Below are 57,671 nucleotides of genomic sequence, written 5' to 3'. Positions count from 1 at the left end.
CAATTTTTTCTGCAAATGCACTGACCATATTCTTTTCTTCCGGTGTCAGGACGATCTCCGGTGTTTCCGGTTCTGCCTCCTGATAAATCTGCGGAGTCTCTTTTTTTTCTTCCTGGAACGGATCCAGCGTCAGCTCCGGTGTTACATTAAATTCTTCAAAATCGTTCATACTCTTCTTCCTCCTGCGACTTTATTTTTTCATTCCGTCCTCTTTCAGACCTTCCTGTGCAAGCATGGTATTCAATACGGAAATATCCGATGAGACATCCCACATGGTATCCTGAAACAGGTCATCCAAAAGCTTCTCAAACGCCGTATTTAAAGTATCGAGCGTTGCCTCAATCTCACGTTTTGCAGTCTGGATATTTTCTCCATCAACCGGCTGTCTGTCAAGCTGTTCATATGCTTCCAGAAGCTTGATCGTCGTCGGAAGATAATATTCCATCAGCTTACGGATATCCGAAACTGACTGTGGATTTTCTTCCACCCGGTCGAAGATCCGGTCTACCAGCATCTCCATCCGGCTGATCTTTGCGGAAATCTCTTCTCCCGGAATGGCTTCATTACACTCGTGGATCTTTCTGATAAAAGCATCCCCCTGGTCAATGATCTTCTGCACCTCCGGTGCCAGCTTTTCATTCTTTGCTTCTTTTTCTTTTGTATTTTCCTGTGTCTTCTCTTCTTTCTTTACCGGCTCTTCCGCTTTCGACTGCTGTCTGCGGGTTTCGATCTGTAAATATTCTTCGTAAGCACGGTTTGACAGGATCAGGCATTTCTTCTCACCATCCATGTGCCCCTGACGGAACCAGCCTTTAGAAATCATTCTTTCCAGATCCTTTGTCACAAATTTTATGGATTTTCCGGAATTGCTTCCGATCTCCGAAATATTGCAATACTCTCTGCCTGCAATCCTGCGGCTGTAGTTCTTGAATCTTCCAACCTGTTTCAGAAGCTTAATGCCCCATCCTGTGATCATGCCACTTGCTGCCGTAAACAGTCCAAATACCGCACGCATGATCCATAAAGCCCCCGGACTTTCCGGCAAAGAAGCAATACAAGATGCAAGGAACAGAATCAGAAATATAAGTGCTATGCTTCCGCCTACTGCGATCATGACAATTCCGCCTGCCTTTGTTCCCGTCGTCGATCCATACAAGACAGGTGACTGCTGTGCATTGCTGTATCCATACCGGCTGCTGCCCTGTGATTCCGCCTTATAGTCCTGCATATCCGGATTCCATGCTCTTCCATTTCCATCCGTTCCGCTCCACCTGTAAGTTCCAAACGGAGGTACACCTCCTCCAGGCGTTCTTCCCCATCTGTCAGTCCCGCCCATCTGTCCATATCTTCCACGCGGTCCTCCCGGACCTCTTCCCATATTTCTCGTTGCCTGATCAAACGCATTTCCAAAAGAACGCATGCCCTGTTCCGCGCCATTTACCGCACCATTCACTGCCCGGTTGATCGTATCTGTGATCGTCTGGTTCAGCTTCCGGTAATCCTGCGAGTCTACAGCATCCTGCACGGTTCGTCTGATCTCTTCTCCAAATCTTTCCCAATCCTGCATTTTCAGCTTCTCCTTTATTTTGAAAACTTGATCCTGTCATCAATTCCGTGCGAAAGAACATAATCAAAAACGGTCTTTGGCACCAGATCATCCCACTTTTCATCTGCCAGGATCCTCTGCCGGATCTGGGAACCTGATACCCCTTTTTCCTCTTTAGTCCTTCTCCAGAGAACTTCCACCGGAATTCCAAGCTTCTCAAAACGCTTCTCATTGTTCGCAGTCCATTCATCACAGATACTCATAAAGCAGACCGCACCCTCCGGCAGATACTGCCCCAGATATTCCACTCTGTCAATCGGAAATGGGATGATCTCAAACTCTTCTCTCGGCACTCCGAAACTGAGCAACGTATCACGAAGCATCTCATAACGCTCAATATAAGTCAGAGGATTAGCGCTCCGTCTTACCCGGTAATTGTCTTCCTCACCCCCTGATACGTGCAGATCATCCGACATAGTGATTCCTATATAAAGCCTTTTGCAGCGCATCTTTGCCGCCAGAATATATTCCACATGTTTGAGATGCAGAATCTGAAATCTTCCATATACCAGCCCTTTTTCTATCATTTATACATCCCTTGCTTTCTGTAATTTTATCTTTTCAATGATGTTGAGGTCAAAAGGTATTTTAACCCTTTTGATACCAGATTGCTACGTGCTTTGCACTCTCGCAATCCTTTTCAATTAGTCTATCTGTATTCTACTACAGAACGGTCGTTCTTAGCAAGAAATACCTCTGTATACGACAAAAAGATGACTTTCGTCACCTTTTTGTCTTTTTCTTCTATTCAACGATTTTATAATATTCTTTTGCTGTTATCACAAATACGATCACATAAAAGACGGCAAAGATTCCCACTGTACCGGCAGTGCATCCGAAGAACAGCTTTGTATTTTTCAGATAAAATATGGCTAAAAGCTTTGTGATCACCGGAAATGCAACTGCAATATGGATGATTGCCATCGCAAGCGGCAGGAAGAATACCATCAGGATCTGGCTGCGTATCGAACTTTTGACCTCGCGTTTGCTCATTCCTACCTTCTGCATGATCTGATAGCGTTCTCTGTCATCAAAGCCTTCGGAAATCTGTTTGTAATAAATGATCAGCACCGTTGCCATCAGGAACAGGCTTCCAAGATACATTCCAATAAAAAACACACCGCCATACAGACCAAAGAAAGTCTCTTTTTCAAGATATCTTCCCTGTACGCCAGTATGTTCAAATTCACTTTCTGCCTGTGCTTTCAGCTCTTTGACAGCTTTCAGCTTCTGATCTTCGCTGCCCCTTAAATTGAATGACTCCCTCCATTTTACCGGTTTGTCCTCTGCCTCGAGCTGGTATTTTTCCAGATAATCTTTCATAAACTCTTTTTCATCACTGACGATCATATAATATACATTTTCTGTATTAGAATCACTCTTCTTTCCAAAAGGTGCAGTATCCAGTTCCTTCTTGACCATCCATGTTTCCTCATCAATCCTGATCTTATCCTTTCCGTAATTTTCCCCATTTGTAAAAAGAATAGCTTCCTTATCCCCAAGCTCCATCCTTTCGCCTGTCAGCTGATTATAATCTGCCAACCTAATCACATCAAAAAACACTATATCAGATGACGAATTATCCTTTATCATAGCAGAAGTATATTCTTCTCCGTTTTTTATCTTAACAAGCTCTGCCATATGCCAGCTCTTCTCATCTGTGATCTCTACCTGATTATCCCGGCAGATCTTTTCCACCATGTCATGCAGCTTCTTATTTTCCACATCATCAGATACCGAATTTGTGATATACACTTCCTGCGGATACCTTGTTCTTAAGACATCCTCCTTTCCAATGTACAAAGATACGGTAGACGAAATGATCACCAGAACCATAGTACTGAGTACACAGATATTTGACAGCCCGACTGCATTCTGCTTCATTCGGTAAAGCATGCCGGATACGGATGTAAAATGCTTTGTTTTATAATAGAAATTTTTGTTTTTCCGAAGCAGCTTTAAAAAAGCAATACTTCCTGCTGTAAAAAGCGCATAGGTTCCGATAATGACACAGATTACTGCGACAAAGAAAAGTTGAAGCGCCTTAAGTGGTTCTTTTGTCGTAATCGCAATGTAATAACCGATTCCAAGGAAAATGATTCCAGCCATAGTCAGGAACCATTTGGTTTTTGGCTCGCGCTCGCCCTGACTTCCCGCATGCAGAAGATCGATTGGATTGGCAAGCCGGATCTGCAAAAGATTATAGATCAGAGTCAATGCAAAGATCAGTGTGAAAAAGAGAACGGTATTTCCGGCAATCTCCCATGACATCCGAAATGCCAGTTTATCGTCATAATGAATCATTCTTTTCAAAAGTGCATACATCAGCTTTGCAAGCGCAGTTCCGAAAAAGATTCCGCCCAGGATACTGACCGCACCGGTTACAACCGTCTCGATCACCAGCATTTTCGCAAGCTGCGGTTTCCCCATTCCGAGAATATGATACACTCCAATTTCTCTTTTCCTTCTTTTGATCAGAAAACTGTTGGTGTAAAACAGAAAGATCAGTGCAAATGTTTCTATTACATGAACACTCAGACTTAAAATAATCTGTAATGCTTCCTGGTTCATTGGCGAATTTGCCGCCAGATTCGCCATCATATAATACATCATCACCGTTAAAATGGCAGTCAGTACATAGGGAATATATGTCTTCCGGTTATTTTTCAGATTGGAAATGGCAAGCTTTGTATAAATCGATCTATTCACGGTGCTCACCTCCTGTAGTGAGAACCGTCAAGGTGTCGGTGATCTTCTGGTACATCTCGTCACTGGTCAGATTGCCACGGTAAAGCTGATGAAAAACTTCCCCATCCTTGATGAAGAGGACTCTCTTTGCCGTGCTCGCTGCTTTGACACTGTGCGTTACCATGACAATCGTCTGCCCGTTATCGTTGATCGCATTAAAGAGTCCCAGAAGCTCATCCGTCGATCTGGAATCAAGCGCACCGCTCGGTTCATCGGCAAGGATCAGCTGCGGTTGTGTGATCAGAGCACGTGCAATGGCTGCTCTCTGCTTCTGTCCACCGGATACTTCATATGGATATTTGTTCAGAAGCTTACTGATTCCCAACTGCTCTGCGATCGGCGCGATCCGACTCTCCATTTCCGTGTATTTCTTTCCAGACAAAACCAGCGGAAGGAAAATATTATCCTTCAGGGTTAGTGTATCCAAAAGGTTGAAATCCTGAAAGACGAATCCAAGATTCTGCCGCCGGAATGCTGCCATCTCTTTTTCTCGGATCTTGCTGAGATCATTCCCTTTTAAGTAAACATTTCCACCAGTCGGCTTATCAAGTGCAGCCAGGATATTCAGAAGTGTAGTTTTGCCACTTCCGCTTTCTCCCATAATTGCTACATATTCGCCTGCTTCTACGGAAAAGCTGACGTTATGCAGCGCCTCTACCTGATTTCCTCCGAAACGGGTTGTGTATATCTTTTTTACGTTCTTTACGTCAAGTAATGCCATGGTTTTTATGACCTGCCCTTCTTTTTTATTTGATAAAGTCATTATAAAAAAGTAAGGGATTTCCTTCCATCGAAGTAAATGACAATTTGTGTGGGGTTTCTTACATTTTTGTAAGGATCGGGTTGGAAAAGACTCATTTGGTGAAAGAGACGCCGCCAGAAAAAATAAATATTCCAAATTCCTTTGTGCAAACCATTCCGATGAACCACTTAGGACGGGAATCATGTTCGGCAATGGCCTCCATGATTCCTGTGTTTCATCTCCATTGCACAAACATGGAATTTTCCATATTTATTTTTTCTGGCGGCTGTTTTGTTCAAATGGATAAACTTTTTGCAACTGATAGATCCTTACCCAAAAGTAAATCATAGTTCTGTTCCGTTGTTGGAAGTTTTTTCGTTTTTGTACCAATAGACTCCATTACTCTATTCGTCTGGATTCACGGTCAAAGTTTAGATATACTTTTGTTCCTTTTTCTGGTTTTGATTCAATCCAGATAGTATGATGGAGACGATCTATGATTGTCTTACAGAGATATAATCCTATTCCAGTGGATTTTTTATTCGCTCTTCCATTGTAGCCGGTAAAGCCTTTTTCGAAGATTCTTGGGAGGTCCTCTTCTGCAATGCCAATTCCGTTATCGGAGATCACCAGAGTTTTTTCTTCTGTGTAGATTGATATTTCTCCGCCTCTTGCGTATTTAACTGCATTGGAGAGAATTTGTTCGATGACGAAGGTCAGCCACTTTTCATCGGTCAGGATCTTCTGATCCTGGATTTCAAGGTGAAGTCTTGTCCTGGTCATGATGAACATCTGGGAATATTTGCGGACTGCCTGGCGGACGATTTCTTCCAGGCTGCAGATCCGGAAGGCGTAATCGGAGGTTGCGGAACCCATTCTGAGATAGGTGAGTACCATATCCACATATTGTTCAATCCGGAACACCTCCATTTTCATGCTTCGGGTAAGTTCCTGTGCTTTCGGGCTTTCCTGTACTTCTTCCAGTTCTTCCCCGCTCTGGATCAGGACACCGAGTGCTGCAATTGGAGTCTTGATCTGATGAACCCACATGCTGTAATAATCAGACAGCTCCTGTTTTTCAATCTGCACAGAGGATTCCAGCTCTTTTTTCTCTTCGTAAAGCTGCCGGATCAATTCCTGGTACATTTCGCTTTCCCGGCTTTCTGCCTCCGGAAATCCTCCTGCCTCTGTCCGGATTTTTCCCTGATTTTCTTCCAGTATTCTTTGTCTTTTTTCATATCGTATGAAAACAAGTGTAAACCAGATCACATTCCATAAAATCACCAGAAGGAACGCATATCCTGCAATCTCCACCGGAATTTCATAGATCCAGAAGATGACTGCAAAGAGAATGCCCGAAACAAGAACCGCTATTCTCTCCGGTCTTTTTTCTTTCCAAAATGCCCTTAAAATCTCTGTCATACCAGCATGTACCCGATTCCTTTCTTTGTCCGGATCACATCATGCATTCCGGCTTCCTCCAGCTTTTTCCGAAGTCTCGCCACATTTACTGTAAGTGTATTATCATCGATGAATTCGTCACTTTCCCAGAGGCTGGTCATGATCGCATCTCTGGTCACAAATTTTCCTGCGCTCTCAAAAAACATCTGACAGATCTTGAACTCATTCTTGGTGAGTTCAATCTTCTGCCCGGCTATTGTAAGTGATGCATCTCCCAGATTCAGCAGCATTTCTCCATGCTCAATGATATTTGCCGTTCCCTGAAGTGCATATGCTCTTCTGAGCACCGCCTGCACCTTTGCTGTCACTACATTCAGATCAAACGGCTTCTCGATAAACTCATCTCCGCCCATGTTCATTGCCATCACGATATTCATGTTGTCATTCATCGATGACAGAAAGATGATCGGCACATTGGACAGCTTCCGGATCTCCTGGCACCAGTAGAATCCGTTGTAAAACGGAAGCCCGATATCCAGGATTACAAGCTGTGGATCTGTCTTTTTAAATTCTTCCATTACATTTTTGAAATCACGTACACATACTGTCTTATAATTCCACTTTTTCAAATGCGATGCCAGCCGCTTTGCGATCGTGTTATCGTCTTCAACAATCAGTATTTTATACATTTATTCCTGACTCTCCTAAACTCTCTTCTGGAAGTTTCCGTACACCTTAACCCCTTCATCTACCGTAGTAAATGCTTCCGGATCCAGTAAATACACCATGTTCAGGATATCTTCTACTTCAAATTTATTCACGATCGTCACCAGAACATAATTGTGTTCACTCGTAAATGCACCTTCACCATTCCACTGCGTAACACCACGTCCGGTTTCTTTCATGATTGCCTCTGCGATTCCCTTCTTCTTCGTGAAAATCAGCATTCTCACATTGATGTTCTGAAAATGCATCCTGTCCAGAGTTACCGTGTAAAAGAACAGGTAGACGACCGAATAAATCACCGTTGAGATATCAAAAACTAAAAGATAAATGGCATACAGTATCAGATTGAAGATGGTTCCCAGTTTTCCAACGGACATTCCCGCATATTTTTTCGCCATCCAGATACCGATAACCTCGATTCCACCACCGCTTCCTTTTGCCGTCAGCATGATTCCGATTCCGGCTCCGGTTACAACACCACCGATGATGATTCCAATGACCGGATCAGCAATCACTGCTGTTGCCGGAGTTGGTACGATTGAAGTAAATAAACTGATTCCTACCGTTCCAAGGATTGTATTTATAAAAAATGTCTTTCCGATTTTAAACCATGCAATAAATAAAATCGGAATGTTGAGCAGTAAATAAATGATACCATACAGGTTCAGACCTGCAATTTCCTTAATCCCGATCTGTCCTGCTCCATAACTTAACAGCTGTGCAAGACCAACTGCTCCCCCGCTGTATAAATTCATAGGGATAATAAATACATTCAGACCAACTGCGTAGATCAGACAGCCCACTATGATCCAGACAACCTGCATTCCCCTCTTCTGGGGCAAAAAATTGTTCATACTTTTTCTTTCCTCCTTGCTTCCGTTTTGATACCAGATATTTCATAACTTTTCCATACAGTATATCACGCCGGCATCTGAATTTGTAGACTAAAGTACAAATCGGCTTATAATTTTCTGTTATATATTTTAATCATTTTTCAAATAACAAAAGATGCAGCTCTGTTATCTGTTTTGATAACTTTGCAGCATCTTTCTACTCTTCTTTTTTATCCAACGTGACGCTCAAATCTCTTAAATCCAAGAATATTTTCAATCCGATCCATTGCATCCTTTTTTACTGATATACTCAGCGACTTCCTTCATAGCCTGATAATTATCAATCTGCACACTTCCCATATTACCACTCTTTTCAATCTTACGGTCAATAAATACAACTGGGATTGATAAATCTGCAAGTAGCTTATTACTGGTCGCATAATCCGAACTGACATAAATGATTCCATCTACCATTCTGGATTTTAACACATTCAAAAACTTTTCTTCCTGCACCGCATTATGATCCTTGATTTTTGTTTTGTCAATATTCTAATCAGCCTACACTTACTTTTACTCCGCCTTCACAGCCCAGCGCATCTTCGTAGATCTTGCACGCCCATTCTGTGCACACTCTTCTGCCGAAGGTCGGACTACATCTTTGGCATATTCGGAATAAACTCCCTCGCGATATCCTGCTTTTAAAGCTTTCTTCACCAGTTTGTCTTCTCCTGAATGGAACGTCAGGATCGCTACTCTTCCCCCCGGTTTCAAAGCGCCCGGCAGTTTTTCCATAAATTCATAGAGTACTTCAAATTCATGATTCACGTCAATTCGAAGTGCCTGGAAAGTCCGCTGACAGGTCTTCCTGATGATATCTTTTTTCTCCTTATTTTCCGGAAGGAAAGACAAGGTCTGTTCGATCACCTGACGTAGCTTTGTCGTAGTATCAATCCGGTGTCCTTTCCGGATTTCTTCGGTGATTGCCTTTGCCAGTTCTTCACAATACGGCTCATCCGAATTTTCATATAACATCCCGGCAAGTTCTTCTCTTGAAATTGTATCCAGTCTCTCGGCTGCACTGATCCCTTTTTCCTGATTCAGTCGCAGATCCAGAGGTCCGTCCACTTTGAAAGAAAATCCTCTCTTCGGGTTGTCAATCTGCATGGAAGACACACCCAGATCAGCCAAAATAAAATCAAATCCCCCAACTTCTTTTGCAATCTCATCGATAGTACAAAAGTTCTGAAGACGGATTGTTAAAATATCCTCCCCAAATCCCTGTTCTTCCAGACGTTTTTTTGTCTTTGCAGATTCTTCCGGATCTACATCTGTCGCGTAAATGTGCCCCTTTCCTTCCAGACATTTCAGCATTGCTTTTGTATGTCCGCCATAGCCAAGCGTTGCATCAAATCCCACCTCTCCCGGCTGGATCTTCAAGAAGTCAAGAATTTCCTGCACCATGATCGAAATGTGCATTCCGGCAGGTGTATTTCCTTTCTGAATGACATGTGCAATCATGTCCTGATATTTCTCCGGCTGTAATTCTTTGTATTTTTCTTCAAATTTTCGTGGATATTTTCCCTTGTACCTTGTGCGGCGCTTGTGAACACCTTGTTCAATGTTCTTTTCCTGTTCTGACATACATTGTCTCCTTACTTGTTAATTTATTTTTGGTTTTTTCGAATCTCTGGTCAACTCCATCGATTTTGTTGACTCATTGCCATTTTCTCAACGTTTTCCATATTTTTCTTAATATTATTTTGTTCGACTGTAACTTGAACAGCTGCTACTTTTAACTGACCATCCATTCTACCTTCTTCCTTCAAAATATTAATTTGTTTAAACTCACTATACTCTATCACTCTATCAGCGTAAAGCATTTTTTTACAAATCGCCCTATTTTTGTGCATATACAGTTTTGAGTTGTGCATGTTACATAATTTTTTTACCTATTAACTGAACAAATTTAAGGTTAACCACTGAATAAAGCTATGTTTTCAGGTTGTTTTTCGAGGTGTTATTATAAATATAACATTTTAATCTGGCAGGCTTCTCTCCAAACAGAGTCGTCCCGAGGATGTCAAGTCATTGCTACAAAAAATATGCGGCTTTTTTGCCACAAAATGGCTTAAAACCGCATATTTCTGTATAGAGGACGTTATATAATTGTCACAAAGTAACTGGGGAGGATGTTACGTCATTGTCACAAAATTCTTTCAGTATCATTCCCATCAATTCCTGTACAATGCTTTCTGATTTAATTCTTATCAGATTATCCCATGCGTCCACTTTGCCTAACAAATTCATTTTTTCTATCAAAAATCAGATAAAAATCTGTATTCCCATAGCATCTATTTTCTGGCTTTGTTAGAATTACACTTACTTTTGCTCTCTGCAGTCTCTTTGTCCATTCCGCAACCAGAATCCCGAACTGTCACACAGACAACATTTTCTTTCACTTCCGATATAAAACATTAAACTACCTGGGAAAAATTGGAACTTCCTCTCCGTTTACATATGCCGCCATCTCATCTCTGATTAACACAATATCTCCAGACGGTTTTCATTTTTCATCTAATGCTGTAATAAACAATTTGCCATACTCCAGTCCTCTGTATATCTCTCTTTAAAGTATAGAAAATTAGTATTTAAATGTCTCTATTCTAAAACATCCCGGCATATTATATAAGACTGATACGATTTTTTCATCGCCGTTCTGTCTCTGCTCACATACCCATTTACCAACATGGAAAGTCCCTGCTTCTTTTGTGAGAAAGTCTACTCTCCTATGATCCCCGGGTTTCGTATGGAAACGGATACTGCACATCATTCCTATGATCAGAAACGTATTTTCATCCAGTTCAAAGACGACTCCTGCGGCTGCCGGTGCACCGTCTGTCCTCGGGAGATACTGTATTTCTATATCATAGTTCTTAAACTTCAGATAGCATCCCTGCTCTCCATCTGACTGTTTCAGAAAACACTTCATATGTTCTGTCCCACGGTATTTCAAGTACAGCGGTCTGATCTCTTCCAGTAGCCGGTACACCTCGCCCAATGTCTCTTTAGTCCCGCTCAGATTAAAGGAAAGCGGATCCAGTTTCAGAGCGTCTATCACTTCTGCCGAAAGATCCGAAGGCTGGTCTGCCCACAGATCTTCCACTCCAAAAGGCGCATAGCATAACGCATGAAAATGCAGGAATGCATAAAGGGCATAGGAAGCTGTAACTGCATCTTTCCGCACTTCGGGGATTAAAAGCGGATTATCCGGCCGGCTGTACGTCTTCATGATGTCAGAGACATATGGCACATAGATGTCCGGACCGATGGTAAAAAGTGAAGGCGCCGCTGCTTTCCATACCCACAGCATATCCTCTACCGGTCCTCCGGACGGATAGGAACCCGGATACCACGGAAACTGCTTCAGCCATACGTTCGTAAAGCAGGGAAGCGGACTCTGCGTTCTTCCAGAGACCGAACCAGAGCAGGATCAATTTCTTTTTATATTTGTCCGCCTGCTTTATAAGCGCATCCACAAGGGTGAAATCAAACTTTCCTTCTTCCGGCTCCAGCGTTTCCCAATACACCGGCACAATCAGCGTATTCAGATTACTCTGCTCCATCTTCTCCCAGATTTCTATTTCCATCCTTTCCGGATCATACGCAGCGGAATTATGTACCTCGCCTGCAAATGCCTGAAAGGGTTGACCGTCTACATATAATGTAGAAATTCCGTTGTCATTTCTTATCTCTGCCATGTGCTTCATTCCATTATTTTCCTTTCTTTAGAAAAGAATCTTAGTACGGGCAAGCCAAAGGCGTATTCCACTTATAAGCGCAGAAATCCCAACTGCGATCGCAAATGCTCCTGCCACGATATTCATGATTCCTGAACTTTTCACTGTATGATACATTTTTTCTTCCATATACCTACCTGTTTCATCTACATCCTATTATCACATTTACTCGTTACCCTAACCATCAATCTGCCAGCCTGATTCTCTTTATCATAATCAGCAGATGACGCACTGCCTGTTCCAATTCTTCTCTCGTCACTCTGCCTTCTTCGTATCCTTTTAATATCTGGCGGATTACCGGAGGACCGCCGGGCATTACGATATCGTTTCCTGCCGCAACAGCGTCCGCGCCGTCCACAACCATATCCATATCTCCCCAATCCGTTACAACAGCCCCTTCAAATCCCCATTCCTCACGCAGGATATGTGTGCACAGGTCATGGCTGCCGCCGGAAAATGACCCGTTGATCTTATTGAAGGAGGTCATGATGCATGCGATCCCGGCATCTTTGACTAACATCTCGAACGGCTTTAAATACTGTTCTCTAAGTGCCCTTTCTGTCAGGATTGAGTCCACTGCATCTACATTTTTCCCTGCATTTCCGCGGCGGAATGTCTCCTGCTCATTTGCCGCGAAGTGCTTCGGGCACACAATAACCGGACGGCTATTCTGTACGCCTTTTGTAATCTCGCAGGCACAGACTCCCGTCAGGTACGGGTCTTCAGAAAAATATTCAAAATTTCTTCCGCACAGCGGATTCCTGTGGAGATTCACAGCAGGAGCAAGCCAGACATTCACCTGCTGTTCTTCACATTCTTTCCCTACTGCATCTCCAAACATCTGCCACAGTTTTTTGTCAAAGGAGCACGCAATGAGCATCTCTGTTGGCCATGCAACACCGCCAATCCCGGCAGGGCCGTCTTTATAGAAAATGGACTTGATTCCTTTTTCTGCAATCGCCGGAGAAACATATCCCGGATATCCTGTCGGGTGGCTGTTTGTTGTAATCGGTTTTCCTTCGTCATCGAAAATCGTAGCCGGATCACTGCGATCACCCACAGCCGCAAAAGGAGTCCCCGGTCCATAACCCACGCAGAGAGAAGCGAGTTCTTCGATGGACAGCTCCGGCAGACTTTGCTGCGCTTCTTTTTCAGCCTGTATACTCTCCCCTCCTGCAAGAATATCCTCTCCCGTTACAGAAATTACCGCCGTCTCGGTCACGCCTCCATCAGGTTTTTTCTCATATACGTCTTCCGGCTGACACTCTGTGCAGTCTTTCTGTGTCAGGAACAAAAGTTTTCCTCTGTTGCATCCCGAGATAGCCAGACGGTTCGCACACTGTTCTGTAATGACTGTATCCCGCAGGCATACCATTCCCACCGTAAAGGTGTCTCTTGATGATTTTCCCATCTTCAGGAGATAATCGCCTGACTCGATGATCCAAGCGGCTCTTTCCTCATCATAAACCGCCAGTTCTCTCCATGGGATCCAGATCTTAACCTGCTCTTTTTCACCCGGAGCGAGGTCAGACGTTTTCTCGAATCCCTTCAATTCCTGATAAGGACGCTCCACGCCCTCTGCTGGATATACCTTAGACAGATAAACCTGGATTACCTCTTTCCCCGACATTTCCCCAATATTTTTCACATCGGCTGTCACCATAATACCGCCGTTTTGCTTCTTGACCAATGCATCGCTGATTGCAAATGCAGTGTAAGATAGTCCATAACCAAAGGGGTAAAGCACCTGTTTTCCGAATGTATCGAAATAACGATATCCAGTATAAATATCTTCCCAATACACGGTTACCGGACTCTTCATAAAACCTGTACTTCCGTTTTCTTCTGGCGAAAGGCCGTAACTCTCATAGTCCAGAATATTCTCCAGATGCTCCTTATCCCACGAGAAATGATCTGCCGACGGATAATCTTCATAGTGTTCCGCTATAGTCACCGCCAGTTTCCCGGAAGGATTAATCTCCCCTGTCAAAATGCCAGCCAGCGCAGAAGCCCCTTCTTCCCCCGGGATTCCAATAAACAGAAGGCTTTTTATGCTCGCATATTTTTTCATCCACGACAGATCAATCAGTCCGTTTACATTCAGGACTATCACTACATTAGCAAAATGGGTACAAATATCCTTTAACAGGCTTTCTTCTGATCTGGTCAGGTAATAATCCTCCGGCAGATGACGGTCACACTCTTCTCCACCGGAGTTTCTGCCGATCACGAAGATTGCTGTGTCTGTTTTTTCCGCCGCCTGAAAGATAAGTGTCTCCGGCACATCATATTCATCAAGCGGAGCCTTGTATTTCCCAAATATTTCGTACATGATTCCGCTGTTTACCATTTCGCTGACCTTCGTCCAGTCAAACTCATCCTCTTCCGTTACCTGTTCTGCACTTGCTTTATACTCATAAAATTCTTTCAGCAGCGATTCAGGTTTTATCCCTCTCTTTTCACATTCTTCCAGAATTGTGCCGCACCCGGCTATATTAGCACCACCGGATCCATTTCCGGAATACAAAGTGCCTATCTGTGTCCTTCCGAAAAATGCAATCTCTTTCTTCTCTTTTAAAGGGAGTATATAATCCGCATTTTTAAGCAGAACAATCGATTCTTCTGCTATTTTTCTGGCAATCTTTTTTTTATCCATTTTTTATCCTCTCCTGTTTTCTCATTTCCTGCCGAACCTGACAGCCGGTCTGCTGTATAAATCTAACGGATTTATAGTCTTACTTCCCGTGCTTTCGCATAAAATGCCCTTTCCATTCCATTGATCCATTTATCTTCTGTGATTCGGTATGTTCCTTTTAACCGGATATCCTCAGAAGAACTTCCAATTTCTGCATCTATATCCCCTTTTTCCACCTTCCAGCGCATCTGCCTGTCAAGAAATGCTGACTGATCCGCCTGCACTGTAAATGTGACCCGCACTTTTTCTTCCGGCTCCATATGGATCCGCTTAAATCCGGCAAGCTCTTTCACCGGACGTGTCATACTTGCGAATCTGTCCCTGAGATAAAGCTGTACTACCTCATCCCCGGCACAGTTTCCTGCATTCTTTACCACACAGCTAATCTGTACCGATTCTTCTGCTCCAATCTCTGCTGCCGATATATGAATTTCTGAATACTCAAACCGTGTATAAGACAATCCATGCCCGAAGCAATATCGCGGTGTATGGGGAAGATCCACATAGTTGACAAATCCGATACTCTCCTGCTGGTGCCATGCAGAACCGTTCGGGTGATTATAATAAATTGGAATCTGTCCGGCGTGATATGCCACGGATACCGGCAGCTTACCGCCCGGGTTATATGCACCCAGCAGGACATCCGCCACAGCCTGCGCTCCCGTTTCCGCTGGGTTCCAGGCTTCTATGATGGCATCCAGATATTGGTCTGCTGTGTCACTGGAGATTGGTCTTCCATCAAAATGAACCCCAATCAAAGGCTTACCACATGCAGCGGCAGCCTGAATAAATGCATCCTGACATTCCGGCAGATTGATGTCGGCAGCGTCCACACCTTCGCCCATGGTCGCCATAGAGCATGTGCCGTGCTTTCCTCCCAGAGTCAGGATCACAGCATCTGCTTCCCTGACTGCCTGCAGCGCTTCTTCAAATCTGCCCTGATCCTTTCCGGCAACCGGATACCCGTATGCATACAGAATCTCCGTGTCTGTCATCCGCTCCTTCAGTTCTTCTAACAGGCTTCTGCAGGCCGGCTTCTGCAGGCGCAGGATATCATCAAAAAGCTCCGCTTCGTCTGACTGGATCTTTGTACCTGGGACATAATTCACCGGCTCACCATTTGGCAGCATTGCTCCGCTGATCTGCCCGGACTCCGGGCTGCCCTCTACCCCTGCGATGGAGCTTGCGACAGCGTAGACCGACTCCATCATGCACAGATGGGTATATCCGCCGAAGAACTTTCGGGCACAGTCTGCATGAGGCCCGATCAGGGCAAGCTTCTTTATCTTACCTGACAAAGGAAGTATCCCGTTGTTTTTCAGGAGTACCATGGACTCTCTTGCTGACCGGAAAGATAACTCCGCCCCCTCTTTCTCTTCAAAAATCTTTTGACAGGACTCACCATCCATGGCGAACGGATGCTCAAACAGACCCATGCGGAACTTGGCTTCCAACACCCGCAGAACGGTCCGGTCCAACAGTTCTGTATCCGCCTGCCCGCTTCGGAACATTTCTTTGAGTTCTTCTCCATATCCGGTCGCTTTCGGCATCTCTATGTCCATCCCTGCTTCCATGGCAAGAAGCCCTGTTTCTCCGATAGTCTCCCCGATTCGCTGGACCTCGTGGGCATTGTTAATGCCGCCGTAGTCGCTGACACACAGACCGTCAAACCCCATCTTTTCTCTGAGAAGTTCCGTGAGCAGCCTGTGTGAAACGGAAGCCGGCTCGCCATCGATAGAATTATAACAGGGCATGACCCCTTTCAGCTCGGATTCAGAAATCGCAGACTGGAAAGGCTTGCCGTATATTTCTTCCATGAGCCGGGACGGCGTATCACTGTTCGTTCCGTGAATACCGCCCTGTGAATTGTGAAATCCGAGAAAATGCTTGGCGACACTTTCCGGTCTTCTTCCGCCTGCCTCTGTTGTCTGGATTCCTTTCGTATATGCCGCTCCCAGAGCTGCCGCCAGAGCCGGGTCTTCCCCGTAGGTCTCTCCCTGTCTTCCCATGCGGGAATCCCTTGAAATATCCAGCACCGGAGCCAGAATGTGAGTGATGCCGCAGGCTGCTTCCTGTTTTGCCACCACTTTGGCTATCTTCTCTTCCAGCTCCGGATCCCATCCTGAGCCTCTGGCGATTCCGGATGGGAAACTGGTTCCTTCCTGAATAAATGCTCCGCACAGTCCCTCCATATGAAAGATTGCCGGGATATGATGAGGGCTTTGTCTCATCACAGTCTCCTGCATCTTCCTCTGCCATCCGGCGGCCTCTTCCAGCGTGCCTATCCTGCGCATTTCCAGAGTACTCACCTGTCCAATCCCGTAAGGCATCTCCAAAGCCTGCTGTTCCATATCATCATAGCTGTCACCAAATGGGAAAATGCAGCCAAGCTGCGCCATCTTCTCGTCTAAAGTCATTTCTTCGAGAAGTGCCCGTGCCCGTTCAGCCGGGGTTCTCTCGGTGTCTGTATATTTTACCTTCTGCTGTACCATTTACTTTCTTCTCCTTTTACATCTGCGCATTCAATTCTTTTAGTACGGCTTCATAAACCGCTTTTACCTCTGGGGCAGAGCTGATTCCTTCAGCCAGAGTCATTTGCCTTGCATACTCGATCATTGGATTGTGTACAAGCTCCGGCAGCATCTCTTCCATCATCTTCATGCCAAGAGGTTCGTCCAGAATCTCTCCCAGTGTACTGTCCAGAGTGAATTTCAGCTCTTTTAAACTTGTGTTTGTGTCATATTCATACACATATGTTCCCGATCCCACCTCTCCCAAAGCGTCGTCGCGCCCTTATTCACAGCATACAGCCATGATGGCAGATCCTCTCTCATAAACAGGAGTCCGGCCGTATCATGCGCTTTTTTCTCAGACAAGACATGACATAAATACGGCGTCCCTACAAATCCTGTGGTCAAATGATTCTGATGATCTTCTATATTGCTCACCAGCATTTGTACTATATTTTCCCTATCCTTTTCATATGCCAGGTTAAAATAGAGAGACAGCGCGCATGCAGTCTGAGTCTCGCTGACGATCCTGCCTCTTGCGGTGTAATATTCTTTCCTGAAAGAGTCCAGCGTCTTTTCACGGAGCACTTCATAATATGCCGCCTCTCCATATTTTCCCAGCACATGAGCCGTCTTTGCCACAAGCTCTGTGACATATATATAGTAAGCGTTTGCCACAAAGTAAACATCTGTAGCTCCAACGCTTTTATCTCCCATTTCACGATCCAGTGCCAGCCAGTCGCCATACTGGTAATTGGTCATCCACAGCCCGTTTTCATTTACATGATTGTGAATATAATCTACCCACTCGTGCATACATTTCCATGATTCTTCTAAAATACGTGTGTCTCCATACATCTGGTAGACTACCCATGGTATGATCACTGCAGCATCGCTCCACGCCGCAGAACTGTAAGTTCCCTGTATGTCCGGTACTATATGAGGCACTCCCCGTTCCAGTGAAGACGCCGCCGATATATCCCTCATCCATTTTGTAAAAAACAGAGCCGTCTCCCGGTTGAACGCTGCTGTCCATGAGAATACCTGCGCATCTCCCATCCATCCAAGCCGCTCATCCCTTTGAGGACAGTCGGAGGGGATATCAAAGAAATTATCACGCAGACTCCAGGAAATATTGCTCTGAAGCTGGTTCACTTTTTCATTGGAACATCGGAACTCTCCGGTCTTTCTCATGTTCGAATGCATTACGCAGGCTGTAAACATCTCAGGTTGGGGATTCTCTATTCCCTCCACGGCAGCATACCGGAAACCATGAAATGTAAAGTGGGGCATCAAAACCTGTTCTTCCCCGTTTAGGATATAGGTGTCCTCGGATTTTGCCGTCCGCAGAGTGTCCGGGTAAAATACACCGTCCTGATCCAGAGTCTCCGCATGGCGGACAGTGATTTTCTGGCCTTTTTCTCCCCGGATTCTGATTTCTACAAGACCTGTAAGGTTCTGGCCGAAATCTACAAGTATATTCCCTTTGGAATCCGTGAAAACCCTCTTTGCCTTCAAGTGCTCAGTCACCCGCACCGGTTCATTTAGCTGCGGCGTCAATACAGTCGGATGAAATACGGCTTCTGGCACGGCAGATACTTTTCCCTCTCTGATATCAGGGGCATTTGTATCAATTGTCTCTCCCATGTAAATCTCACTGTAACGAATCTGACCGGTACGCACATGCCATGTCTCGTCCGTAGTAATTACCTCTTCTGTCCCGTCTGTATAACGCACATGAAGTTCTGCCCAAACAGCAGTTCGATCCCCATACCGTTCCGGCTTACAGTCAAAGCTGAGAATCCCTTTATACCAGCCGTTGCCCACTGTCAATTCCAGGACATTTTCCTGCCCTGTCCCTATTACTATTTTCCGCCTATAACTCAAGCCGGCGCTCCGATTCCGACGGAAGCGCCGGCTCTCATAATTACAATGTTTCTTTCAGCTTTGCCTGCTTCTTGATAATATCTGTTTCTTATTTTTCAATGGTCTTTCCTGCTCTGCGCGCAGCGATTTCCTCGCGCATCTTCGGCAGCTTTTCTTCCAGATCGAATTTCAGGAAGATTACAAACATCACAAGGTTGATCACAACCGGAAGATAATTTGAGAATCCATAGATGGAATATATCATGGATGTACTTGCGACTTCCAGCGTGGCATCATATGCACCGATTGCCAGGAACGCCGACAGTATTGCTGCACCAAGGCCATTTCCAACCTTACTGCCAAAGCCGATTGCTCCGCCCGACATTGCCACCAGCTTCTTATCATATTTCCACTCATTGTAATCAATGGTCATGGATGTCAGCACGCCATACAGACTCATCATCGGAATCTGTACAAAGCTGCCTAATAGACCGGTCACCACACAAACTGTAAAGTTCGTCGGTATAAAGCAGCGAATGCCTGCGAGTATCGCCGCTCCTAAGAGCCCGATGGAGATTGTCCTCTTGATTCCAAGTCCGGCAATAATCGGCTTGGATAAGATGAATCCCACTACGGTAGCCAACATACCTGCTGCTCCGATTATTCCGACCAGATTATCATTTCCGAAAATCCATTTACAGTAGTATATACTGCCAGATGCCGCGATACCGCTCGTAACACTTGTGGTCAAGTTAAAGAGCAGGATGATCACCCAGTATTTATTCTTCAGAAGCATTGTCATTGCTTCTTTGAAAGGAACCGGCTCTTCCTCTTCTTCAGCAGCTCCCTCGGTTTCTTCTTCTTCGTAATCACATGCAAATTTGGCTTTGCGGCCGTTATGGCAGCAGATTGCAAACAGAACAAATACCAGTACACCAAGTACCACGCCGTATTTGATCCATGCGGACTGTGTGCCGCCCAGCATATTTGTCACCGGGATCGTGAGAATGGAGATCAGCATTCCAGCGCCATAATTGGCAACCGCACGGAACAGCCCGATACTTCCTCTCTCGCTCAAGCTTCTGCTTCGTACAGTCATAACTGCCGCAAACGGGGTCGCAATAAAGGTATAAAGACCTGCGGACAATACCAGATTCGTAATCAGCGCGTAGATTACGCCCGGAATCTGTCCTGCCTGAATCGGTACGGTAAACATCAGAACCATAATCAAGGCTGCCGGAATAATCTGTGGCAGGATCCATCTGAAATACTTATGGTCGCCTCCTTTTGAATGATCGATAAAATTCCCCGCAATCACATCCGTGAATGCATCAATCACCTTTGAGATTGCCAATACAATACCAACACTTCCGACAGCTAGTCCTACCTTGTCCGTGTAGAAATAATTGAGCTGTCCGACCAGATTCGCCATCAGCCCTAATGCGAGCTGTCCGCCGAGATCTGCCAAATAATCTCTTTTGCGCATTACGCGCCTTGCGCCCTGCTTGTCGTAACGGGGTGCGTTTTTGTCTTTTGCCATCTTTCCTCTCCTCCTGTATCATTGATGATAGGTTTACTATACTGTTTTTCTATAGATAATTATTGTAAATTAATTTACAAAATTGTAAATTTCATCCTCGTTTTATTAAAACGTCTATCCTATGCTGCTTAGCATCCTGATAGTCTGGTATCAGCCCGGAATCGCAGATTGAACCGTCAGCATAAACCTCGGCTTTTCCATTCTTAATATGTTCGGGATTGCGGATGATAATATGATAATCCGCACCTCTGAAGTATCTCGTCACTTCTGCCTCTTCCCATTCTTCCGGAAAGCAGGGACTGATCCTAAGCCCTTCATAATCCCGTTTTACACCCAGAATACCTTCATACAGCCCCATCATGCACCATGCGGAAGTTCCTGTTGTCCATGACTGATAGGATTTTCCGTAATATCCCGGGTTCGTGGAATAGCAGTTGGTAAATACATAAGGTTCTGCCCCGGACTTCGCCGACGGGTTCTCTTCGCTGTCAGGCATAATCTTTTTCAGCGTTTTCAGTGCCTTTTCTCCCCTGCCCGTACAGCAGTCCATGAGGATCTTAAAGCCGGTAGCATGACAGTACACTCCACCGTTCTCAAAAAGTCCCGGCAGCATACCGGACATCCTTCCCACATGGGCATCATACTCCGGGTACGGCGGCAGATTTAATGGAAAGCCGAAATCCTGCTCCATACTATCAACAGCCTCCAGCACCTGAGAAAGCCTGTCTCCATCCGCGACTCCTGCCAGCACAGCCCATGTTTGTGCGTTCAAATAGATTTTGCTTCCGGCGCTGTCCTGCGTTCCTACGTTTCCCTTGCTGCTTAAGGCTCTCGCATACCATTTCCCATCCCATGCATAGCGGTTGATATCTTCCTTAAGCTGTTCATATTCCTTCTCGATAAATCCGGCATACGCTGTATCGCCCGCATACTCCATCATTCTCTTTAATTCTCTCAGAGCCAGACAGAACTGGTGGGACAGCATCACAGACTCCGCCTCCTGATCATCCGTGATATTTAAGGCGTCATTCCAGTCGGCGAAATAAATCTTCACCAAACCATGCTCCCCTTTATCAAGAATTAAGCGATTAACCGCAGCCTTTACATGTTCCAGAACGGATGCTTTTCCGCCGTCCTGCCATTCAATCTCCGTATCAAGAATTGACAGATCCCCCGTCTCCTTAATCAGCTCGCATACCGCCCAGATGATCCAGAATGGCTGGTCTGAGTAGCGTGTGTCATCATAAGGATACCATGTAAGCACTCCGTGCCCGTCCTGAAACTGATGGCGCAGACATTCCAGGATTTCTTCTTTTGCTTTCTCCTGACGGTAATTCAACAGCGCTACAGAAATCTGCAGGTTGTCACGGACACCTTTCTTTCCTACGATACAGAAATCTGCCTGCTTTTTTACCCAGTTGTTCATCATATGATTAATCTTCTGGTCTGGTGTTTTCACAGACAAAGAGCTAATCTTCTCATAGTTATACGCCTCCGCCTCTGCGAACTCCCGTTCTGTGGATTCTGCATCTGCATACCGCTTTACTGCACTGCATGCCTCTTCACAGGAAGAGCTGATCCCGAATACCACCTGAATCTCTTTCTCCTCTCCCGGCATCAGCGTGATCTTATGCTGCAACACCCCGCCAAGAATGAACAGCGAGGCTTCCGAATTTGTACAGTCTTTTCCCTGCACGACAATATCCGGTCTTTGGAACAGGGCGCAGGCGGAAGCATCCGGTAATGTCAGCGTGCTTGTAGACCCGCAGAACTTTGTCAGGTCACCGTCCCATGCATAAACCGGCTCGGATGAGGCCAGAAACCCATGATACAGTTCATGGGGCGCGAAGGGATGGGCGGAATCACAGTAGATTCCGTTCAGTTCCCGTTTGAATTCTGTCTTCATGCATCGGTACATTTCGTAGTATCTGGGATAAGAGAAGCCTTCCAGATAAAAACTGACCGCAGAGAACATGCTTAACCTTTTCTCCTGCTCTGCTGTATTGCGAAGTTTCAGTGTCCATACCTCATGAAACCCTTTCTTCGGCACGAAAATCCTCCAGGATCCCTCAATTCCATTTTTCTTTGAACAAATCTGCGTGTGCCCGATACTATGTGTACAGCAGTAGTCTTCCACCTCTGTGTTAAGCGGCCCCTTCCCGATATTCCAGCATGTTCCGTCTGCATCATCTCTTAAATATACATATCTGGCATCATCCCGGTTGATCATACACATATCTGCTTTTTCGCTCAGATAATAACTGCGCCCGTGTCCTACCTGCGATATCTGAGCGCAGTAGCGTTCTTCATTCCACAGGTAATTATACCAATAACGCGGTGTTTCCGCATGATAGATCTGGCAGCCGTTCCCGTCCGGCGTAAACTCATACAGACCATTTTCTGCACTTTTCTTTGACTCATAATTCATCTTTCTTTCAATCTCCTGTTTTCTTATTTTGTAATCTCAAAGTACTCCCTTGGGAACTATGCTTATTCACCGACCACAAGTCTGTACTGGATGCCCGGAACAGAACCGTCCATTGCAAACCGTATTTCATCTCCTGTTTTTTCTCCATTCATTTCGGCAATTACTTCCCCGATCGGATTTAACACCTCCAGTTTCGCATTCTCCGCTTTCACACGGATGCAGCCTTCCAGTGTCTCTGCGTACAGTTTGCCTTTGAACTCCACAGCGGCAAACGGAATCCCCATCAGCTCCGGTCCTTTGCCAAATGTTGTCTCGTCCATACCGGTTGTCCCCATTGCCGTCAAAATATATTCTGACGCGCCATCCATCTTAATTTCATCTTTTGCGATCAGAGCCAGTGTAATCCTTTCGTTTTCCACCTCCACACAGATCTTGTCAGAAAGGGAAATCTCTTCTTCCGGCGCGCCGCTGAAATAGCCGCAGTAAGGTGTGTGGATAGAGAAGCGTGCGTGATCTGGGTCAAAAACGATTTCTTTTGTGTCTGAAATCAGCCTTCCTTCCACATAGCCGGTATCTTCCGGCAGAATACCCCACTCTTTCATCGCACTGTCCATGATTTCGGCAAACGTCCGGTAATCTCCGTTGCCCGATGTCTCTCTGATCCGGTCGAACACAAGTGCTTTTTCTCCAAGATGCACTCCCGGTTGAATTTCTTTCGTGTCTTTCGCAGCATTTGCCAGGCGGTTTTCCTCTTTATAACGCCGGAACGCATCCCTGTATTCAGACCATGCATAGTACACGCCATGTTCCGCATCTGAGAGATCAGCGCCGTTTAAAAATCCGGCATTTACCGCTATGTCCGCATTACCCTGATAACTGTCTCCTCCATCCAGAAATACATTGCGCATAGACGTAATATATGGGAAAAAGGTGGTCGGCATTGCATGGAAAAGGGGCAGTGTTTTCAGGTCATTCTGTGTGTATATAACATCTACGCAGTGTTTTGCTACGGAGACAAGCCCTTTCAAAAAGACAGACGCCATGAATCCCCACTGGCAGATTACCGCCGGATCGTTATATACATCGAATACATTCAATATCTCATCTGCCGGCTGGTCATCCCAGTTCTCGGAGGTATGGTGATTATAAAGAATCAGTCCGTCCCAGTCGTTTAAGCAGGCATATGCTGCCATCTGCACAAACGCCGTGGAATGGAAAGGATGCTCACCATACTCGTTCCACTCGCTGAGCATAAAAGGTTTTCCTTTCACAATCGCCAGTGATCCCAGACTTAAAAGGGTCGTTGCCGCCGATCCCACGCCGGTCTGCATAGTCAGAGGATTCGTAGAGACATATTCCATGGGGCCGGCCACCAGGTATGTATTATTCTCTACTGGAAGGAGAGGATGATTAAAATAGCTGTTATTCTCCATCAAGTCGCCGTCTGTATGCCCATACACATCCGCTGCCCCGGCAATTAAATTGCTGGTAACGACAGGAACTTTTGCCCCGAGGAAATGGATATAGTCTTTCATATCCTGATAGAACTTCCGGTTCATATAGATGCCGAACTCCATAAAGTCGGCATATCTTGCCGGTCCTTCCGGTGCATCCCACTCTCCTTCTGGGTCGCTGACCGGCTGATAGAAACTGCCTTCAATCCCCCGGACGATTCCCCGGGCCGGATCTTCTTCCTCCCCCAGCGCGCAGCAACCGTCCTTTGTCCACGCTTCTTTCAGATGCTCCCGTGTGTGGTACTTCATCAGCAGGAAGTCGTTAAAGCGCTCCTGTACTTCTGCCCGGTAGGGTTTCATCTCTTCCCCTGCATCGCCACCCATATTCCCCTTGATAGCAGTGTCCTCGTTGTTGATTTGGATTGTCACTACCGCCGGATCATCGATAAGCGCCAGTCCCGTATAGGGATTCACATGGCAGAGCAGCTCCTTTGCATACTCTTTCTGGAGTTCAATCATCCGCTGGTTGTACAGACAGTACCGTTTGATACAGGAGGGTGCGCCGCCCGGATACTCCATGCCGTCTCCCTCTTCAAACTTTCTCGCTACAATCAGGTCTATATGGAGATAGATGCCCTTCTCTTTCAGTTTCGCCGCAAAGTAATCGAACCGTTCCAACCCATCCGGGTTGAATTTCCTGCTGGTACCGGATGCATAGTCCAGAAGAGGCGCTTCCCTGCAGCTGCTCCAGCTTCCCGGCTTCTCTCCCACTGGGGCGTCCGCCGCATGGAGACGGATGATGTTTACTCCCATGCTGGCGAACCGTTCTGCCATTCTGTCCGCCGTCTCATGATCCGGCGTATTGGAACGCGCCGCCACATTGAATCCTAAAAACCGCGCTCTCGTACCATCTTCAAAATAAAGATGCCCCTTTTTCGCTTCGACAAACCCATGTTTTCCCGCAGGCGCATCCAGCAGATGAGAGTAATTGAGGACTCCCGTATTCGGTTCTGCCTTGTGTATCCTGATTCGTTGTTTCATTCTGATCTTCCTCCTATCTCTTCCGGCTCCTGCTACCTTATCATTTTTCTTGCACATCAACCTTTCTGATGTCAGACTATCACATGGCAATTTATAAATATTGTAATATTCATTTAATTATTGTAAAATAGAATATATAATTTTAGTTTAAGGAGAGAATGGCCTATGGAAACAGATTATCTATCTATGTGTAAGAATTTTTATGCGGCGACAAAAATCCCGGTCACATTACTGAAAGGCAAATATGCAGTCTATACTTCTTTTAATGATATCACCGGCACATCTCCTGCATACTACCGTGAGGATCTCTTTCCCATGAGCGATCATAATCCGACCTTTTGCAGTGATTCTCCGGATATCGGCTACGGACGCCTTTTAATCGAGAATACCGACTATAATCTGATTCTCGGCCCGGTATTCAACGTTCCTGTCACCGAAGAACTAATTCGCTATTCCTCCAGAGAGAGTGGAGTCTCTTTAGAAAACAGGGAACAGTACGCAGAATTGCTCTATGCAATCCCCCTGCTTGGTCAGGCACAGTTTGCCAATTATCTGGTATTTCTCCATCAGTGCTTCAACCACAAGACTGTCTCCGCAGAACGGCTCTTTCTGGAAAATGACAAGCTCACACTGGAGCGCTTTAACCAACAGACGGATCAAATGGTAGAAGATAAGGAAGAAGGAAATGTTCATAACACCTACTATTTTGAACTGGAATTGTATCAGATAATCAAGAATGGGAATACAGACGCCCTGAAGAAATTTCTCTCTGCCACCCGTGCTCCCCTCAAGGAAGGGAAGATGGCAGGCGCACCCTTGCGGCATGCCAAAAACCTCTTTATCAGCGCTGTAGTAAAAGCCGGTATCATGGGTGCAATCCCGGGCGGTGTGGATATCGAAAAAACATACCAGCTCATAGACTATTACATTCAAGAGTGTGAACAACTGCGCACAATTGAGAAAATCAATCAGCTCCAGTATGTCATGCTTCTGGATTTCTGTCAGCGTGCCGGAGAAACACGCATCCCGGAAGGTATCTCCCCGGATGTCTATCAATGTATGACCTATATCCGGAACCACACAAATGAGCCTATCTCTGTAGAAGCTGCCGCCGCTCATACAGGGCGCAGTGCCTCTTATATGATGAAACACTTTAAAGGTGAACTCGGCATCCGGATGGGCGCTTACATTATGCGCTGCAAGCTGGAAGAAGCAAAAAGTCTTCTGACCTACAGTGAAAAAAGTCTGGCTGAAATCAGCAGCTATCTCTGCTTTTCCAGCCAGTCCTATTTTCAGAATGTATTCAAAAAGCAATACGGTGTCACACCGCTCCAATACCGGAAACAGACAAAAGGCCGGTCAAACTGAAGCGCCTGCGAGTTCCACAGCCATCCGGCAGATCCTGGTGGCATTTTTTATCAATTCCTCTCTTGTAATATGACCGTTCTTGAGAGCTGCCGTAAGGTTATCAATTTCCTGCTGGCTTCCCGGCATAAAAAGATCATTTCCTGCGAGAGCCACCTTGTATGCCTCGGGTGCAGGATATTTCGCATCAGCACTTAATATATCAGAGGATGTTACCCAGTCTGTCATTACAATGCCGTCAAATTCAAATTCACAGCGGAGCACATCCTCAAGAAGTTCTCTATGCTCAGAGGTATGCTTCCCGTTTAACAGATTATAAGATGTCATCAGGGCTTTAGGCTGTGCCAGACGAACACAGATTTCAAACCCTTTTAGATAGATTTCCCTCAGCGCACGTTCACTGACTATACTGTTATTGTTATACCGATTTGTCTCCTGATTATTCGCCGCAAAATGCTTGATGGTAACCCCACATCCGGGATGGCTCTGCACCCCTTTCGTAAGTGCTGCCGCGAATACGCCGCTTATCAGCGGGTCTTCTGAAAAATATTCATAATTCCTGCCGCATCGTATGGACCGATGGATGTTAAGAGCTGGAGCCAGCCACAGATGAATGCCAAACCGCTCCATTTCGCTTCCTACGATATCCCCGCAGCGTTCTGCAAGCAATGGATTCCAGCTTTGGGCGATCGCGGTGCCGATGGGAATTGCCGTCGCATACTGCTCAAAGATCTCACTGTCCTCTCCGGGCTGCGGAATCATGCTGTTCATATATGCGCGCTCATCCTCGGTCAGAAGATTCTGCATTGTCTCCGGCATTGTACTCCCCAGACTATGTATTCCATTCTCATCCCGGAAGCACTTTTGAGAAAGCCGCAGTCCTGCCGGTCCGTCTGCCATAACGATCACGGGGATTTCTCCCACTTTTGCCGTCTCGCCTGCCGCGCCTGCAACCGACATAGAAGCATTACCGATGATGCCTGTCACTCCGCCTCCTGCAACGAAAGCACCCACATTCAGGCTAATCAGTTCTTCATCGGAAAATCCCCCCATCTCCGGCATTGGCTCATCTTTATGCTCATAGACTACTTTCACTATATCCACGCTGAAAATATCTGCTTCCAAAGATTGTATCTTTTTTCCTACTCTGTCCTTTCTCTTTCTTTCCGGCTTCCAGTCTGTGAAATCCGGTTTTCCAAAACAGTTTTTTACTGATTTTATAACCAAAGTTTCCGGTACTGATATGACACCGCAGACTTCCGTATCTCTGCTGCTGTTTCCCATTCGGAGGGTATATTCCCCTTGTTCCAGAATCCATGCCGCCTGTTCTTCGTCGTAAGATGCCAGATCCGTCAGTAAGAATGAAAGTTCAACTGTCTGTTTCTCCCCCGGTTTTAATTCTTCTGTCTTTTTCCATGAAGCCAGAGTCTGATAAGGCTGATCCAGCTTTCCTTCCGGCACAGAAACGTATAACTGTACGACCTCTTTTCCACAGAAATCACCTATATTCACCACTTCTGCACCTATTTCGGCAGTCATTTTATCCAGTTTCAGACCCTTAAAACGGACTTCAAAATTTGTATAGGAGACACCGTATCCAAACGGAAACAGTACCTCTTTATCCACACTGTCAAAATATCGGTATCCCACATAAATTCCTTCCTGATACCGGGTATCATCCTGTTCTCCAAATGACGCAAAATCCGGATAATCCTTCCATTTTGTCCATGTAGTCGTCAATTTGCCGGAGGGATATGTTTTCCCAAGAACAAGATCCGCAAGAGCGCTTCCTGTCTGCACTCCAAGCTGCGACAGAATCAGGATATTCTCCACTTCCATGACAGGTGAAAGATCTACCGGACCTCCTACATTCAGAACCAGCATAAACCTTCTGTACTGCCGTTTCAGCTCAAGGATTGTCCGTCTCTCGCTTTCTGTCAGGAAAATATCGCCTTCCCTCGCTTCCCTGTCATTTCCCTCTCCTGATATCCTTGCAAGGACATAAATGGCTGTCTCACCTTTTACATTCAGTGGCAGATCATATTCCGGCTCCGGCATGACAGCTCCCATCCCTTCGATTACGGGATGTGTATGATGCTCCTGCGCCCTTCTTCGGATTTCTTCTGTAAAACCAGCCTGCGCTTTGTCATATATTTCGTCATAGGCATCAAGCCAGTCTCTGGAAACAATTTCAAACCCAGCTTTCTGAAATCCATCCTCTACTGTCTCAAAGAATCGGGAATTCACCTCTCCGGAACCGGTTCCTCCTTTTACCGTCTTACGCACACCGTTACCATACAGTGCAATCTTTCCCGGCTTGCCAAGGGGGAAATCGCCGTTCTTCTTGAGAAGTACTGTACACTCAGGAAGAAGCGGCCGCAGTATATCCAGATGCTCCTGTTCGTATTTCTGAAGTTCCATAAAGCATGCTCTCCTTTCTGCAAAAGTTCATTTACTGCAGATATTTTATCAAAAGTGCTTTGGGGAATCTTTCAAAATAGTGGATAGAATTGTAAATTAATATCTATAAAAGTCAAAATTTTACTTTTTGTGTGGAAAAGCAAATCCATGCGGAATTTTACTTTTATAAGAAATATTCTGCAATATTTTTTATATTACAGAAAATACTATTTAGTAAAAACAAGCTTTAGTGTACCCGGGACCAAAAATTCCCTGCACCTGCCTGTATTCTTTACATGAACCGTTTCCACCTGCCCATTGATCTCCACATGTGCAATAAACCGATTGGGACGGTCTATGAAACGCCCCTCTGTGATATGTTCGTACTTCATTTTTTCTGCTTGACCACGCTTTCTATTTTTTCTTTGTTCCTCTTTACACACTGTATATGCCATAGCATGTTTTCCTTATATCTACAACATTCTCACTTTGGGAAACTATTCTCCAGGCAAAGTGCTCCATATCCCACCTCACGGTTCGGATACTTTCCAAATCCCGGCAACTCTCTCGCCCCGCGCCGGAGATACGCCTTCACTTTCTCCCCATACAAAAACGGATCATTTCCTCTTACGATCCCCCATTCCATCAAAAGTGCCGATGCTCCTGTCACAAACGGCGTTGCGAAAGAAGTTCCACTCACCACTGTCACCCCTCCGCCAACTGCTGTCGTCCTTACGTTCACTCCCGGTGCCACAAGATCCGGTTTCGTCCTTTCATCCTGCCAGGTATATCCTCTTCCTGAAAAAGATGCATAGGAAAAAGTAAGCGCATCATACGCCCCAACCGATATCACTTTATCTGCAGTCGAAGGAATCGTTAAGGTCACTTCTTCATCCGGATACAAAAATCCTGTCCCCCGGTTCAATACATTCTCACTTGGCAACCACAGATCATACTGCCCTTCCACAACCCTTGTCGGATTCAAAATGATCTGCCAGACTCCCGACGTAATATAATCTGTCACCGGAATCATATCAATATAAATCTCCTGCGCGACATTATACGGGCTCGGTTTTCCATAATATAATAAAATCTCCGTTTCTCCGATCCGGAATCTCTGCGAACCGAGAACAGATTGTATTGGACCGATCCGCGTCCCCGCAGGAGATACAAATGAAATTTCCACTTCGTCCGTATACGCTTTCCAGATCTGAATATTCAATGTTGGTTCATCTGCCTGTACTGCGAGCTGTATTCTTTCTTCTTTTCTTTTCTGCAGCACTCCAGAAGTATGCCCGGCACTTGCTGCTTCATTTCCGGTCCCCACACAGATCACACTCTTCCAGAAATTCGACAGATCATCAATATACCGTTCTACCAGACTCCTGCCGTCATGAGAACCATATGTATTTCCAAAACTCAGATTGATCGCCACCGGCATCCGAAATTCCAGTGCTTTCCTCACCACATAATCCATCGCCTGCATCAGTTCTGTCGTCCGTGGAAATCCGTCTGGCATAGGCGACCCCATTTTTACCACAATCAGCTCACTCTCCGGTGCCACACCGGCATACAGATTTCCGCTTCCTCGTCCATTTCCTGCAGCAATCCCTGCAACTGCAGTCCCATGACCGGATATATCCTGACTTGGTACCATTCTTCTCCTTTCCTCTGACGAGTCAGCCTCAAGTGCCCTGTTAATCTGCTCCTCGGTAAATTCCACTCCCATCCGATAACCATTTGGTGGATTCTTCTCTTCATCCGCATTCGGTTTTAATGACTGATCCCACATCACCCGTATTCTCGTCGTTCCATCTGCATTCCGAAAATCTTCATTCGCATAATCAATCCCCGAATCAATTATCGCCACAAGTACACCCTGTCCACGCAGATCAAGAAAGCGGGTATCCTGCACCTCATTGATACAGGATACCCGCTTCCCATTTGCTATTTGAAAAAATAAACGTTTCGGTTTCTCTATATATTCTACCTCAGGAATATCTGAAAGTAAATCAATCCTGGACTGGCTGATCCGAATGATCGCGTACTCATTCTGAAGTTCAACCACCTGGATTGCCAAGGCTCTTACCTGATCCAGATTGCCCGAATATTTAATAATCAATTCCCATTCCCTGTCAATCGGATGATACCCGACATCCAGGTTCAATGATTTTTCTCTTTCTTGTTCTGTCGCTCCAAGTGCCAGATTTAAAAGATTTTCCAGTTTCTGATCTTCCATATCTTCTTACGCCCTGTAAGTTATTCCTGATATTTTATGACGATCATTCCGAAATTATTTCTGTATTTTATGCTACATTTTCTGCAGCCTGCTTTTTATTTGCAGGCTTTCCTGCTTTTCTCTTATCATATGCTGCAAATAATCCTGCGAGAAGTGTTCCTGAAATAGAATGCCATGTACAGGATACAGCACAGATAATTGCGGATTCCGGTGCAACCGCAAACTGTGCCGTTGTGGTTGCAAGGTTGGTAGCAAGTCCGGCGTTCTGCATTCCAACTTCGATGGAGATTGTTCTCTTCTTTGCAGTATTCATACCAGTCAGTCTTCCTGCGCCGTATCCCAGCAGATATCCAAGTCCATTATGAAGAAATACTGCCACAAAAATTACAACTCCTGATTCAAAGAATTTGTCTCCCTGCGAAGAAACCACTCCGCCAACTACACATGCAAGTCCAAGTACTGCAACTCCAGGCATCACTTTCTGAAGCTCTGTAAATGTTTTTTTCTTTCCAAACAGATAATTCAGTAAAAATCCAAAAGCTACCGGAACAATAACGGTCTCAACAATAGATACAAACATCGGAAGTCCTTTGATCGTAATATGCGTTCCGCTTGCAAGAAGTGAAACCATAAGCGGTGTCATAACCGGTGAAATGATTGTGGATACCGTAGTCATTCCTACGGAAAATGCCACATCTCCGCCACACAGATAAGACATGATATTGGAGGATACACCACCCGGACAACAGCCTACAAGGATCAGACCAAGTGCAATTCCATCCGGAAGCTGAAGTACTTTCGTCAGTGCAAATGCAAGAAATGGCATGATCAGATACTGCGCGATTGCGCCGATACAGATATCAAAAGGTCTCTGTGCCAGAATCTTAAAATCTTCGGTTGTCAGTGTCAGTCCCATGCTGAACATGATGATTCCGATGATGATCGACTGACAGGTGAACTTGTTGGATACCGGATCAACGAACAATGGGTTATTTACCCATCCCATCATTGCCGGTACAAAGAATGTGACTACTGCAATAGCGATTACCACCAATGATGTATAGTCTGATAAAAATTTGCTTGCTTTTTGTAATGCTTTCATTACAGTTTCCTCCTTTTTCTTTTCGTCCACGCAAAACTGTTCTTCTAATCTTCCGATAACAAAATTCACAGGATTTTTTGTATACACAGCAACAAAAAAGTCCCTTCCCAGAATCAATCTGAAAAGGGACGAATAAAATCCGCGTTACCACCCTAATTCCACAGATAATAATCTGCGGCACTTCACATACCAACATATGCTATCCATATAACGGTGGATCCCGGCAAAGTCTACTTGCAGATACTTTTTCTGCTTTGGACCCGCTTCTTAGAGAGGATATCCTTATCCGGTTATTACCTGTTCACACCATCCACAGGCTCTCTGAAAATAATGGCGGATACGACTTTGTTCTCATCAACGAATTTTGGTGAACCATATTTACTTTAACAGTTATTATAGTCTTCTCTTCGGAAATGTCAAGAACGAATTTTAATTAAATCCGACAATTCTTCTCGCCACAATGTACGCCAGAGACGAAATCTTTCTTCCTGATCTGCCCGGAAGATTCATGGTCTGTCCAAGGATTCCGTATCGGATCTTCCAATAAGTTCCGTAGTGATTCTTCTTCAGATACTGCCACAGCTCCCGTTTCTTTTCCAGATTCTCTGCATTTTTGGAACGAATCAGAAGAATCGAAGACACCGTCATCATAATTGCAAGATAATTAGTCATATAGGTCCGCAGTTTTTTATTAGAAATCTTGCGCATATCATACATATCAATCATGCTCTTTGTGACAAAGATCTGCTGATCCACACGACTGATCATCACCTTTTCATTGACAGACTGATCTTCTCTTCCAATGTAATAACGATAAAAATCCACATCCATATAATACATCTTACGCACATGCGGAAGTGGATAGTAAACATAAATATTGTCCACATAGAACGTATGCTTCGGCAGCCTGAGCTGACATAATTTCAGGAAATCTGTCCGGTAAATAACAGAATGCATCAGAATATACTGTCCCAGATGAAAATGTTTCACATCATTCCAGCCAAAAATCTCTTCCTGTGGAAGCACATTCTTGTACTCAATCACTTTCTTGTGCTCCATTCCTTCTTTTTCGTATACATAATTGGCAAGCAGCATATCCACCTGCTTTTCTTCCTCTTCAAACTTTTTCAGAACATCCAGAATCTTGTACAGTGCTTCTTCATCTACCCAGTCATCACTGTCCACAACTTTAAAATATTTTCCCTCTGCGTGGTCAAGACCTGCATTGACCGCATCTCCGTGTCCACCATTTTCCTTATCAACTGCACGGACGATCGTTGGATACTTTTCTTCATACTCATGTGCAATCTTTGAAGTATCATCCTTTGATCCGTCATTAACTATGATGATCTCTACATCTTCTCCACCTTTTAAAATAGATTCCACTGCCCGGTCCATATAAGCTGCCGAGTTATAACACGGAATCGCAAACGATATATATTTCATGTGTATTCTCCTTCTCAATTTAAAGCTCACGTTCCTAGTATAGCCTAATTTTTTTTGTTTTCCAACTGATATTGTAAATTTCACATTTTTCGGCTATAGTTAAAGCTATATGATTACTATGAATAAAGAGGAGGATTTCAACTATGAATCACAATTTACTGGTCGGACAATCAGGTGGTCCTACTGCTGTAATCAACGGAAGTCTCTATGGTGTTGTCTCAGAAGGTCTGGCAAATCCGGAGATTGATAATGTCATCGGTATGGTCAACGGTATCGAAGGTTTTCTTGCCGATCACACAATAGACATGGCACCTTTAAAAGAAAATGGCGAACTGGAACGTATCCGCACCACACCGGGTTCATATCTTGGTTCCTGCCGTTATAAATTACCGGAAGATCTTTCCGATCCGGTTTATCCTGAACTTTTCCAGAAATTTACCGAAAAAGAAATCAGCTATTTCTTCTATATTGGCGGAAATGATTCTATGGATACCGTAAGTAAATTATCCCGCTACGCAGCAACAGTCGGAAGTAATATCCGCATCATCGGAGTTCCGAAAACCATCGACAACGATTTGGTTCTGACCGATCATACCCCGGGCTACGGAAGTGCTGCCAAATATGTTGCTTCTACAGTACGCGAAATTGCAATTGATGCCTCTGTCTATGATAATAAACCATCTGTCACCATCGTCGAGATCATGGGACGCCATGCCGGATGGCTGACCGCCGCAAGCGTTCTTGCCCGCAAATTTAAAGGCGATAATCCGGTTCTTATTTATCTTCCGGAAGTTGCTTTCTCCCCGGATGCATTTATCGAAAAGGTAAAAGAAAAGCTTACTAAAACTTCTAATCTCGTTGTCTGCATTTCCGAAGGAATCAACGATGGTAACGGAACCTTTGTCTGCGAGCTTGCAAGTGATGTCGGCACAGATACTTTCGGTCATAAAATGCTGACTGGCTCCGGAAAGTATCTTGAAAATCTCGTAAAAGAAAAGCTTGGTATCAAAGTACGCTCTGTGGAACTCAATGTCTGCCAGAGATGCTCTTCCTCCTGTTTATCTGCCACAGATCTGAACGAAGCCGCTGCTTCCGGCCGTTTTGCTGTAAGTGCCGCTTTAGATGGTGAAACAGGAAAGATGATCAATTTTATCCGTAAGAGTGATGACCCATACATCCTTGAATTCGGAACTGCAGACGTGAACGAAATCTGTAATAAAGAAAAAGCTGTTCCTGAAGAATGGATCACAAAAGACGGTTCCGACATCGGAGATGAATTCATCGCTTATGCCCGCCCACTGATCCAGGGAAGTGTAGAAGTACCTATGAAAGATGGGCTTCCATACTTCGCATTCCGCAAATAGTCTTGTTCACAATTTGTTCATTTATCTTTCAAAAAACCTTCATTTGTTAAACACTCTTTCTTCACAAGTGTTTTATATACTAGAATCATCAAATGAAGAACATAAAAGATAAAAGATTTCAAACAAATCATTTAATAAGACGTGCAGAAGTTAATAATAGAATAACTTTTTCATAATACATGCCGGGGGCTTTTAAGTCACCCGGCATCCTCCCTTTTATGGGACTTTTTCAAAAATTTCTTTCAGCGTTTTATTCTCCAACCCGGATATTTTCTCCATCGATCACAATTTTATATTTTCCCTGAAGCTGTTTAAACGCTTCTGATTCTGCAAGCTCAGGAACTGCCTGGATGGCCTTTTTTACTGCTTCTGCACATAATTCTCTTTCCATTTCCGGATTCTCACAATAACGCTCCAGATAGTTCATCCACAACCTTTCTGAATCCGGTAATACTTCAACCGCCTCTCTGCTGATCTCCCACACTTTCTCATATTCCTGCGCTTCTTCATAAATCAACTGCAACTTTTCATAAATCTCTTCTAATTCTTCTTCATTCGATTCTAATTTTCTGATCTGTTCATATTGTTCAGCTGCTTTTAAATTCTCACCAAGTTTAAAATAGCTTTCTGCAAGATATTTTCTGACCTCGCACTCCTTTTCTCCATTTGTATCCCACCGGTACCACGCCTGTCTTCTAATCATCTCCTCACCAATTCTCTTTGTCAGCCTGTTCCATTTTTCACTCTCTTCCAGAACACTTACCTTCAATAGCGGGTATTGGTACAAATACACTTTCATCTGTATTTTTTCTGCACGTTTCTCCAATTCATCTAATATTTTTTTTACTGCATCTTCTGCGTTTAATCCATCCTCCTGCTGTATACTCCCTTCTTCCAGACTCGCTATGACTACCCGGTATGCATCGGAAAACTCTGTCTCCTGCATTTCCTTATCGAGACTATCCAGGCTATTCACATAATCTTCCCACGCTACATAATAAATAAGTCCCATTTCCAGATAAGGACTGTCCCCATTTTGTTCCACAACCTCTTTTGTCTCCTTTTTCTCCTTTACTCCTTCCTGAACTCCCGCCTCTGGCTGATCCTGATCCGCTGCAATCGCTTTTGTTTCCGGCTTTTTCACTGTCCCTCCGATGATTGCTGCACTCATGATACAAACCGCCAGAATTGCAAGCAAAATCTTTTTTGCCGAAACATTATCCCTCGGTCTTTCCATTTCCCTTTCCAGAAAACCAATTTCTTTTTGCATATTTTTTAATACTTTTATGGCATTTTTCCCACTGCTATAACACTTTCCAAGCATTCTTTTCCAGACTCGCTCTTCTTTCCGTGTAAATGCCTTTGGATCCAGACATTTTTTTGCTGTAAATTCCATTATCTTTGCCAGACCATACAGATCATCCGACCGTTCTGTCTTCTGCGAAAGAACCCTTTCTTTCCTTACAAAAAGCATACGAAGCTTTTTCTTCTTCATCTGCTTTAAAAGTTCCTCGTTTTCCGGTTCATTGATATCCAGAAGACAAAGCATTCCGTCTCCGGTTATGATCACTGCATATGGGTTCACATATCCATACGCCGCATCCTCATTTCCACAACGATAATACTGTTCCAGCTGTTTTGAAAGCTGTCTGATCCAGTCAAATACTGTTTCTTTTTCCACCCGGATCCCCTGTTTGATATACTCCATCAAAGAACAGCCTTTTGCATAGTCATTTACCATATAACTCCAGCCATTCTGATCCACAAAACGGAGTACCGCATAGTCTCTTCTTTCTTCCATCCTGTTCCTCCCTGTGTCTGTTCATTCATATTAACTTGTCCCGAAAATGCCACATTGAATCATGTGTCTGATATCATATACTTTTCTTGTGATCTGTTTCAAAATAGAGAATGTCACCCGGCGTATCTTCAGAGTATTTCATTATACCGGATGCAATTTCCTGTAAAATAAAATTAGAATCGAATTAGAGTGACTTCACTATACACTGACATCCGCCACTTTACAAGCAGAACTTTTTTCAATAATTCACAAACTTTTTATTCCAAAACCAGTCACTAATCTTTTTATTTTCTATAATCTCCTGACAGTCACAGGGATTCCAGGGTTTGTGCATTCTGCCAGACTGGTTACTGTTCACAGTACCTGTGACCAGCAACGCATCTCGCCATTTTAAATCGCCTTTGGCGATGGGCGAGATGCCATTCAAGATAAAAAGTGCATCCTCCGTGCCAATCAGCGTAGTGATTGACACGGGAGTGAACAGTAACCCAGACTGTACTTTTTCCCACTTGCTTTTCACTCCCGTATCGCTTATCCTTTTATTGAATATATTTATGAAAGAAGGCATACCTATGGCTCAATCTTCACATGTACTTCACGAAATCCATCCTGTATTTAACACAGACTCCCGCATTCTGATCCTTGGGAGCTTCCCTTCTGTAAAATCACGGGAAAGTCAGTTTTTCTACGGGCATCCAAGAAACCGTTTCTGGGATCTTCTTGCCACACTTACAGGTGAACCACTTCCTGCCGGCATAGAAGAGAAAAAATCACTGCTCCTTGCACACCACATTGCCGTCTGGGATGTGATCGCCTCTTGTGATATCGAAGGCTCCAGTGACAGCAGTATCCACAATGTCGTTCCCAATGACCTTTCAGAGATTCTTCAGACGGCATCCATTCGGCAGATTTTCACCAACGGTGGCACTGCAGACCGCTTATATAAAAAATACTGTTTTCCACAAACTCAGCAAAAAGCAATCTGCCTGCCGTCCACAAGTCCGGCAAATGCAGCCTGGTCAAAGGAACGCCTGCTTACCAAATGGAATCAGATCTGTCCTTATCTTGAATAAGAGCCAGCAAACTTGCCTTAATCGCCCCGTTCAAAAATGAGTTTCAAAAATGAGATCAAAAGTTTTTTAACTTTTTTCATTTTAGTGCTTGACATATTGTCTTTCCTGATGTATACTCAATTTTGTTGTTGAGCAACACAGTTCAACACACAATATAAATGTGCGTTTAGCTCAGCTGGATAGAGCGTTTGGCTACGGACCAAAAGGTCGGGGGTTCGAATCCTCTAACGCACGCTGTAAGAGGTCTTTCGTGAGAAAGACCTCTTTTTTATATGTGCCAATCTGGGCACATATAAAAAGTGCCCAGATAATTTTCATACCAGGACACATTCATTTCATTTCTTTTCGCTTTTCCACTCTGCATTCTATCCAAGTGCCACATCCAGCGTCGTTCCAATAAAAGGGATCATGATCCCGGTAAATAAATTCATGCTTTAAACTGCTGCTCCTGCTTCCTGTGTTAAAATTTCTGTCAGAGCCGCACCACTGCTTGTATGACTGCGAACCACCTTCGCATTGCTTCTTTTTGCCTCATCAAGCGCGGTTTTTACCATCTTGTGCGATACTGTATTTGTAAAAAGTACAAACAGGTCAGGCTGTCCAAGCTGCTTATTCAGATCGGCAGACATATGCGTAAATACTTTAGCTTTACATTTAAACTGTTTGCATATTTTTTTATACTGACAGACCATTCTGTCATGACCTCCTACAATTACAACGCTCATTCTTATCCATCTCCTTAATTCATTCTAATAACGATTGTGATTTTTTTGTATGCCGCCCCGCAGAAACGGAGCGGCTCTTTTTTGATGATTATTTAGCTTTTAATTTTTGATTTTTATTTGTTTTTGATTCGATTATAATTTTATTTGATTATTTAGCTTTTTCGGTTTTCTGTTTTATTTAAAAGGTATTCGTATCTCTTATAATCCAGCCACCTCCCTGCCGAGTGACTCACACTCATCTATTGCATCTGCTCCCGGTGTTCCGTGGCAGATAAGTCCTTCTCCGCCGACAATCTGTGCGCCAGCCTGTTCCATTCTTTCAGTCCATGTACGCATCCATTCGCCATCTCCCCAGTCATAGGATCCAAACAGGGCAACCTTTTTTCCTGATGCAAATCCTTCCAGTTCAGATACAAACGGTTCTACCGTTCCGTCTTCCAGTTCTTCAGCTCCCATTGCAGGGCATCCAAGTACCCAGACAGCCTGATCTTTTAAATCAGCAGGCGAAATAGTTTCCATCGGTACTACATCAGCACTTTTCCCTGCTGCTGTAATTCCTGCTCCAATTGCCTGTGCCATTGCTTCTGTATTTCCTGTTCCGCTCCAGTATGCTACACAAATATCACTCATTTTTAAATTCTTCCTTTCTTTTTTCTTTCTATCATCTACCAGGTTTTATTCCTTTATGCAGGCTGTATGTCAAATGGCTGTCTCACGCTTCTTGCTGCATGCCACAGATCCTTTCCTGCCTGCATTTCCCTGATAAATTCCTCTTTTACAACGTTGTAGATAGAAAACATTTTCTTGCGTTCTTCTACGTTCTCATACACTTTCCAGTATCCCTGATAAAGGAAATCTTTTCCGTTGTGCTCAATAAACCCTTTCACATCTGCAAGTGGATATCCGAGGAAAATTCCAAGTTCATGTGGAAATTCTGCACTTCCATGCTGATATCCTTCAAATCTCAGATTCATGATCTGAAGCATCTGCGGAAACTCAAATCCCCGATAGCCAAGTGTATCAAGAAATTCGCTGTATTCTTTTTTTCCAATGATTTCAAGAATCTCTTCTTCTCTGTAGATCAGCCATACTTTTCGGACTCCGCCGTCGCAAAGCATGCTGTATGAAATTCCCATCTCTTTCAGACTTTCCGCAACTTCCTTTTCACTTACATTTTTCAAGGTCAGAATATTGGATGGCTTTACACCGGTCAATACCGGAGCACACTGCCATGCAATTTCCATCTGAGCAGATGTCTGTACATCTTTCTGCATCCAGTTCATGTTGTTTTCCTCTTGTATGAGTTTGTTTAAATTTATTTTAGTTAGCTTTTTCTAACTATTTATAGTCTACTATATGAGTGGGATTTTGTCTATAGGAATTTTTGAAAAGTTTTCTCATTAACCCGTAATTTATGTTTTTACAACATACATTCTATCTGCCCTGGAAATATATCTTACTGTAATTTTGTAATTATTTCTGCAAAAAAAAAGTGTATCAAAGTTTTTCAACCTTGATACACTGTATTTTTACAATTAACAGTCTTCCGCAATCTTATCAATCAGTCTCACTGTATCTTCCCATCCAATACACGGATCCGTAATCGATTTACCATATACCATATTTCCGCCGATATCCTGTCTTCCTTCTACCAAGTAGCTTTCTACCATTACACCTTTGATCAGTTTTTTCAGCTTTGAATCATAATTTCTTGTGTGCAGTACCTCGCTTACGATTCTGAGCTGTTCTTTGTACTGCTTGTTAGAATTGGAATGATTGGCATCAATGATCGCTGCAGGATTCTTCAAATTCTTCTGCTCATACATATCCAGAAGTCTCTTGCAATCCTCATAATGGTAATTTGGAATCGTTGTGCCATATTTATCCACGCCGCCCCGCAGGATCACATGTGCCAGATCATTCCCACCTGTCGTCACATCTTGCCCACGATAAATGAAGCGGTGCGGTCCCTGTGCTGCAACAACAGAATTGAGCATTACCGATAAATCTCCACTTGTCGGATTCTTCATCCCAATCGGGATATCCATTCCGCTCGCAGTCAAACGGTGCTGCTGGTTCTCAACCGAACGCGCACCAATCGCTTCATAAGAAAGAATATCATCCAGATAACTTCTGTTCTCCGGATAAAGCATCTCATCTGCTGCTGTCAGATAAGTCTCCTGCATGGCTCTGATATGCATTTTACGGATTGCAATGATTCCGGCAAGCAGATCCGGTGCCTGCTCCGGATCCGGCTGATGCAGCATTCCCTTGTATCCCTCTCCGGTTGTACGTGGCTTGTTCGTGTAGATTCTTGGAATGATCATCAGCTTATCCGATACTCTGTCATTTAACTTTGCAAGCCTGTTCACGTACTCACATACCGAATCTTCATTGTCCGCCGAACATGGTCCGATGATCACCACGAATTTGTCTGATTTCCCTGTAAAAATATCACGGATCTCCTCATCCCGCTTCGCCTTGATAGCTTTTAATTTATCCGATAACGGATATTCGTTTTTCAGGTCTGCCGGTAATGGCAGCTCTGCGTTCACTCTCATTCCCATTGTATTATCCTCCTGCATGTATTTTTCTAGTCCTGATAATATCTTACCATATCTCTTGTAATTTCTGAAACAGAATGTGCACCGCACATCTGCATGGCATCTTTGAGTTCTGCTCCCAGCTTATCAATGTAAAGCTTCACACCTTCTTCTCCACCGCCATAGACAGCTACAACGAACGGCCGGCAGATCAGTACACCGTCAGCACCAAGTGCAAGTGCCTTGAAAATGTCTGTACCAGAGCGAATCCCTCCGTCAACCAGAATCTTCATAGAACCGTTCACTTCTTTTACAATCTCTTCCAGCACTTCTGCAGTTGCCGGACACTGATCCAGCACTCTTCCTCCGTGATTAGATACGATGATCGCATCGGCACCTGCTTCTTTTGCTTTTCTCGCGCCTTTCGCTGTCATCACGCCTTTGACGATAAATGGTCTTCCAGCCATCTTCACAATCTCGGAAAGCTCCTGTACATTCTTGCTTCCTGCCGGCGGATTCATATTTTTCAGAAACGGAAGTCCTGCCGCATCAATATCCATCGCTATCGCAAATGCTCCTGACTTCTTCACCAGTTCCATCTTCTCCCGGACAGTATCCAGATTCCAAGGCTTTACTGTAGGTATCCCGCATCCATCATTTTCACGGATTGCCTCCGTTGCAGCCTCCATTACCTTTGCATTCACTCCATCTCCGGTAAATGCGGCGATTCCGGCATCTGCACAGGCTGATACCAGTACATTATTATAAGAAACATCATCATACCTGTCACTGTAGTGCAGATTCACGGCTCCAACCGGTCCTGCAAAGAACGGCATCTTAAATTCCTTTCCAAATAAATTCACAGAAGTGTCTGCCTCTCCGCCATCACAGATCGTATCCATGTTCACGCGGATCTCCTGCCACTTTTTATAATTTCTGATCGCAGTATCACCAACACCTTTTGCGCCCGGTCCCGGTATCTGGTTTTTACATGCTCTTCCATCACAAACCGGACAGGCTTTGCAGTAAATCCCCATAGATAATTTTGCGTTTTCCATCATTTCCTGATATGTCATATCATTCCCTGCTTTCTTTTGTTTTCCTGTATCTGACAGCTTCGACTTTCTGCCACGTTACTTAGTCAGTATGATATCACTTTTCTGTCTGTTCGACAAGAATACCTCCTTGTTTTTGACAGGATTTTCCCCTATAATAAAAACAGAACACTTGAATCATAAAGGAGACTTAACTTAGAATGAAATGCCCTGTATGCGGTCACAAAGTCCGCCCCAGCAAAAAATATCCCGGCAAATATCTCTGTGATACCTGCCGTAAAAGATTTCCGGCATCCGCTGTGATTCCGGATGATACAGATACCCGAAGTGCCAGATCTTCTGCCCATAAGCATGGATCTGTTTCCAGAAAAAAGCGCCCGGCTGCCAGACAGCAGGCTTTTTTCGACGATCCCCTGAACGGACCGGAGATCTACCACAGCACAGCTGCTGCCATGCGCAGCATGCGTAAAAATGTTCCGGAAGCAGAAGAAGCAGAAGCTCAGAAGAAAACCACTGAAAAAAAAGAGACTGAAAAAGTTTCTACAGACAAACCCTTTTCCGGAAATGAATCCTCCGTACAGGAGCATGCTCCAGTTCCAGAACCAGTTATCAGCTCCGGTCAGGAAGATGAACCTGCTGCCAAACCAACGCCAGTTTCCAAAAACGATACTGCAGGCACAAAGTCCGATGTATCTTCTGATGATGTAACTTCACCAGACCAGCTAACAACCCCCAAAAAGAAACACAAAAAAAGTCTGCCGTTTATCATCTTGATTCTCATCCTGATCATTATTGCGGTTATATTCCTTTTTTCCAAAATGCACACTTCTTCTGACAATTCTTCCGGCACTTCAACACCGAAGAAGACAGCTGATGCCACCAAAGAGATCTATAAGCAAAATGAGACCGCCGCATACAATGGCATTGAGATCACGATGGACAGCTACGTAGAATCCGAAGGAGATGACTGGTCTGTCCCGACAGAAGGCAATGAATTTATGTTTGTCCATATGACAATTGTCAATCAGACATCTGATGATCTGGTCATCAGCAGTATGGCAAGCTTTGAAAATTATTGTGACGATACCAAACTTGACTACAGTGCAGCTGCATTTACTGCTCTTGCAACCACAAGCGACCAGCCAAAGCTCGATGGAACGATCGCTCCCGGCGAAACCCTGGAAGGATATCTTTCTCTGGAAGTCCCACTGAACTGGTCTACCATCGAAATCCGATATACCGATAAGATCTGGTCTGATGATGCCGTTCATTTTCAGATCAAGCGCCAGGAGTAAACTACTACCTGCAGATACATGGATGGCAAAAACAAGCTTCTTCGGAATTCTCTGTCAAATAAAAAAGGATGCAGCTCTAAGACTGTATCCTTTTTTATTTCAGAATCTTAAAGATTCACTCCGCGCATTTTTTCTTTCTTACTGCCCCTGCGATCACACTCAGAACGCCAAGACCTGTCAGTATCTTTCCTGCTGTCACTCCAGGCGCATGATACAAAATTCTGATTTTATGTTTTCCTGCTTCCAGATGAAATCCCAGAAACGCTTTATTCACTTTTTCACATTTCACCTTTACGCCATCTATCGTCATTTCAAACCCTTTATCAAACGGAATGGACGTAATGAACATTCCATCCTTCTGACTTTTGATTCTCCCCTGGATCAGATTCCCTTTCGTCTGCTCTTTATCCACCCTGAATACACTCTGATAAAGGCCGGTATCTTCATTTAATACGCCGTTATATGCACTCATATCTTTAATCGTATACTCTCCTTTTCCAAGAGATAAACAGACCGTTTTCTGCCCCTTTTCCAGTCCTACTGCATAGGTAAATACGGTATTTCTGTTATAATACACATGCTGGATTGACGAAAGTTTATTGCGCTCTCCTTCCAGGGATATTTCGATATCCTCTTTCGGTTTTTTATTTTCGATTCGAAACTGTACAAACAGAACTCCATCTTTCTCTTCCTGTTCCGGGACAGCCACTTCGAACTCCTGTTCCTTTTTCATTTTCACCTGATATCCGTTTTCAGTCGGGACAACCAGTGAAATTCCGTTATTCTTTTCCGGAATCCGAAAATCACATTTCTCTATGTCTTCTGCCAGTTTTTCTTTCACCTGTCCTGCCGATACAGTTCCGTCCTTTGTCACAGCATATCTGGTAAATACCAGCTGATTATATGGGAAATCCAGTCTGTCATATTCCGCTTCCGACATCGTCTGATCCGTCTCATAGGCAATCGGTGCTGCATTTTCATCACAGTACACATCCCCTCCCCCGGTCATCCACTTTTTCTCATATCCCGGTATATTCTGACTGGAGATCAGATATTTCACTCCCATCAGCTGTCTGAATACCGGATTCTGCGAAACCGACTGCATCAGAAAATTTCGGTACGGCTGCTCTACCTGAAAATCATTTTTACGGAAATTCTGGTAATCAGCATTATAGGAAGATGAATACAGAGATGTAATATATTGCTCACTGTTCCACACACGATTCAGATTTTCCGCATTTTCCTCTTCATTTCCAACCTGCTCGACCCGGTAGAATCCACTATCTGATGTAATTGCCTTGTCCACAGCTTTCCCGATGGACCGGCTGGTATCTTCCTCATACGCTTTCCTGCTCTCCAGATTTCCACTCTTTTCCCAGGAATAGCTTCCGGTGACAATAAGGCTCAGGATCACCGGTCCCAGAACGGCTACTGTCAGATACTTCCGAATCCATGCACTATACGCTTGTGCCACGCAGATCAACAGTGTTATGACCGCATCCAGCAAAAGTAGTTTCCAAAGGACTTCGCTTTTCACATCATCCTTCTTCAGATAAATATATATGATAATTGCCAGACATGGAAGAAGCATCCAGATTCTCGCTATTTTCTGATTTTTCAGCTTCTCCAGATATTTTGCCGTAAGATAGCACAGAAGCGGCAAAAACGGGATCAGCGACTTCGGTCTGATATAAAGTGCACCATTGAGCAGATACGAAAAAAACGGAACTGTCAGCACCACCAGACAACCAAGCGACAGGATCTTCTCATAAGCCTTTTTATAAAAAAGTCCGGTCAGCAAAATAATCAGCATCAGACAGCTAAGTCCCGGTCCATATGCCCCATACAGAAATTTTTCCAAATTGATCTGCGGTGTCAGAAGCTGCCAGATATCTGTTTTTTCTCCCTTGCTTCCGCTTCTCCCGAGAAGAGCCATCGCAGTCGGCACAAGAAGAACTCCTGCAAGCATGATTGCCGTCAGAATCCTTCCTGCAAACCGCAGTCCGTCACCTAGAAATCCTTTTACCGTAATCATCTCTTCTGCCCGCTCTTTTGTCCTTGCATACCGGTAAATTCCATATAGACCAAGCGCCAGTATTCCACCGATGCTGAAATAAAAGCTTGTCATAATCATCAGAAAGGTTCCGCCGATCAGCAGATCGGATTTTTTCTGTTCAAAATATCGGTCGATTCCCAAAAATGTCAGACAAAGAAATGGCATATAATTTACAAACATAATCTGATGCGACGACTGATAGATCATAGGTCCTGCGAAAAGAAACATCAGCGCTGTCATCCCGCTTACCGCAGCTGTAAATTCCCGGCTTTTCAGCCACCGGTACAAAATTATAACCGCTGCTGCCAGACATACAATACTTGCCACCATCATATAATCTGACATCTTCACATTCGGCAGAAGATAACCGATCAAAACGACCGGACTAAACAATCCATAATAAGAAAAATTGTAAATATTCTGACCACCGCCAATATTTAATGCAAACTCAGGAAAAAACTGCCCTGTACGATAAAACTGCTGCCGGAAATATTCCGGGAACACACTGTGCTGACTGCTCCAGTCCACCTTTGCCCCGAAAATATTTCCTGCGCCTGTAGAGTACAGACAGGCGGCAACCGTAAGCAGGATCAGTGCCATTTCCCATAGCAGACCTTTTCTACGTTCTTTCATGCTTCTGCTCCTTATCATCGCTGGAATCCTTTAAAATAAAAATCGGACGTTTCTTCGTCTCAAGATAAGTCTTTGACAGATACTCCCCTACAATTCCGGTACAGAGAAGCTGTACTCCGCTGACCATGAAAATAATACAGGCAAGTGACGGCCAGCCGGATACCGGATCTCCCCAGACCAGCGTCCTTATTACGATTACTGCGATCATAATAAAGGAAAGCACGCAGAACAGTACACCCACTACCGAAGCCAGTGAGAGCGGTGCCACTGAAAATCCAGTAATTCCCTCCACCGAATATTTAAACAGCTTCCACATGGACCACTTGGTTTTTCCGGCAGAGCGCTCAATATTATCGTACTGCAGCCATTTTGTACGGAATCCAACCCAGCCGAAGATTCCCTTTGAAAAACGGTTATACTCGCTCATTTCCAGAACTGCCTGCACCATCTTCCGCTTCATCAGCCGGTAATCTCTCGCTCCATCTACAATCTCTGTCTTTGAAATAGCATTGACAAATTTGTAAAAGCTTTCTGACAGGAAAGAACGGATACGTGGCTCTCCGGTTCTTGTGACCCTTTTTGTCGCTACATTGTCGTATCCATCCTCCTGCAGGATCTCATACATCTCAGGTAATAGCGTCGGTGGATCCTGAAGATCTACATCCATAAGTGCAACATAATCGCCTTCCGATGCTTTCAGTCCTGCATAAATCGCAGCTTCCTTTCCAAAGTTTCTGGAAAATGAAAGATATCTGCACCTGCTATCCTTTTCATTCAGGTCTTTCATGATACCAAGCGTCGCATCTGATGAACCATCATCTACAAAAATCAGTTCAAATACAACATCCTTCATCTCGTCCATTACACGGCACATTTCTTTATAATAAACAGGCAATGCCTCTTCTTCGTTATAACATGGTACTACTACCGAAATCTTATCCATATTCTTCACCTCGGAAGTAGAGTTTACTCTCTTTTTATTAAATATGCACATCCATTTTCCTTAATATTTTCTGAAAAATTTCTAAACAGAAAATTACACTTTGAAAAAAGTGTGCTCCGGCACTTTCCAGTCCCAGGGCACACACATTTTCCATACCTTTATTCAACAATTGTATACTGAAGTAATTCATAATGAAGGCGGCTTCCTTCCCGGATCTCTTCCGGAAGAAGTGCTCTTGCTACCATCTTTGCCTCTTCCTCTGGCAGATTGGTCCGCTTCAGCATCGCATAATCTCCATCGATTCTCTCTACAATATAATCACAAACCAGCATCTTGTTCCTCCTCTTTTTTCTTCTATCTTAGCTCGCCACCGCTCTTTTTTCAACTACAAGCTCAGGAGTTACATTCTGATGCCGGTAAATACTCAGCAAAATTCCCATCAATACTGCTGAAACCATCTGGCCACTTCGTCCATATCCGAAGAACAGACACCAGGCTCCCTGACCGAACCTGGATACCCCAATGTTCGCCAGCAGTGATAACAGAAACTGAATTGCCAGAACCATCACACAGCCAAATCCCATCATCATACCAAGCTGGTTCTTCTGCTTCAGCGCGCTTCTTAAAAACCAGCACAGCAAACCGGCAATTATTGCAATACAAAGAACCATCACAAGAATTCCACAATACCCCGCAATTCCAAGCATCATATAATCCGCGGAACTGATACGGTCCCCAGTCCAAAAGTCCTCTACTCCGGTGGCGCGTCCAACTGCCATACATTTCGACAGCAGTTCCCGTACTGCCCCAAGCGTTGTCCCTTCCATCATTTGTGACTTATTCACTGCAAACATCGCCAGGATACGGCTTTTCTGATATTCCGCACCAAAGAAGAAAAAATATGCCAGTATGCCAACCGGAACTCCAACAACACTGATACCTATTCCGGTCATCACCTTTGTAACCGCAACCTGATACCATCCCTTTTCCAGTGCCAGCATCAGCATAAAGACACAGGAAAGTCCAACCGTCCCTGCCATCACAAGATCCGGACAGGTGATCAGAATCCCTGCGATAAGCAGCATCCAGACTATGGCTTTAAGAACAGCACCATATCCTTCTCCCCGGTACCGATACAACACTGCACCATACAATGGAAGAAACAGCCAGCTCATCAGCGAAAGACTTACACTGAAACCGCCGACTCCAATCCATCTTACTGCACCGTTAATCTGAAGGGCAAAAAAATGTCTCATCAGAACCATAAACAACAGATAACTGCCTGCCAAAAGCCTTGCGTGCTTCCCGATCCAGCTGTAATCCATATAACACACCAGGATCATAACCGAAAATGCCATCGCAAGCCGGAATATCTGCCGGATTCCTGCGATATATCCATAACTTTCATTCTGTTTCAAAAAGAAAGCTGCAAACATTCCACTTAAAATCTGCATCAGAGCGATTACAAAAATTACTTTCCATGGCATCTTCGGTCTGTGGATCTGATCCATCTCCACTCCGACTTCCACCGGATCACCCATCTCCTCCACAGCTGCCTTCTCAGCTTCTTCTTCCTTCATCCCTTCTGCCATAAAAGCCTGCTTTTGATCTTCAATATGATCTTCTACTTCCTTTGCAATAACCGGACACATTTTCTTGCAACGGATCTGACCGGTCATCAATTCCAGATAATCACGCCGTTCCAAAACACACACCTCCGATCACCTGTAAAATAGCTTCCGAATACTCTTTCCACTCTTTCTTTTTTGCCTGATACTGCTTTTTCCCATCTCTGGTAATCCGGTAATACTTCCTCATCTTTCCACCGGCCTCCTGCTCATATACGGTAAGCCATCCCTTTTCTTCCATAGAATGCAGTAGCGGATATAAGGTTCCCGCTTTTAGTTCAAATACATTGTTTGACTTTCCTTTCAACGTATCGATCATCTCATATCCATACATATCCTTCTCTTCCAGAAGGCTTAAGATCAAAAGAGTCGTACTCCCTGATATCAGACTTTTATCAACTGCCATTTCTTTCTCCCTCCTTATATCGATTATCTATATACTTTGTACCTTCATATTATATCGATAATCTATATACGTCAACTGTTTTGCTGAAATTTATCTCTTCTTCAGAAGTTTTTAAGATATTTCAGGATTTCTTTATCTGCCCGTCACATTCTTTCCATAATTTCCCGTTATACTAAATGCATAAAGTTAAGGGACGCCGGTAATCCTATATGATATAAACTCTGTAAGATTATCAGGATGTCCGCCTAAAAAATCAGGCATATGTCTTTGACCTATACCTTTTATATATATCTTCTCTCTACTCTGCCGATACAGTTTTGTATCGGCTCTTTTTTTCATCTTATGAATTTTCAGCTTTCCGACACAGATATTCCTCATTTTCTCCTTAAGCTAAAAATTTAGCCGAAAAATTTTATTTTTTTCAAAAAAACACTTGTCAAAATCATATAGTTATGCTATTATAATTTTCGGTCACTGTTATAAAACAGTTCACCAAAATAGTTTTGGCTCCGTGGTCAAGCGGTTAAGACATCGCCCTTTCACGGCGGTAACACGGGTTCGATTCCCGTCGGAGTCACTTGGTTTAAGCCAATTGTATATACACAGCAATATGCCGATGTGGCTCAATTGGCAGAGCAGCTGATTTGTAATCAGCAGGTTATCGGTTCGAGTCCGATCATCGGCTTTTGTCCTTAGTGGGACGTATTTAATTTGGACCTTTAGCTCAGCTGGTTAGAGCAATCGGCTCATAACCGATCGGTCCCGGGTTCGAGTCCCTGAAGGTCCACTTTTTAAAAATTTCATATGGCCCGATGGCTCAGTTGGTTAGAGCGCCGCCCTGTCACGGCGGAGGTCGTGGGTTCGAGTCCCATTCGGGTCGCTTAACTGATTATTCAGTTTTCGGGATCATAGCTCAGCTGGGAGAGCATCTGCCTTACAAGCAGAGGGTCATAGGTTCGAGCCCTATTGGTCCCATTTTCATTATAATTTCATAATGATATGCCGCAGTGGCGGAACTGGCAGACGCCCGGGACTTAAAATCCCGTGGGTAGTGATACCCGTACCGGTTCGATTCCGGTCTGCGGCATTAAGTAAAAAATAGGAGAAACGTTGAATTTACAGCGTTTCTCTTTTTTTCGCAACAAAACGGGAGAGCAAAATCCCCATACTCTCCCATCTTTCAGCTCATCCATTCTTATTCTTCAACAGCCCACTTCTCAATCTGTTTCATAAATTTCTCATCTTCTGAAATAACTTTTACCAGCTTCTTATAATCAATTGCCATAAGTCCCAGTAGTCCAAATCGGGTTAATCTTTCTTTGTTTATTGCAAAATTCATAACTCTTCGTTGACACATGTAAGCGATTCGACTACCTGTGTATGCCGTAATCCAAGCTGTATCCTTATCAACTCTGAGTTTCATCAAATTCTTTATACGATTCTGTGGGGTTTTCCATTGCTTCCAGATACACATACGCAGCCTATAACAAATTCTTGCATCTAGTTCTTTACTACAGCTTCCTTCAGATTCCACCTCACAATGGACACCCTGTTCGGCTATATACTTCCTTGTTACCTAGGCGTATTCGGGACTTTCACCCGTTAGAGCGCGCCCATGGTGCGCAAACTACAAAAAGGATGTGCCTTGGCACATCCTTAGATAACTTATTCTATATTCTGCTTACCGAATCAGCTGTTCCAGTTCACTCTTTTCCTGAACTCCTAAAGTTCTCTCTGCGACCTTTCCATCTTTGAATACGAGAAATGTCGGAATTGACATTACCTTATATTCTCTGGCAAGCGCCATCTGCTCATCCACATTCACCTTACCTACCTTTACATCTGTAAGCTCCTGTGCGAGTTCGTCAACAACCGGTCCCATTGTCTGGCATGGTCCACACCATGTTGCCCAGAAATCTACCAGTACTGGTTCTTTTGCATTTAATACTTCTTCTTCAAAATTCTCTGTTGTTAAATTGATTACTGACATGATAGACATCCTCCTGTTTCATTATCTTTTTCTTCTTTAATGGCAGTAAGCCGTTCCTCTACTTTCTGGATCGTGATTCTTTCCAGATAATCATTACAGCTCCTGTTCATCCCTGTTACAAGTTCGTCCATAACTACAGACATCCCACTTGCAACCAAACACTTTTTATCCGGGTTTCCTGAACGCCAGGATGCTTTTACAAGCGTATTCTCCAGTGCATCACTGATCTGCCTCAGCGTAATATCCGAATTTGCTTTTGCGATCCGGTAACCGCCTCCCATGCCTTCTCTTGTCTCGATCAGACCGGCTTTTTTTAGTTTTCCCATCACTTTGCGTATACATACAGGATTTGTACATACATTATCTGCGAGTTCTTCACTTGCGATAGTAGCATTGCTGCGATCCAGAAATACAAGTGCATGAACCGCTATTGCAAATTCACTTGTCACGCTTCTCCCCTCATTTCTTATATGTTGAACTGTAATTTTTTTAATTACAGTTTATACTGTAAGAATATCACATACAGTTTGCCATGTCAACCTCTTTGCCTGGATTTTGTTATGATTTTTTATCTCTGTTGACATTTGCGAGAAAATATGATAGTTTTTTGTGAAAATTTTGTTTATTTATGAGGATTATCTGCTATGAATAAATTATTACATAACAATACACTTTTTACACTCACACTACTTGGCATCGCGACCGCACTTGCCTTTCTTTTTTTCTCATTCGTTTCTGAAAATACTGCAAACATCGCATTACTTTATATTATTGCCCAAATCTTGATTGCACGATATACGAACGGATACCTGCACGGGCTCTTTTCTTCTGTTTTCTCCGTAATCTGTATCAATTTCTTCTTTACCTATCCGTTTTTCCGACTGAATTTCACATTGAGCGGCTATCCGGTCACATTTATCGGAATGTTGATCATTATATTGCTCACCACAGCAACCACTTCCTCTCTTCTGTCTGATGGTTCCATCTTATCAGTGTAACAAGACTCCGGAGCTTACCGTCACTGATCATCCAGACCACGTAACCTTCTGTGTCAAAGATTTCGGACATGGTCTGAACCCGGACGTTATTCCGGATATTTTCAGTGGCATCTGCCACAATACTGGTTCCGTTGACTCCCACAAGGGTATGGGAATCGGCTTATCAATCTGCAAAACGATCATTGACGCACACAATGGTTATATCGAAGCCAAAAACCACACCAATGGTGCTTTATTTCTGTTTACATTACCAAAAGAAGAGGATGAAAACATTCCATGCAGCCAAAAGTAAATATCCTTTTTATAGAAGACGAACGAAATATCCTTACTTTTGTTAGAAAGCTGTTATATGGGCACAATTATAAAGTAACAACCGCCATAACCGGTACTGAAGGTCTTCAGCTGATAAATTCTATCTGTCCAGATCTCATTCTCCTTGATCTTGGGCTCCCGGATATGGATGGTCAGACAATCATCCGGCAGGTTCGTGAATGGTCCGACTGTCCAATCATCGTCATCTCTGCCCGTACAAATGAACATGAAAAGGTAAAAGCTCTCGATCTTGGCGCGGATGATTATATCACCAAACCATTCGGTTCCGCCGAACTCCTTGCACGTATCCGCACCTCACTCAGACACAGTACCCGGATGAATACCTCTTCAGATCAACTCTTCCACCCTTACAAATGTGGTGAGTTAATACTCGATTTTGAAAAACGTACCCTGACTATCAGTGGAAATATCGTTCATTTGACTCCAATCTCTTTTCAAATTACATATTTTCTTATAAAATGACTTTATCAAAAGAAATACAAAGAACTGGAGTGAGAGAGACATGAATATTGGAATGTTACTTTTGGTTATAATTGGAGGCTTTGCAGGTCTTTTTTCTACACTTTATATTTGTATCAGTCTTCCATTCACCATTATATGGAAGATTTATCGCCGGGTTGCAAAAGGCATCCCGATTATGAAATAGCTGTTTCGTTTAACATCCTAATTCCAAATATTTCTCCTGCTGATAAGGTTTCTTTATATAGTATTACACCAATCAAGGTAGCTGCAACTGGCTCAACTGATGCCAAAATAGAAGCTTTTCCATTATCTAAATTTTTAAGACCGGCAGTATACAGGCAAAATGCAAGCACTGTACTTAAAAAACCAAATAATAATGACCATCCTATCATATTTATGCTTGCGCAGCTTACTTTGATCACTTTTTCAAAATTGCATAAAGGAATCACACCGATTGCTGCAACAAAAAAAGTATAGAACGAAATTGTAAAACTATCATATCCTTTTTTTTAATGCAAAGCGACCAAAAATTGAATACAATGCATATCCAAATCCAGCACCAATACCTATTAAAATTCCTTTTCCACTAAGTGCCTGTGAACTTCCAATAATTCCTGTAACAAACACGCAACCGACAAAAGTCAGTACCAAAGCAATTGATTTTCTTACTGTAAATTTTTCATGAAATAATAAATACGAAAGAACCATAACGAAAGCCGGTGCCGTATAAAGAAGTACCGCTGCTACAGAGAGTGATGTCATCGTAATCGCTCTGAAATAACAATAATTAAAAAATACAATACTTAATAATCCAGTTCCCAGAAAACACCACAAATCCCTGAGTTTTATCCTTAATAAGCTTCTGTTATAAAACAGCAAAAAGAGAAACAATATGCACATCGTGGTAATTGCTCTTATAGCAACAATATCCAGCGATCCTAATCCACATTCTTTAAACTTGCGGACAAAAATTCCCATGCTTCCCCAAAGTATCCCTGCCAGGATTACCATTCCTGATGCAAGTTTTTTCATGATCCTGCCTCCTTATATCCAAAAAGGATGATAACGCAACAAGTATTGTTGCGCAATCACCCTCGAAATACTATTTTTACTATAATACAAATATGCAGGACTGTCCAGTGTAAATCAGACTAACTCTTTTACTATATCTAAAAATTTTTGATGGATCCTGATATCTTCATCCAGTTCCGGATGAAACGCAAATGCAAGCTGATTGCCATATTTTACACCAACCGTTTTTCCTTCAACAACCGCAAGAACTTCCACATCCTTTTCAGCAGACTCTATATATGGTGCCCGGATAAATGTCATTGGTACAATTCCAATTCCTTTTACCTCAGCTTCCGCATGAAAACTTCCAAGCTGTCTTCCATATGCGTTTCTCTTTACGCAAACCGGTAAAGTCCCAAAATGTTTTAGTTCATCATTTTCCAGTTTTTCAGCAAGAAGAATCATTCCCGCACAGGTTGCCAGTACCGGCATTCCATTCTCAATTTTTTCTTTCAGGATCTCGTACATTCCAAGTTCTCTTAAAAGTTTTCCCTGAACCGTACTTTCTCCTCCTGGAAGAACCAGTCCGTCAAAATCCTGTTCCAAATCTTCTGCCTTTCTAAGCTCTACACAGTCAGCTCCAAGTTTTTCAAGCATTTTTTCATGCTCAATAAAAGCTCCCTGCAATGCCAATACGCCTATTTTCATTATTTTCCTCTTTCTGCCATCAAAAGTTCAATTTCCTGCTCGTTAATTCCTACCATGGCTTCTCCGAGGTCTTTTGAAAGCTCTGCAATCAGTTTTGCATCTGTATAATTTGTCACCGCCTGTACAATTGCGGATGCTCTTTTTTCCGGATTTCCAGACTTGAAAATACCAGATCCAACAAATACACCTTCTGCTCCAAGCTGCATCATAAGTGCTGCATCTGCCGGTGTAGCTACACCTCCTGCCGCAAAATTTACCACCGGAAGTTTTCCATTTTCATGTACATATGCTACCAGTTCATATGGAACCTGAAGCTGTTTGGCCGCCTCAAAAAGTTCATCTTCCCTCATACTTGTAAGCTTTGCAATCTCGCTGTTCATCATTCTCATGTGACGGACTGCCTGTACAATATCGCCGGTTCCAGGTTCTCCTTTTGTACGGATCATTGCCGCACCTTCATTAATCCTCCGAAGTGCTTCTCCAAGATCTCTTGCTCCACATACGAATGGCACTTTGAATTCCCTCTTGTTAATATGGTAAACATCATCCGCCGGCGATAGCACTTCACTCTCATCAATGTAATCAATTTCAATCGCTTCCAGAATCTGAGCTTCCACAAAATGTCCAATACGGCACTTAGCCATAACCGGAATGGATACCGCTTCCTGAATTCCCTGGATCATTTTTGGATCACTCATACGTGACACACCGCCTGCGGCACGAATATCTGCCGGAATCCGTTCCAAAGCCATAACAGCACAAGCTCCTGCAGCTTCTGCGATCTTAGCCTGCTCCGGTGTCGTTACATCCATAATAACTCCGCCCTTTAACATCTGTGCCAGTTCTTTATTTAACTTATATCTTCCGTTTTCGCTCATTTTAATTTACCTCCAACTGTTTACGAATCTGATAGCATCGATTATAATATCTTTGTGACCATTTTAAAATTATCAAAATAAATATATTCAATAAGGTCAGATTCACAGGAGAATACATAATGTTGACATATACTTTCACAAATATAGGGTCAGATTCCCTTTATCAACACTTATATAAATGTATCAAAAATGACATTTTACAGGGAAAACTTGGTACTGGCGAGCGTCTCCCTTCCAAACGTCCATTTGCGAAAAATCTGGATATCAGCGTCATTACCGTTGAAAATGCATATGAACAGCTAATTGCTGAAGGATATATCTATTCCATTCCGAAGAAAGGTTTTTATATATCCGATTTAAAAAGAGAACCTCTCTTCTCCCATACATCAAAAAATAAAAATATTATTTTGTCAAAACCAGCTTCCGCTTATATTGCAGATTTTTCCAACAACCAAACAGACAGCCAGATTTTTCCTTTTACTATATGGGCAAAAACCATGCGTGAAATTTTAAATGAAAATCAGGAACAGCTTATGATAAATCCGCCCTGTGGAGGTATTTTAGAACTGCGTACAAGTATCGCCAGCTATCTTCAGGAATTTCGCGGAATGCATGTAAGACCAGAACAAATCATTATCGGTGCCGGGACGGAATATCTCTACAGTCTTCTCATACAACTTCTTGGAAAGGATCTTACTTATGGGCTGGAGAATCCCGGATATCCTAAAACGGCGAAAATCTATGAAAGTTTTCATGTTCCATACCACTATATTGATATTGATAAAGAAGGCATTTCTGCATCTTCACTGGAAGATCAGAATATCTCTGTCATTCATATTTCACCGTCTCATCACTTTCCCACCGGAATTGTAATGCCGATCAGCAGACGATATGAACTACTCGGATGGGCTGCCAGGAAAACAGACCGATATATTATAGAAGACGATTATGACAGTGAACTTCGTTTATCTGGAAAACCTGTTCCTACGCTGCAAAGTATTGATGTTTCCGATCACGTAATTTATATCAATACCTTTACAAAAACACTGTCTTCTACTGTCCGAATCAGTTATATGATCCTTCCTGAGACACTTGCAGAAAAATATTATGAAACTCTTTCCTTTTATTCCTGCACGGTTTCAAATTTTGAACAATATGCTCTGGCTAAATTCATGGCGAATGGCAGCTTTGAAAAACACATAAATCGTCTTCGAAACTACTATCAGACAAAGCGGGATTCTATTTTATCTACTTTTAAAAACAGTTCTCTGGACAAATATATTACGATCACAGAAGAGGAGTCCGGTGTCCATTTTCTAATGCATATCAATACACCTAAGACCGAAGAACAGCTTCTGCTGGCAGCGCGCTCCAAAGGAATTAAACTTGCTCCTCTATCCGCCTACTATAACGGTTTTGCTGACTCTTCTGTTCTAAATACTTATGTAATGAATTACTCTTCTATCAACCTGAATAATCTTGACCAGATTGCTGAATCTCTATACCAGATTGTTAAATAATGAAATCAACAATCCCTCTGTAAACGTAACGTTCTACAAAGGGATTGAATTCATGAGATTACTGATTTTTCGCAAACAAAAAACTGTAAGCAACCGCTTACAGTTCTCAACTCCCCGAGTTGGGTTCGAACCAACGACCCTTCGGTTAACAGCCGAATGCTCTACCGCTGAGCTATCGAGGAATATTAAAGATACTTTCATGTACCTTCAAAACCACATACAAATTTAAATCTTTACTTCATCCATTCTTCCTTACCCTGTCCTACCTTCTTGGTTATGCCCTCGACCGATTAGTAACAGTCAGCTCCAT

General features: G+C 43.7%; 51 protein-coding genes, 8 tRNA genes and 1 other annotated feature (1 of these 60 running past the window's edge). Of the genes, 15 read left to right on the top strand and 44 right to left on the bottom strand.

The window, feature by feature from the left end:
- From PGQ33_RS12630 to PGQ33_RS12535, 20 genes are all read right to left on the bottom strand, one after another.
- Positions 1 to 169, bottom strand: the start of a protein-coding gene (locus PGQ33_RS12630; RefSeq protein WP_055262143.1) for a toxic anion resistance protein. Its footprint begins 965 nt before the window's first position; 169 of the gene's 1,134 nt are visible here — the first part of the coding sequence; it begins with the start codon at positions 167 to 169; its stop codon lies beyond the left edge, outside the window.
- Positions 170 to 190: 21 nt separating this feature from the next.
- Positions 191 to 1,567: a 5-bromo-4-chloroindolyl phosphate hydrolysis family protein gene (locus tag PGQ33_RS12625; RefSeq protein WP_242999970.1), complete on the bottom strand. Its 1,377-nt coding sequence runs from the start codon at positions 1,565 to 1,567 to the stop codon at positions 191 to 193.
- 14 nt (positions 1,568 to 1,581) lie between these two features.
- Positions 1,582 to 2,133 (bottom strand): hypothetical protein, encoded by a 552-nt coding sequence (locus PGQ33_RS12620; RefSeq protein WP_055156041.1) that lies wholly within the window; start codon positions 2,131 to 2,133, stop codon positions 1,582 to 1,584.
- Positions 2,134 to 2,350: 217 nt separating this feature from the next.
- Complete coding sequence (locus tag PGQ33_RS12615; protein WP_117557152.1) at positions 2,351 to 4,315, bottom strand: ABC transporter permease; 1,965 nt, start codon at positions 4,313 to 4,315, stop codon at positions 2,351 to 2,353.
- Positions 4,308 to 5,075 (bottom strand): ABC transporter ATP-binding protein, encoded by a 768-nt coding sequence (locus tag PGQ33_RS12610; protein ID WP_270205842.1) that lies wholly within the window; start codon positions 5,073 to 5,075, stop codon positions 4,308 to 4,310. The genes PGQ33_RS12615 and PGQ33_RS12610 overlap by 8 nt, the downstream gene beginning before the upstream one ends.
- Positions 5,076 to 5,495: 420 nt before the next feature.
- The gene (locus PGQ33_RS12605; RefSeq protein WP_117824263.1) at positions 5,496 to 6,518 is read right to left on the bottom strand and encodes a sensor histidine kinase; all 1,023 of its coding nucleotides are present in this window, start codon (positions 6,516 to 6,518) and stop codon (positions 5,496 to 5,498) included.
- Complete coding sequence (locus PGQ33_RS12600; protein WP_270205841.1) at positions 6,515 to 7,186, bottom strand: response regulator transcription factor; 672 nt, start codon at positions 7,184 to 7,186, stop codon at positions 6,515 to 6,517. The genes PGQ33_RS12605 and PGQ33_RS12600 overlap by 4 nt, the downstream gene beginning before the upstream one ends.
- A gap of 15 nt (positions 7,187 to 7,201) precedes the next feature.
- Entirely contained in the window at positions 7,202 to 8,077 is an 876-nt protein-coding gene (locus tag PGQ33_RS12595) for a YitT family protein (RefSeq protein WP_022220447.1), read from the bottom strand.
- A gap of 252 nt (positions 8,078 to 8,329) precedes the next feature.
- Entirely contained in the window at positions 8,330 to 8,587 is a 258-nt protein-coding gene (locus tag PGQ33_RS12590; protein WP_256171008.1) for a hypothetical protein, read from the bottom strand.
- A 39-nt stretch (positions 8,588 to 8,626) separates the two neighbouring features.
- A complete protein-coding gene (gene rsmH, locus PGQ33_RS12585; protein ID WP_117824261.1) occupies positions 8,627 to 9,697 on the bottom strand; it encodes a 16S rRNA (cytosine(1402)-N(4))-methyltransferase RsmH in 1,071 nt (356 codons plus the stop codon).
- Between the two features lie 1,000 nt (positions 9,698 to 10,697).
- The gene (locus PGQ33_RS12580) at positions 10,698 to 11,426 is read right to left on the bottom strand and encodes a DUF5597 domain-containing protein (protein WP_242655666.1); all 729 of its coding nucleotides are present in this window, start codon (positions 11,424 to 11,426) and stop codon (positions 10,698 to 10,700) included.
- Positions 11,350 to 11,814, bottom strand: coding sequence for a beta-galactosidase (locus PGQ33_RS12575; RefSeq protein WP_015520311.1), 465 nt, complete (start codon positions 11,812 to 11,814; stop codon positions 11,350 to 11,352). Before PGQ33_RS12575 ends, PGQ33_RS12580 begins: the two co-directional genes overlap by 77 nt.
- A 27-nt stretch (positions 11,815 to 11,841) precedes the next feature.
- On the bottom strand, positions 11,842 to 11,982 hold the full coding sequence (locus PGQ33_RS12570; protein ID WP_006859593.1) for a hypothetical protein: 141 nt from the start codon (positions 11,980 to 11,982) through the stop codon (positions 11,842 to 11,844).
- A gap of 55 nt (positions 11,983 to 12,037) precedes the next feature.
- Complete coding sequence (locus PGQ33_RS12565; protein WP_270205840.1) at positions 12,038 to 14,509, bottom strand: glycoside hydrolase family 3 protein; 2,472 nt, start codon at positions 14,507 to 14,509, stop codon at positions 12,038 to 12,040.
- 71 nt (positions 14,510 to 14,580) lie between these two features.
- Positions 14,581 to 17,040, bottom strand: coding sequence for a glycoside hydrolase family 3 N-terminal domain-containing protein (locus PGQ33_RS12560; protein ID WP_117834689.1), 2,460 nt, complete (start codon positions 17,038 to 17,040; stop codon positions 14,581 to 14,583).
- 16 nt (positions 17,041 to 17,056) lie between these two features.
- Positions 17,057 to 17,299, bottom strand: a complete 243-nt coding sequence (locus PGQ33_RS12555) for a hypothetical protein (protein WP_242999972.1) — start codon at positions 17,297 to 17,299, stop codon at positions 17,057 to 17,059.
- Positions 17,269 to 18,945: a family 78 glycoside hydrolase catalytic domain gene (locus PGQ33_RS12550; RefSeq protein ID WP_270205839.1), complete on the bottom strand. Its 1,677-nt coding sequence runs from the start codon at positions 18,943 to 18,945 to the stop codon at positions 17,269 to 17,271. The genes PGQ33_RS12555 and PGQ33_RS12550 overlap by 31 nt, the downstream gene beginning before the upstream one ends.
- 88 nt (positions 18,946 to 19,033) lie before the next feature.
- Positions 19,034 to 20,464: an MFS transporter gene (locus PGQ33_RS12545; RefSeq protein WP_006859599.1), complete on the bottom strand. Its 1,431-nt coding sequence runs from the start codon at positions 20,462 to 20,464 to the stop codon at positions 19,034 to 19,036.
- A gap of 91 nt (positions 20,465 to 20,555) precedes the next feature.
- Positions 20,556 to 22,892, bottom strand: a complete 2,337-nt coding sequence (locus PGQ33_RS12540; protein WP_055160585.1) for a GH36-type glycosyl hydrolase domain-containing protein — start codon at positions 22,890 to 22,892, stop codon at positions 20,556 to 20,558.
- Between the two features lie 62 nt (positions 22,893 to 22,954).
- Entirely contained in the window at positions 22,955 to 25,387 is a 2,433-nt protein-coding gene (locus PGQ33_RS12535) for a hypothetical protein (RefSeq protein WP_242999973.1), read from the bottom strand.
- 165 nt (positions 25,388 to 25,552) lie between these two features.
- Here PGQ33_RS12535 and PGQ33_RS12530 point away from each other — a divergent pair, with 165 nt between their 5' ends.
- A complete protein-coding gene (locus PGQ33_RS12530) occupies positions 25,553 to 26,755 on the top strand; it encodes a helix-turn-helix domain-containing protein (RefSeq protein ID WP_055160590.1) in 1,203 nt (400 codons plus the stop codon).
- Here PGQ33_RS12530 and PGQ33_RS12525 read toward each other — a convergent pair.
- The 5 genes from PGQ33_RS12525 to PGQ33_RS12505 all read right to left on the bottom strand — a co-directional run bounded on the left by PGQ33_RS12525 (position 26,747) and on the right by PGQ33_RS12505 (position 33,939).
- Positions 26,747 to 29,173, bottom strand: a complete 2,427-nt coding sequence (locus tag PGQ33_RS12525) for a glycoside hydrolase family 3 protein (RefSeq protein ID WP_270205838.1) — start codon at positions 29,171 to 29,173, stop codon at positions 26,747 to 26,749. The genes PGQ33_RS12530 and PGQ33_RS12525 overlap by 9 nt on opposite strands.
- Positions 29,174 to 29,379: 206 nt before the next feature.
- Positions 29,380 to 29,544: a sugar fermentation stimulation protein gene (locus PGQ33_RS17050; protein WP_242655673.1), complete on the bottom strand. Its 165-nt coding sequence runs from the start codon at positions 29,542 to 29,544 to the stop codon at positions 29,380 to 29,382.
- A 92-nt stretch (positions 29,545 to 29,636) separates the two neighbouring features.
- Positions 29,637 to 31,391, bottom strand: coding sequence for a S8 family peptidase (locus PGQ33_RS12515; protein WP_270205837.1), 1,755 nt, complete (start codon positions 31,389 to 31,391; stop codon positions 29,637 to 29,639).
- Between the two features lie 67 nt (positions 31,392 to 31,458).
- A complete protein-coding gene (locus tag PGQ33_RS12510) occupies positions 31,459 to 32,493 on the bottom strand; it encodes a bile acid:sodium symporter family protein (RefSeq protein ID WP_008369831.1) in 1,035 nt (344 codons plus the stop codon).
- A 121-nt stretch (positions 32,494 to 32,614) separates the two neighbouring features.
- Positions 32,615 to 32,860: a binding site (T-box leader), on the bottom strand.
- Positions 32,861 to 32,922: 62 nt separating this feature from the next.
- Positions 32,923 to 33,939 (bottom strand): glycosyltransferase family 2 protein, encoded by a 1,017-nt coding sequence (locus PGQ33_RS12505; protein WP_022220025.1) that lies wholly within the window; start codon positions 33,937 to 33,939, stop codon positions 32,923 to 32,925.
- Between the two features lie 143 nt (positions 33,940 to 34,082).
- Between PGQ33_RS12505 and PGQ33_RS12500 the strand changes: the two genes are divergently transcribed.
- A complete protein-coding gene (locus PGQ33_RS12500; protein ID WP_270205836.1) occupies positions 34,083 to 35,303 on the top strand; it encodes a 6-phosphofructokinase in 1,221 nt (406 codons plus the stop codon).
- A 250-nt stretch (positions 35,304 to 35,553) separates the two neighbouring features.
- Here PGQ33_RS12500 and PGQ33_RS12495 read toward each other — a convergent pair whose 3' ends face one another.
- Complete coding sequence (locus PGQ33_RS12495; RefSeq protein WP_270205835.1) at positions 35,554 to 37,104, bottom strand: hypothetical protein; 1,551 nt, start codon at positions 37,102 to 37,104, stop codon at positions 35,554 to 35,556.
- A 572-nt stretch (positions 37,105 to 37,676) separates the two neighbouring features.
- Between PGQ33_RS12495 and PGQ33_RS12490 the strand changes: the two genes are divergently transcribed.
- Both PGQ33_RS12490 and PGQ33_RS12485 read left to right on the top strand, forming a co-directional pair.
- Positions 37,677 to 38,177 (top strand): DNA-deoxyinosine glycosylase, encoded by a 501-nt coding sequence (locus PGQ33_RS12490; protein ID WP_117824254.1) that lies wholly within the window; start codon positions 37,677 to 37,679, stop codon positions 38,175 to 38,177.
- 160 nt (positions 38,178 to 38,337) lie between these two features.
- A tRNA-Arg gene (locus tag PGQ33_RS12485) sits at positions 38,338 to 38,411 on the top strand.
- Positions 38,412 to 38,611: 200 nt separating this feature from the next.
- Here PGQ33_RS12485 and PGQ33_RS12480 read toward each other — a convergent pair.
- The 5 genes from PGQ33_RS12480 to PGQ33_RS12460 form a co-directional block, all read right to left on the bottom strand.
- Positions 38,612 to 38,902 carry a DUF2325 domain-containing protein gene (locus tag PGQ33_RS12480; protein ID WP_008369822.1) on the bottom strand — a complete coding sequence of 97 codons (291 nt, stop codon included), beginning with the start codon at positions 38,900 to 38,902 and terminating at the stop codon, positions 38,612 to 38,614.
- Between the two features lie 198 nt (positions 38,903 to 39,100).
- Positions 39,101 to 39,532 carry a flavodoxin gene (locus PGQ33_RS12475; protein ID WP_195508796.1) on the bottom strand — a complete coding sequence of 144 codons (432 nt, stop codon included), beginning with the start codon at positions 39,530 to 39,532 and terminating at the stop codon, positions 39,101 to 39,103.
- A 53-nt stretch (positions 39,533 to 39,585) separates the two neighbouring features.
- On the bottom strand, positions 39,586 to 40,185 hold the full coding sequence (locus tag PGQ33_RS12470) for a DUF3793 family protein (protein ID WP_117834697.1): 600 nt from the start codon (positions 40,183 to 40,185) through the stop codon (positions 39,586 to 39,588).
- Between the two features lie 252 nt (positions 40,186 to 40,437).
- Positions 40,438 to 41,469, bottom strand: coding sequence for a 3-deoxy-7-phosphoheptulonate synthase (locus PGQ33_RS12465; protein ID WP_055156021.1), 1,032 nt, complete (start codon positions 41,467 to 41,469; stop codon positions 40,438 to 40,440).
- A gap of 26 nt (positions 41,470 to 41,495) precedes the next feature.
- Positions 41,496 to 42,521: an alpha-hydroxy-acid oxidizing protein gene (locus tag PGQ33_RS12460; RefSeq protein ID WP_270205834.1), complete on the bottom strand. Its 1,026-nt coding sequence runs from the start codon at positions 42,519 to 42,521 to the stop codon at positions 41,496 to 41,498.
- 179 nt (positions 42,522 to 42,700) lie between these two features.
- On the opposite strand from PGQ33_RS12460, the gene PGQ33_RS12455 reads away from it, so the two are divergent.
- Positions 42,701 to 43,795, top strand: a complete 1,095-nt coding sequence (locus tag PGQ33_RS12455; protein WP_270205833.1) for a DUF4352 domain-containing protein — start codon at positions 42,701 to 42,703, stop codon at positions 43,793 to 43,795.
- A 115-nt stretch (positions 43,796 to 43,910) separates the two neighbouring features.
- Here the strand turns inward: PGQ33_RS12455 and PGQ33_RS12450 are convergent, their stop codons facing one another.
- From PGQ33_RS12450 to PGQ33_RS12430, 5 genes are all read right to left on the bottom strand, one after another.
- Positions 43,911 to 46,484: a YfhO family protein gene (locus tag PGQ33_RS12450; RefSeq protein WP_270205832.1), complete on the bottom strand. Its 2,574-nt coding sequence runs from the start codon at positions 46,482 to 46,484 to the stop codon at positions 43,911 to 43,913.
- Positions 46,471 to 47,427, bottom strand: a complete 957-nt coding sequence (locus PGQ33_RS12445; RefSeq protein ID WP_118218556.1) for a glycosyltransferase family 2 protein — start codon at positions 47,425 to 47,427, stop codon at positions 46,471 to 46,473. The genes PGQ33_RS12450 and PGQ33_RS12445 overlap by 14 nt, the downstream gene beginning before the upstream one ends.
- 158 nt (positions 47,428 to 47,585) lie before the next feature.
- Complete coding sequence (locus PGQ33_RS12440) at positions 47,586 to 47,759, bottom strand: hypothetical protein (RefSeq protein ID WP_055247602.1); 174 nt, start codon at positions 47,757 to 47,759, stop codon at positions 47,586 to 47,588.
- 27 nt (positions 47,760 to 47,786) lie between these two features.
- Positions 47,787 to 49,133 (bottom strand): FtsW/RodA/SpoVE family cell cycle protein, encoded by a 1,347-nt coding sequence (locus PGQ33_RS12435; protein ID WP_270205831.1) that lies wholly within the window; start codon positions 49,131 to 49,133, stop codon positions 47,787 to 47,789.
- Entirely contained in the window at positions 49,120 to 49,461 is a 342-nt protein-coding gene (locus tag PGQ33_RS12430; RefSeq protein ID WP_008373042.1) for a PadR family transcriptional regulator, read from the bottom strand. The genes PGQ33_RS12435 and PGQ33_RS12430 overlap by 14 nt, the downstream gene beginning before the upstream one ends.
- Positions 49,462 to 49,966: 505 nt before the next feature.
- Between PGQ33_RS12430 and PGQ33_RS12425 the strand changes: the two genes are divergently transcribed.
- The 6 genes from PGQ33_RS12425 to PGQ33_RS12400 all read left to right on the top strand — a co-directional run bounded on the left by PGQ33_RS12425 (position 49,967) and on the right by PGQ33_RS12400 (position 50,548).
- Positions 49,967 to 50,038: transfer RNA gene (locus PGQ33_RS12425), tRNA-Glu, on the top strand.
- A 35-nt stretch (positions 50,039 to 50,073) separates the two neighbouring features.
- Positions 50,074 to 50,146: transfer RNA gene (locus tag PGQ33_RS12420), tRNA-Thr, on the top strand.
- Between the two features lie 28 nt (positions 50,147 to 50,174).
- Positions 50,175 to 50,248, top strand: a tRNA-Ile gene (locus tag PGQ33_RS12415).
- Between the two features lie 19 nt (positions 50,249 to 50,267).
- Positions 50,268 to 50,341, top strand: a tRNA-Asp gene (locus PGQ33_RS12410).
- 22 nt (positions 50,342 to 50,363) lie between these two features.
- Positions 50,364 to 50,436: transfer RNA gene (locus tag PGQ33_RS12405), tRNA-Val, on the top strand.
- Between the two features lie 26 nt (positions 50,437 to 50,462).
- Positions 50,463 to 50,548: transfer RNA gene (locus PGQ33_RS12400), tRNA-Leu, on the top strand.
- Positions 50,549 to 50,656: 108 nt separating this feature from the next.
- On the opposite strand, the gene PGQ33_RS12395 is transcribed toward PGQ33_RS12400, so the two are convergent.
- From PGQ33_RS12395 to PGQ33_RS12385, 3 genes are all read right to left on the bottom strand, one after another.
- On the bottom strand, positions 50,657 to 50,800 hold the full coding sequence (locus tag PGQ33_RS12395) for a hypothetical protein (RefSeq protein ID WP_270205830.1): 144 nt from the start codon (positions 50,798 to 50,800) through the stop codon (positions 50,657 to 50,659).
- A gap of 342 nt (positions 50,801 to 51,142) precedes the next feature.
- Entirely contained in the window at positions 51,143 to 51,451 is a 309-nt protein-coding gene (trxA, locus tag PGQ33_RS12390) for a thioredoxin (protein ID WP_055247598.1), read from the bottom strand.
- Positions 51,442 to 51,900 carry an RrF2 family transcriptional regulator gene (locus PGQ33_RS12385; RefSeq protein WP_117824793.1) on the bottom strand — a complete coding sequence of 153 codons (459 nt, stop codon included), beginning with the start codon at positions 51,898 to 51,900 and terminating at the stop codon, positions 51,442 to 51,444. The genes trxA and PGQ33_RS12385 overlap by 10 nt, the downstream gene beginning before the upstream one ends.
- A 195-nt stretch (positions 51,901 to 52,095) precedes the next feature.
- Here PGQ33_RS12385 and PGQ33_RS17045 point away from each other — a divergent pair, with 195 nt between their 5' ends.
- The 3 genes from PGQ33_RS17045 to PGQ33_RS12370 are packed head-to-tail and all read left to right on the top strand — an operon-like array spanning position 52,096 to position 53,244.
- Positions 52,096 to 52,449: a DUF4118 domain-containing protein gene (locus tag PGQ33_RS17045; protein WP_243272032.1), complete on the top strand. Its 354-nt coding sequence runs from the start codon at positions 52,096 to 52,098 to the stop codon at positions 52,447 to 52,449.
- Positions 52,427 to 52,741: a sensor histidine kinase gene (locus PGQ33_RS12375; protein ID WP_270205829.1), complete on the top strand. Its 315-nt coding sequence runs from the start codon at positions 52,427 to 52,429 to the stop codon at positions 52,739 to 52,741. Before PGQ33_RS17045 ends, PGQ33_RS12375 begins: the two co-directional genes overlap by 23 nt.
- Positions 52,726 to 53,244 (top strand): response regulator transcription factor, encoded by a 519-nt coding sequence (locus PGQ33_RS12370; protein WP_270205828.1) that lies wholly within the window; start codon positions 52,726 to 52,728, stop codon positions 53,242 to 53,244. Before PGQ33_RS12375 ends, PGQ33_RS12370 begins: the two co-directional genes overlap by 16 nt.
- Before the next feature lie 173 nt (positions 53,245 to 53,417).
- On the opposite strand, the gene PGQ33_RS12365 is transcribed toward PGQ33_RS12370, so the two are convergent.
- The 4 genes from PGQ33_RS12365 to pdxS form a co-directional block, all read right to left on the bottom strand.
- Positions 53,418 to 53,693: an EamA family transporter gene (locus PGQ33_RS12365; RefSeq protein WP_173826560.1), complete on the bottom strand. Its 276-nt coding sequence runs from the start codon at positions 53,691 to 53,693 to the stop codon at positions 53,418 to 53,420.
- A gap of 46 nt (positions 53,694 to 53,739) precedes the next feature.
- Positions 53,740 to 54,276, bottom strand: coding sequence for a DMT family transporter (locus tag PGQ33_RS12360; protein WP_270205827.1), 537 nt, complete (start codon positions 54,274 to 54,276; stop codon positions 53,740 to 53,742).
- A gap of 114 nt (positions 54,277 to 54,390) precedes the next feature.
- Entirely contained in the window at positions 54,391 to 54,963 is a 573-nt protein-coding gene (pdxT, locus tag PGQ33_RS12355; RefSeq protein WP_270205826.1) for a pyridoxal 5'-phosphate synthase glutaminase subunit PdxT, read from the bottom strand.
- Entirely contained in the window at positions 54,963 to 55,841 is an 879-nt protein-coding gene (gene pdxS / locus PGQ33_RS12350) for a pyridoxal 5'-phosphate synthase lyase subunit PdxS (RefSeq protein ID WP_117559477.1), read from the bottom strand. Before pdxS ends, pdxT begins: the two co-directional genes overlap by 1 nt.
- A gap of 119 nt (positions 55,842 to 55,960) precedes the next feature.
- On the opposite strand from pdxS, the gene pdxR reads away from it, so the two are divergent.
- Positions 55,961 to 57,361, top strand: a complete 1,401-nt coding sequence (gene pdxR / locus PGQ33_RS12345) for a MocR-like pyridoxine biosynthesis transcription factor PdxR (RefSeq protein ID WP_270205825.1) — start codon at positions 55,961 to 55,963, stop codon at positions 57,359 to 57,361.
- Between the two features lie 110 nt (positions 57,362 to 57,471).
- Here pdxR and PGQ33_RS12340 read toward each other — a convergent pair.
- A tRNA-Asn gene (locus PGQ33_RS12340) sits at positions 57,472 to 57,543 on the bottom strand.
- Positions 57,544 to 57,671: the final 128 nt, after the last annotated feature.

It is taken from the genome of Coprococcus sp. AM100_B19A, assembly GCF_027662015.1.
In the GTDB taxonomy this organism is placed as follows: domain Bacteria; phylum Bacillota; class Clostridia; order Lachnospirales; family Lachnospiraceae; genus Allocoprococcus; species Allocoprococcus comes.
This window is presented reverse-complemented; position numbering and strand designations above follow the sequence as displayed.

Excerpts from the sequence above, each read along its gene's own strand:
- PGQ33_RS12625 (WP_242999970.1), bottom strand. The coding sequence starts at position 1,567 with ATGCAGGATTGGGAAAGATTTGGAGAAGAGATCAGACGAACCGTGCAG.
- PGQ33_RS12620 (WP_055156041.1), bottom strand. The coding sequence starts at position 2,133 with ATGATAGAAAAAGGGCTGGTATATGGAAGATTTCAGATTCTGCATCTC.
- PGQ33_RS12610 (WP_270205842.1), bottom strand. The coding sequence starts at position 5,075 with ATGGCATTACTTGACGTAAAGAACGTAAAAAAGATATACACAACCCGT.
- PGQ33_RS12605 (WP_117824263.1), bottom strand. The coding sequence starts at position 6,518 with ATGACAGAGATTTTAAGGGCATTTTGGAAAGAAAAAAGACCGGAGAGA.
- PGQ33_RS12600 (WP_270205841.1), bottom strand. The coding sequence starts at position 7,186 with ATGTATAAAATACTGATTGTTGAAGACGATAACACGATCGCAAAGCGG.
- PGQ33_RS12595 (WP_022220447.1), bottom strand. The coding sequence starts at position 8,077 with ATGAACAATTTTTTGCCCCAGAAGAGGGGAATGCAGGTTGTCTGGATC.
- rsmH (WP_117824261.1), bottom strand. The coding sequence starts at position 9,697 with ATGTCAGAACAGGAAAAGAACATTGAACAAGGTGTTCACAAGCGCCGC.
- PGQ33_RS12580 (WP_242655666.1), bottom strand. The coding sequence starts at position 11,426 with ATGCTGTGGGTATGGAAAGCAGCGGCGCCTTCACTTTTTACCATCGGT.
- PGQ33_RS12575 (WP_015520311.1), bottom strand. The coding sequence starts at position 11,814 with ATGGCAGAGATAAGAAATGACAACGGAATTTCTACATTATATGTAGAC.
- PGQ33_RS12570 (WP_006859593.1), bottom strand. The coding sequence starts at position 11,982 with ATGGAAGAAAAAATGTATCATACAGTGAAAAGTTCAGGAATCATGAAT.
- PGQ33_RS12565 (WP_270205840.1), bottom strand. The coding sequence starts at position 14,509 with ATGGATAAAAAAAAGATTGCCAGAAAAATAGCAGAAGAATCGATTGTT.
- PGQ33_RS12560 (WP_117834689.1), bottom strand. The coding sequence starts at position 17,040 with ATGGTACAGCAGAAGGTAAAATATACAGACACCGAGAGAACCCCGGCT.
- PGQ33_RS12545 (WP_006859599.1), bottom strand. The coding sequence starts at position 20,464 with ATGGCAAAAGACAAAAACGCACCCCGTTACGACAAGCAGGGCGCAAGG.
- PGQ33_RS12540 (WP_055160585.1), bottom strand. The coding sequence starts at position 22,892 with ATGAATTATGAGTCAAAGAAAAGTGCAGAAAATGGTCTGTATGAGTTT.
- PGQ33_RS12535 (WP_242999973.1), bottom strand. The coding sequence starts at position 25,387 with ATGAAACAACGAATCAGGATACACAAGGCAGAACCGAATACGGGAGTC.
- PGQ33_RS12530 (WP_055160590.1), top strand. The coding sequence starts at position 25,553 with ATGGAAACAGATTATCTATCTATGTGTAAGAATTTTTATGCGGCGACA.
- PGQ33_RS12525 (WP_270205838.1), bottom strand. The coding sequence starts at position 29,173 with ATGGAACTTCAGAAATACGAACAGGAGCATCTGGATATACTGCGGCCG.
- PGQ33_RS17050 (WP_242655673.1), bottom strand. The coding sequence starts at position 29,544 with ATGAAGTACGAACATATCACAGAGGGGCGTTTCATAGACCGTCCCAAT.
- PGQ33_RS12515 (WP_270205837.1), bottom strand. The coding sequence starts at position 31,391 with ATGGAAGATCAGAAACTGGAAAATCTTTTAAATCTGGCACTTGGAGCG.
- PGQ33_RS12510 (WP_008369831.1), bottom strand. The coding sequence starts at position 32,493 with ATGAAAGCATTACAAAAAGCAAGCAAATTTTTATCAGACTATACATCA.
- PGQ33_RS12505 (WP_022220025.1), bottom strand. The coding sequence starts at position 33,939 with ATGAAATATATATCGTTTGCGATTCCGTGTTATAACTCGGCAGCTTAT.
- PGQ33_RS12500 (WP_270205836.1), top strand. The coding sequence starts at position 34,083 with ATGAATCACAATTTACTGGTCGGACAATCAGGTGGTCCTACTGCTGTA.
- PGQ33_RS12495 (WP_270205835.1), bottom strand. The coding sequence starts at position 37,104 with ATGGAAGAAAGAAGAGACTATGCGGTACTCCGTTTTGTGGATCAGAAT.
- PGQ33_RS12490 (WP_117824254.1), top strand. The coding sequence starts at position 37,677 with ATGGCTCAATCTTCACATGTACTTCACGAAATCCATCCTGTATTTAAC.
- PGQ33_RS12480 (WP_008369822.1), bottom strand. The coding sequence starts at position 38,902 with ATGAGCGTTGTAATTGTAGGAGGTCATGACAGAATGGTCTGTCAGTAT.
- PGQ33_RS12475 (WP_195508796.1), bottom strand. The coding sequence starts at position 39,532 with ATGAGTGATATTTGTGTAGCATACTGGAGCGGAACAGGAAATACAGAA.
- PGQ33_RS12470 (WP_117834697.1), bottom strand. The coding sequence starts at position 40,185 with ATGAACTGGATGCAGAAAGATGTACAGACATCTGCTCAGATGGAAATT.
- PGQ33_RS12465 (WP_055156021.1), bottom strand. The coding sequence starts at position 41,469 with ATGGGAATGAGAGTGAACGCAGAGCTGCCATTACCGGCAGACCTGAAA.
- PGQ33_RS12460 (WP_270205834.1), bottom strand. The coding sequence starts at position 42,521 with ATGACATATCAGGAAATGATGGAAAACGCAAAATTATCTATGGGGATT.
- PGQ33_RS12455 (WP_270205833.1), top strand. The coding sequence starts at position 42,701 with ATGAAATGCCCTGTATGCGGTCACAAAGTCCGCCCCAGCAAAAAATAT.
- PGQ33_RS12450 (WP_270205832.1), bottom strand. The coding sequence starts at position 46,484 with ATGAAAGAACGTAGAAAAGGTCTGCTATGGGAAATGGCACTGATCCTG.
- PGQ33_RS12445 (WP_118218556.1), bottom strand. The coding sequence starts at position 47,427 with ATGGATAAGATTTCGGTAGTAGTACCATGTTATAACGAAGAAGAGGCA.
- PGQ33_RS12440 (WP_055247602.1), bottom strand. The coding sequence starts at position 47,759 with ATGCTGGTTTGTGATTATATTGTAGAGAGAATCGATGGAGATTATGCG.
- PGQ33_RS12430 (WP_008373042.1), bottom strand. The coding sequence starts at position 49,461 with ATGGCAGTTGATAAAAGTCTGATATCAGGGAGTACGACTCTTTTGATC.
- PGQ33_RS12395 (WP_270205830.1), bottom strand. The coding sequence starts at position 50,800 with ATGAATTTTGCAATAAACAAAGAAAGATTAACCCGATTTGGACTACTG.
- trxA (WP_055247598.1), bottom strand. The coding sequence starts at position 51,451 with ATGTCAGTAATCAATTTAACAACAGAGAATTTTGAAGAAGAAGTATTA.
- PGQ33_RS17045 (WP_243272032.1), top strand. The coding sequence starts at position 52,096 with ATGAATAAATTATTACATAACAATACACTTTTTACACTCACACTACTT.
- PGQ33_RS12375 (WP_270205829.1), top strand. The coding sequence starts at position 52,427 with ATGGTTCCATCTTATCAGTGTAACAAGACTCCGGAGCTTACCGTCACT.
- PGQ33_RS12370 (WP_270205828.1), top strand. The coding sequence starts at position 52,726 with ATGCAGCCAAAAGTAAATATCCTTTTTATAGAAGACGAACGAAATATC.
- PGQ33_RS12360 (WP_270205827.1), bottom strand. The coding sequence starts at position 54,276 with ATGAAAAAACTTGCATCAGGAATGGTAATCCTGGCAGGGATACTTTGG.
- pdxT (WP_270205826.1), bottom strand. The coding sequence starts at position 54,963 with ATGAAAATAGGCGTATTGGCATTGCAGGGAGCTTTTATTGAGCATGAA.
- pdxS (WP_117559477.1), bottom strand. The coding sequence starts at position 55,841 with ATGAGCGAAAACGGAAGATATAAGTTAAATAAAGAACTGGCACAGATG.
- pdxR (WP_270205825.1), top strand. The coding sequence starts at position 55,961 with ATGTTGACATATACTTTCACAAATATAGGGTCAGATTCCCTTTATCAA.